The following is a 57,671-nucleotide window of genomic DNA, read 5'->3' on the forward strand; positions in this document are numbered from 1 at the left end:
GATGGTAGTTTGGGGTTTCCCCATGCGAGAGTAGCACACCGTCAGACTCCCATTCTAAGAAAGGGCTATCCGTAAGGGTGGCCCTTTTTTGCATCTGCGATTTAATAAATTTGGTTACTCCCTGATAATGTGTACGGATAGCCCTTACTCTAAGCGAAAATGCGCATTGCTACCTTGCAGTCAACCTCTGGAAGGCCAGCCCCGCACAAAGTGGATCCCCATAACGCGGTTAGCGGACACAAGCATAGCTTAGTTCATTCCAGTGGCAGAAGCAGTGCTTCTGAAAGCCCCACGTCCACCCCCATGCGAGAGTAGCACGGGGACGCCCGGTTAGGGTGTCCTGCACATTGCTGGAAGGCCAGCCCCGTATTCGATACCAGGCAGATTCCCATTCTAAGAAAGGGCTATCCGTAAGGGTGGCCCTTATTTTATGTTTGAAATTTAGTGAACGTGTCTATTCATTTGGCTTGCGCGCCAATTGGTTTGGTAGCAGGTTACCGTTTGTTTTTCAGAATAGGTTCGATATGATATCCCGTGGCGCCCTATAGAATCGGAAATAGGGTATTAAGCAACGCTTAGATCAAAACTAAGTTTAGCGAAATAGCATTAATAGACAGATATAAAAAAAGGCGTTCATGTGAACGCCTTAATAGTCACTTATTAGCTTAGTGAGTATGTCCACATCCACCTTCAGTATGAGGATGTCCATGGGCAATTTCTTCTGTAGTGGCCTCTCTTACATCTAGTACTTCAACATCGAAGTTAAGAGTCAGGCCTGACAAAGGATGATTGCCATCAACTATGACATTTTCGTCATCAACGTCGATAATCATAACTGATTGTTCACCATCATCTGTTGTTGCCCTGAAAGTCATGCCAGGGGTGACATCCATATCTTCAAACATCGATTTTGGTACTGCTTGAACTAACTCTTCATGGCGTTCGCCATAGGCCAAGTTTGGAGCAATGTCGATAACAAACTTGTCACCCACTGTTTTGCCGTCCAATTCATTTTCTAGGCCTTGTATCAAAAAGTGACTACCTTGTAAGAAAACCATAGGTTCACTATTTCTAGAGGAATCAATTTGAGTTCCGTCTGATGAGCAAACAGTAAAATGGATTGTCACTACAGTGTTATTAGCTATATTCATATTATTCCAGTCTAAAATTTTATACTTTATTGTAAAGGATAAGGAAGCGCTTGGGCAACGAAGATTGTATTTGGGGTAGATTTAACTCTAAAAGTGCTACCAACTTCGGTATCGTTGGCTAAAACGGCAAATATCCAAGTTTGTCCTGAGTTTGTACCGCTACGGAGTATTTTACCGCCGGGCCTCCAGTTTTCTCCAATTTGATACTCAAGTTGTTCCCCGCTTAAGTCTTTGTGCTCTGATTCAGTTTTTAAAATAAAGCCTGCGCGTTTGTTTCGGCCTAAGTATTTTGTCCTGGCAACAACTTCTTGCCCCATGTAACAGCCTTTTTCAAAATTGATGGCCTTTAAAGCTTGAAGGTTCAACATTTGGGGGACGTATTCGTTTATAGACGATTCTCGGATTTCACCAATACCAGCTCTTATATCTGCAATTTCCCAAAGGTCATTATCTTCAGCAAGGTTAGTGCACAACTGTTTGTCAACACTATTGGGTTGTAAAACGAGATAACGTTGTTCTGGTTGTTCAATTGACATCGCTACACCACACTCATTTGAAGTGATTGTTCTATCACCCTTAGGTAATTCGCCAAAGACCTCCTGTAAGGCCTTTTCATATAAAGGGCCAGAACCACCAGTTAATTGCCATTTATCACTTTGATTAGTGATCTCCACTTTGGCAAATACACCGTATTTTTTTAATTCAGTAAGAGACTTTTCTAACACAGAGTTATGTGTGATTAGTAAAATGGAATCCTTCCAATGGATAATATAAAAGATGCTCCAGACCTTGCCTTTAAAGTCACAGTGGCATCCAAAGAGGGCGTTATTGCCATCTAGTTGATTAATGTCAGCGGTTATTTGTCCTTGGAGGTACGTCGCTCTTTCCTCACCCGTGAGCTGGATCACTCCGTAATGTTTTAGGTTGTTAACATACTGTGTGGTTACAGAATCTTCTATTGGTTGTTGTGACATGTGTTTATACTCTTTTGCTAATCAGCGCGTGCAAATAATATGGGGTACGAGATTGATATAGCAAGGAAAAATCTGAAAACAAGGGGTTATTACTGTTATTATTAATACTTGGCAGGGCAATGTTATCAGAGTTAAGTGAGAAAGATGTCTGTGAATGAGGTGACAAATGTTTGATAAAAAACGATATGGTCGATTGAAGTGGGCATGTCGCCGTGGGATGTTAGAGCTTGATGTGCTTTTTATGCCTTTCGCTGAAACGGGATTTAATGAGTTATCTGAGCAGCAGCAAGAAGTTTTTGAACGCTTATTAACCTGTGATGATCCAGATCTGTATGCTTGGTTCATGGGACATCAAGCTTGTGAAAATCAGGAGTTTAACCAAATGATTCAACACATTTTGAGTCGTGTCAAAGTATAGAGTTGAGTTTAAATCATCTAAGTTAATGCTGATTTTGCAGTTAGTTACATGTGGCATAATGGTTTTATCTGTCTTAAGTTGGCAATCTGAGATAATCCACTATCAATTACCCTTAGAAATACTGATTGTATCCATGATTACAATTCTTATTTTCAGATCAGCTATTCGCAATAGGCGTAAAATATATGCTCCAGTCACTTTTTCCGTTGAAGGGGAGTGGTTAGAAACCAATAAAGATGGGCAAATTGGCTGGGTAATTACTGACAAATCTAGGGTCAGTAATCTTCTTTTATTTATTCATTTGATGTCTCCTGTTAATGCTCGTCATTCAAAATGGTGTTTAATATATAAAGACCAAGTTACCGAGCGAGATTTCCGACGCCTATGCTGCGCGGTTATTTATCAGCAACAAAATCCTAAGGGATTCAATTCATGAGCTTATCTACAACGGGGGCTCTCAACCTGACTAATATTCCAAATACTAAATTTTTGTTGTTAAAGGCCGCATTTAAGAACGCTAGTTATAATCCGCAGCAAATTGGACTTGTCTCATTGCCTATTAAAAAGTTTTGTTTTGAGGGAATAGCGTTAAATGAAGTGCGCTGTAGAAATTTTCATCAAGTTGTAGGCTGGGACCTAGATTCGGATCGTTTACATCCATGCTATTTGCATTCACTAGCATTTCCTATGCACATGATGTTGCTTTTGTTACCAGAGTTTCCATTTCCTTTATTGGGTTTAGTACAGGTTAACAATCAAATTATTCAAGAGAGGCCAATCAAGAAGGGTGAGAGGTTATCTGTAACGAGTTGTTTTGAGCAGTTAGAACTGCATCCCAAAGGCTGGTTATTTTCAATTAAGGTCGAATTTTATAATGGGTCAGAGCTTGTTTGGAAAAGTATTAGCACAAATTTGTTTTTGACCAAACATGGGCGGCAGGTAAACTCTATTGTCCAGCAATCTACAGATAATTTTAGTTACGATATAAATACAAGTTGGCAATTGGAGGCCAATTTGGGGAGACGTTATGCAAAGGTGTCTGGTGATTTCAACCCCATTCATTTAAGTAAATGGTCGGCTATGTTATTTGGTTTTAAACAGCATATTATTCATGGAATGTGGACTAAGTCATATTGTATTTCTGAATTGCAGAAGCATAATCCTAAAATATTTAACCATGCTTACTTGGTTAACAGCGCTTTTAAGCAACCTCTGTATTTACCGAATCAGATAGAAATTTTTAGTCAAACTTCGGGTTCTAACAGTTTAAGTGAAGGGCTGCATTTTAAGGTAGTAGGAACTAAACCTGTTAATGGACACCAGCCTCTGCACTTAACAGGCAATATTCAGCCTATTTGAAGTTATTTTGTATAATAGTGGGTTGGGGGTTATCAAGTTTATTGGGGTAGTCTAGGTTAAAGTGGAGTCCTCGACTCTCTTTGCGTTGTTTTGCGCACCTCACTATTAACTCGGCAACAGTAAGCAAGTTTCTTAGTTCTAGAAGATTATTACTGACTTTAAAATTTGAATAGTAGTCATTAACTTCCTGTTTTAATAACTCAATACGATGATGTGCGCGCTCTAAACGTTTGTTGGTTCGTACTATACCCACGTAGTCCCACATAAATAAGCGCAACTCATGCCAATTGTGTTGAATGATGACTTCTTCATCTGAGTCACCTACTTTACTCTCATCCCAGGCTTTTATTGGCTCATGTTGAATCGTTTCATTTAACCTTAACGCAATATCTTGGGCTGCAGAATGGGCATAAACAATACATTCAAGTATTGAGTTACTAGCCATTCGATTTGCTCCGTGGAGTCCTGTGTATGCCACCTCTCCGATTGCATATAAGTTGGCAATGTCTGTTTTTGCATCAGTATTGGTGACGACACCACCGCAACTATAATGTGCTGCCGGTACAACAGGTATGGGTTGTTGAGTAATATCGATACCGAGAGATCGACATTTTCGGTAAATATTGGGGAAATGCTTCACAATAAAGTCGCTAGACTTGTGGCTTATGTCTAGGTACATACAGTCAGCACCTAGGCGTTTCATTTCAAAATCAATGGCTCGTGCAACTATATCTCGGGATGCTAAATCACCTCTATCATCAAATTTGTGCATAAAAGGGGTGCCGTCAGGGTGACAAAGTTTCGCACCTTCTCCTCGTAAGGCTTCGGTAATCAAAAAATTTCTCGCTTCGGGATGGTACAAACATGTAGGGTGAAACTGGTTAAATTCCATGTTGGCTACGCGACATCCTGCACGCCACGCCATAGCTATACCATCACCACTTGATACATCTGGGTTAGAGGTATATTGATAGACTTTACTTGCACCACCTGTCGCTAATGACACAAATTTACTGCGGATGACTTCTACTTGCTCTCGCTTTCTATTCCATACATAAGCACCTAATAAGTGATTTTTTGTGTGGCTGCTTTTAATTAAATCAATGGCATTATAACGCTGAAATAAGTGAATGTTGGGGTGATGCTTTACTGCTTCTATTAAGGTCGTTTGTACTGCCGCACCTGTGGCGTCTGCAGAATGTAAAATGCGTCTGTGACTATGTCCGCCTTCTCTGGTTAAATGGAATCGAGTTTCACCACTTTCAGATGGTTCTTGATCAAATGGCATTCCAAAATCTATAAGCCATTGCATGCATGTTTTAGCTTGTGAAGCTGTATATTCCACCGCATTTTGATCGCATAAACCGTCACCAGCTAACAGCGTGTCTTCAACATGTGACCTAATAGAATCATTTTCATCAAAAACTGCCGCTATGCCACCTTGAGCATATTTTGTTGAGCCTTCTGAAATATCACTTTTACTTAAGACTATTACTTGGCAATGATCTGCCATTTTTAAAGCGTGACTAAGTCCTGCGGCGCCACTTCCAATAATAAGTACGTCACACTGATGTTCAATTGTGTTGTGCATAGGGTAAACTAGGTAAAAGTAGCGAGTTTGTCGGGCAATACTAATTTACAGATTATAAATTACAATGCTTTTCATAGTTGAATGTATATAAATGTCTATTAATGATGGTTAATTAATTATACTTCAGTGATTTATTTTGAAAAAAAGTGTGTTTTATTCGAACTTTTCAATTTTCATAGAGTCAATATTAGTGCTTGCATGAGCCGTAGTATATTTTCGCACAGGAGTAAGGGCTCGAATGAGCGAGCAGATAGCAGATCAACAAATTGTTGAAAGAGTACAGCGCGGAGATAAAAACGCTTACGGGTTGTTGGTTACAAAGTACCAACACAAAGTATCCTATTTAGTCTCCAGGTATGTAAAAAATTCAGGGGATGTGGCTGATGTGACGCAAGAAGCGTTTATTAAAGCTTACAGAGCCCTCCCCAATTTTAGAGGTGATAGCGCTTTTTATACGTGGTTATACAGAATAGCCGTAAACAGTGCCAAAAATTACTTAGTATCACAAGGTAGAAAACCACCGGCAAGTGATGTAGATGCCGATGAAGCCGATTATTATGATGGTAGTGATGCGTTAAAAGAAAATAATTCACCGGAAAAAAGTTTAATGTCAGAGCAAATGGAAAAGCTACTGTTTGACACAATGGACAAGCTACCTGAAGATTTACGTATGGCTATTAGCCTCCGTGAACTAGATGGTTTAAGCTACGAAGATATTGCTAATGTTATGGATTGCCCTGTTGGAACCGTAAGATCGAGAATATTTAGGGCTAGAGAAGCATTAGATAAAGTTATTCAACCATTATTGATGAATGATTGATATTTTTATCAAAGTTGAAATTAAATTAGCGGGAACCATATTGTATGTCGCAGAAATTTGAAAATTTGTCAGCCTTAATCGATGGAGAGCATAATGATAATGTCTCATCGAGTAGTCATGTGTTGGATGCGGTTAAAAACGATGCAGAATTGCAGCAAAAATGGAAAAGTTATCACCTAATTCGTGATGGTTTACGTAAAGAACTTCCTGTAGATATTAACTTTGATATTGCTGATAAGGTTGCTCAAGCATTAGAATCCGAGCCTGTGATTTTGGCGCCAAAAAGAACCTGGCGTGATTTACCTTTGGTTGGCAAAGTTGTACCTTTTGCTAAACAAGGTGGGCAAATGGCGATTGCTGCCTCGGTGGCAGTTGCAATGATTATTGGTGTTCAGCAGTTAAATCAGTCTGACGTAAATCAACCTTTTAATGCGGCTCCACCTATTCCTGGTATTCAAGGTGGTTTATCACCTGTGAGCTTTGATCAAACTCGGGCTATACCCAACTCTGATGGTGTTGAACAAAGACGCCGAATCAATGCATATTTAACAGATCATAAACAGCAACTACGTTTTAAAACTATGCAATTGAATAATAATGAGACATCGGAATTAGAGCAGAATATTGAAAATGAAGAGGCGCAATCAGACATTGTTGAAAACACTCCTCAATAAAATATCTAGCAGAGTCATTTTGTCTCTGCTAATAGTTATATTGTTTCCTTTGCAAAGCTTCGCACAGGAAGAACCAGCAACTAACGACACGACATCCAATTCTTACCCATCTGACAGTGCTCAAGCATGGTTAGTTAAGATGTCTAATGCCGTTAAATCACTCAATTACACAGTTTCTTTCATTTTGTTAAAACCAGGAGTAGATTCGCAACCTTATCTTTGGCGCCATGGTGTGAATGAAGATGGCCTCGAAATGGAACAGCTTAATTTGTTAAATGGCCCAGGAAGGGAAGTTGTTCGTATTGGTAATAAAGTGAGCTACTTTGAACCTAACGTTCCCCCTTATAGCTTGCAGTCATCCATTATCAATGGGCCTTTGCCTAGTGAGTTTTTCCAACGCCCTGAAAAGTTATTATCGGGTTATGAATTTATCATGGTCGGTCGTAGTCGTATCTCGGGACGAGCAGCACAGCAAATTAGGATTATCAGTAGAGATAAGAGTCGCTTTGGTTTAAATGTTTGGCTTGATCAAGAAACTGGTTTGTTGCTAAAAATGAATTTGATTGGTGAAGATGCACAACTTCTAGAGCAAATACAAGTGACAGGCTTACAAGTAACGAAAGATCCCGATCCATTCTTTGCCAAAATAGAACCCGGAATGTTACCTGAAGTGGTAAGTTTTAGTCCAAGATCTGCTATTAATTCGCCGTGGATGATTAATTATCTTCCTAAAGGTATGGCAATAGTTAAAAGAGATCTACGTCGCTTGTCCGGTTCAGGAGAGGTGGTTGAGTACATAATGTTAAGCGATGGATTGATTGATATATCTGTATACATGCAAGAGCGTGTGGATAACAAACCTCAGAGTAATTTAGTGGGGACAGTGCAAACTGACACATTGCTCACCATTGAACATGGTGAGCTAAATGTAACAATCATTGGTAAGCTTCCTGCTGCTACCGCAAACGCAATTGCTAAATCGATACAAAGAAATCAATAAATGATCGAAGAAATAGGAGTGATTAGCGCTATTGAGCAACACAACAATCAACAAGTGGTTATGGTTGAAACACAAATTAAGTCGACTTGTGGTAGTTGTGAAGCACAATCAAATTGTGGTACTGGTGCGATTGCTAAAGTGTTTGCCAAAAAGCGTGAAATGTTACGCTTTCAATTGAATGAATTGGTTGAAGTTGGACAAAAGGTCAGTTTAGGCATACCCGAAGAAAGCTTACTCAAAGCGTCAGCAATTGTTTACTGTTTACCATTATTTGCCCTTATTTTGTCTGCTCTTGTTGGACAAACCCTATTACCTTTAATTGGATTAATGGCTGAAGCCTGGCTAGTTTTATTCTCAACTATCTGTAGTTACCTGACCTTTAAGTTTGTGCGTCGTTACTTAAACAACGCCGATCAAGGGGACTTTTACCCTCGAATTCTTAAAGTTTTCCCCTTAGAAATAGAAAATATTCCAGTTAAACAAGTGTGATATCAATTTTCTGTTACAAAAACCCGCAAACAATGCGCATGTTGTGTCGCAAAGTGACTGATAAAACTGTAAAATTCCGGCCTATTTAATTTTTGTCCCATACTCTAGCGACTATTTTTGTTTAACTAGTTGCTTGGAAACAAAACCACTTGGTAATTTTCTAAAATTTTATGCAACACAAGCACATACGTAACTTCTCAATTATTGCTCATATAGACCACGGTAAATCGACTCTCTCTGATCGTTTAATTCAACATTGTGGAGGATTGTCCAGCAGAGAGATGTCTGAGCAAGTACTCGACTCTATGGATATCGAAAAAGAGCGGGGTATTACCATCAAAGCTCAAAGTGTTACCTTGAATTACACTGCAAGAGATGGTGAAACTTACCAATTAAATTTTATAGACACACCAGGTCACGTCGACTTTACGTACGAAGTATCTCGCTCACTGGCGGCTTGTGAAGGTGCTTTGTTGGTTGTTGATGCTGGTCAAGGCGTAGAAGCTCAGACTTTGGCAAATTGTTATACAGCCATTGATTTGAATATGGAAGTGGTACCAATAATTAATAAAATTGACTTACCGCAAGCCGAACCCGACCGTGTCGCAGAAGAAATTGAAGATATTGTGGGTATCGATGCTATCGATGCGGTGCGTTGCTCTGCTAAAACGGGTATAGGTATTGAGGAAGTACTTGAGGTTATTGTACGTCAAGTACCACCACCAGAAGGTGAAATTGACGCACCTTTAAAGGCTTTGATTGTTGACTCTTGGTTTGATAATTATCAGGGAGTTGTATCTCTTGTGCGTATTATGCAAGGTGAGTTGCATAAGAATGATAAAATTAAAATTATGTCCACAGGTGGCATTCATCAAGCCGATAAAGTGGGTATTTTTACCCCTAAAGCAACTAATACAGGGGTATTGAGAGCGGGTGAAGTTGGGTTTGTTATTGCAGGTATTAAAGAAATCCACGGTGCCCCAGTAGGTGATACAATTACGGTTGCGAGACGACCTGCACCAGAAGCTTTACCCGGTTTTAAAAAGGTAAAACCTCAAGTCTACGCTGGTATGTTTCCTATCAGTTCTGATGACTATGAAGATTTCCGTGATGCCTTAGCCAAATTAAGCCTTAACGATGCCTCTTTGTTTTTTGAACCAGAAAGTTCATCTGCATTGGGGTTTGGTTTCCGTATTGGTTTCCTCGGTATGTTACATATGGAAATAATCCAAGAACGTTTAGAACGTGAATATGATTTGGATTTGATCACCACTGCTCCCACTGTGGTGTATGAAGTGATCAGCAAAGATGGTAATACCATTTATGTGGATAACCCCTCAAAATTGCCAGCTGTGAATGATATTGAAGAAATTCGTGAACCAATAGTGGAAGCCCATATTCTGGTTCCGCAGCAATATTTAGGTAATGTCATTACGCTTTGTGTTGAGAAAAGGGGCATGCAAACCGGTATGACGTATCACGGCAAACAAGTAGCTGTGAGTTACGATTTGCCCATGGCCGAAGTGGTGATGGACTTTTTTGATAAATTAAAATCTACAAGTAGAGGTTTTGCGTCTCTAGACTATAATTTCAAACGTTTTCAAGTAGCTGATATGTCTCGTTTGGATATTTTGATTAATGGTGAACGTGTAGATGCGTTAGCCATGATTACTCACAAAGATAACGCAGTCACCCGTGGTCGACAGTTAGTAGAAAAACTTCAAGAACTTATTCCTAGGCAAATGTTCGATATTGCTATTCAAGCCGCCATTGGTAATCAGATTATCGCTCGCAGTACCATTAAGCAATTACGTAAAAACGTAACCGCCAAGTGTTATGGTGGTGATATCAGTCGTAAGAAAAAACTCTTGCAGAAACAAAAGGATGGGAAAAAACGCATGAAATCAGTTGGTAACGTAGAACTGCCGCAAGAAGCCTTTTTAGCGTTATTGAAGGTAGGTAACTAAATGGCTAATTATTTTTCAATTTTTTTGGTAGTGCTGACAGTCGCATCCGGTTTGATCTGGTTGTTCGATAGTCTGCTGTTTGCAGCGAAGCGTCGCGAGCGCATGGCCATTAGTAGTACAGGTGGTACAACTACAGCTTTAGATCAAGATGCACAATTGCCTTGGTTGGTGGACACTGCCCAACAGATTTTCCCCGTTATCGCCTTTGTTATGGTGTTGCGTTCTTTTTTATATGAACCTTTTCAGATCCCATCAGGATCAATGATGCCAACCTTATTAGTTGGTGATTTTATCCTGGTTGAAAAGTTTACTTACGGTTTAAAAGATCCCGTTATGCGAAAGAAATTCATGGATATTGGAGAGCCGGAGCGTGGCGATGTTGTGGTGTTTAAATTTCCCCCCGAGCCACAGCTTGACTACATTAAACGAGTTGTAGGATTGCCGGGTGATACGGTTATCTATAGAAATAAACAACTGCAAATTAAACCCGCATGTGACACGACAGATAATTGTGCACCATTGCAAAAAGTAGACTTGAAATTTGAGAGTAGAGGTGAAGCGTTTCAACAATTTGCCCCATTAGAAAAGTATACCGAACAATTAGGTGATGTGAGCCATCAAATATATCGCACTCAAGGCAGAGCTAGTTCTAGTCGATATTATTCCCAGCCTGGGACTCAGTCAGATGAGTGGATTGTTCCGGAAGGTCATTATTTTGTGTTTGGCGACAACCGAGATAATAGTGAAGATGGTCGATATTGGGGCTTTGTACCAGAAGAAAATTTGGTAGGTAAAGCGGTAGCGATTTGGATCAGTTTTGAATTTGATCGCGTGCCTAGCAGTTGGGTACCAGCATGGATCCCAACAGGTGTCCGATTTGAACGTGTGGGTGGCATAATATAAATGCCACTCGTTAATCCATATTTACCTTTGTACAGGCGTTTGGGTTACACCTTTGCCGAAGAGGAAAATATAGTAAAAGCGTTAACCCATAGAAGTGCCAGTAAACAACATAACGAGCGTCTGGAATTTTTAGGTGACGCTATATTGGGAATGATAGTCGCAAAAGCCCTTTTCCAACGTTTTCCTAAGCAGCCTGAGGGCAAGTTAACCCGCATGCGTTCGAGTTTGGTTAAAGGTGATACCTTAGCCGAGATGGCGAGAGAGTTTGAATTAGGAGAGTTATTACTCCTAGGTCCAGGTGAGCTTAAAAGTGGAGGGTTTCGGCGAGATTCAATCTTGGCCGATGCAGTAGAAGCTATTATCGGTGCCATATATTTAGAAGCGGGAATGGATAAGTGTGAATCCTTAGTTTTGGAATGGTTTGCTCCTAGAATTAAAGCCCTTGATCCAGAAGCTGTTTCCAAAGACGACAAAACGCGACTACAAGAATATCTACAGTCGAATAAACACCCATTACCACATTACGAAGTGACTGAAATAAAAGGCAAGTCACATGACCAGACTTTTTATGTTGAATGTCGTGTACAAGGTTTAAAAAAAGCGGTGGTAGGTAAAGGCAATAGTCGACGAAGAGCAGAACAGAAAGCTGCAAAGCAAGCATTTGAGAAATTAATAAATGATAAATAATCCGTCTGATAACATGCCTGTCGACACCTATTGTGGAATGATCGCCATAGTTGGGCGCCCAAATGTGGGTAAGTCGACCTTGTTGAATAAACTATTAGGTCAAAAGGTCAGTATTACTTCACGTAAACCACAAACTACCCGTCACAGAATAATGGGGATAGATACTGAAGAAAATCGACAGGCTATCTATGTTGATACGCCCGGGTTACATATTGAAGAAAAGCGCGCAATAAACCGCTTTATGAATCGTGCCGCCTCGAGCTCTATAGGTGATGTAGGTTTAGTGCTGTTTTTGGTTGAAGGCACTAAATGGACTGAAGATGATCAAATGGTACTTACCAAAATTCAGCAATCTGGCGCTCCTTGCTGGTTGATTGTCAATAAATCAGATAACGTTAAAGATAAAGAAACCATGCTTCCGCATCTTAGATGGTTGGGTGAGCAACATAACTTTCAACAAATTATGCCGATATCTGCTAAAACCGGCAAGAATGTAGATGATTTACGCAAATTAGTGTTATCTACTTTGCCAGAAAGTGACTTTTATTTCCCTGAAGATTACATCACCGATCGTTCAAGTCGTTTTATGGCATCTGAAATTGTTCGTGAAAAGCTGATGCGTTTTACTGGGGACGAGTTACCTTATTCTATTACTGTGGAAATTGAACAATTTCTATTAGCCGAAAATGGTGTATATCGTATAAACGGTTTGATTCTGGTGGAACGCGATACGCAAAAAAGCATGGTCATTGGTAAAGGTGGACAACGGCTTAAAACCATTGGGATGGAAGCGCGAAAAGACATGGAAGTATTGTTTGATGCTAAAGTCTATTTAGAACTTTGGGTAAAAGTGAAGTCAGGCTGGGCTGATGATGAAAGAGCATTACGTAGCCTAGGATATGGGTTAGATAACTAGGTACTATATAAATAAGAGGTAAGCATGTCTTCAATAAGCGATATTCGCCGTGATTACACTCAAGCAGGGTTAGATGTTGAAGATTTGACACCTGAACCTTTTGAACTCTTTAAACGTTGGTTGCAAAATGCGGTTGATGCAAATTTAGCCGACCCAACTGCAATGACTGTCGCCACCGTTGATAGTTCGGGGCAGCCATCACAACGTATAGTGCTGTTAAAGGATTTTGATGAAACAGGCTTTGTTTTTTATACCAATACTGGCAGTAAAAAAGCCCAAGATTTAAAGCAAAACAGTAAAATTTCGCTACATTTTCCATGGCATATGTTGGAACGTCAGGTCAAAGTTGTGGGTATTGCTCACCAACTTAGCTCAATAGATGTGGCTAAGTATTTTATGTCACGTCCTAAACCAAGTCAGATTGCAGCTTGGGCATCGGCCCAAAGTCGTCCTATTAATAGTAAACAACTATTGATGCAAAAATTCGCTGAGGCAAAAGCTAAATTTGTTAAGGGTGAAGTGCCATTGCCGTCATTTTGGGGCGGTTACCGAGTCGTTGCCCATCAAATTGAATTTTGGCAAGGGGGCGAACATCGGCTACATGATCGTTTTGTCTATACTAAAACTTCAGATGGGTTATGGTCGACCGAGCGTTTAATGCCTTAATCTTACTGGAGGTTGTTTGATAGATAGTCATTGTCACCTTGATTTTAACTGTTTTGATCATGATCGAGCGCAGATTTTAGAAAACTGCAGCAAGCTGTCAATTAACACTATCGTGCTCCCCGGTACTCAGGCAAGCCAATGGCAAAAACAAATTGACTTGTGTAATTTGTTCCCACAACTTAGATTTGCTTTAGGTGTGCATCCATATTTCTTGCAGCACTTTGATTCTTCTCATTTAGTTAAATTGACTCACTTACTTGAGCACTATCAAAACAAAGTGGTGGCCTTAGGCGAGATTGGACTTGATACTCATATTGACGTTGATTGGCAGCTACAAAAATACGTGTTCGAACAACAACTAACCATAGCCAAAGAACAACAACTGCCGGTCATTTTGCATCATAGAAACTCACATAACGAACTGATACGAATACTTAAAACAACTCAATTTAGCCAAGGTGGTGTGGTGCATGCTTTTTCGGGCAGTTTACAAGAAGCACAAACCTACATTGATTTAGGGTTTAAAATTGGGGTGGGTGGCGGTATTACCTATCCGCGGGCAAATAAAACCCGAAAAACAATTGCTCAATTGCCACTTTATACTTTAGTGCTAGAAACTGATGCGCCAGATATGCCTATAATGGGAAAGCAAGGACAGAGAAATAGTCCAGAATATTTACCAGACATTTTTGAGTCTTTGTTGGCTCTTCGCAAAGAAACTAGGCATGAACTGCTGCAAGCATGCTCCAAAAACGTGCGAGATAGTTTACTGCTTGCTTGAACGAATAAGTTGTCTATATCTTACTTTATAAAATGCTCGGGTTAGCAATATTCCCCCGATGGCCGCTAAAATCATTAACATTTGTACTTGTTGATTCAGTTGTTTTTGATACTCACTATGATATGCCATCACTTCCTTTTCTTTTAGGACAATACTCAAGTAGCCAATTATTTGTTGATTATAGGTAATACTTTGCACAAAAACTAAAGGTGTAATTGTCCTTAGTTTATAAGCAGCAACTACAGATGATGTTTGGTTGTTATCTGCTAGTACTCTACCTTTGTTGTCGAATAATGACACGCTTGCAACGTGAGGGTCAGCAACAATATAACTGAGTTGTTGGCTGAGTTTTTCTGACTCATTTTCTAGTAGCGAACTTATCAGTATGTTGGCAGCCAAAGTCGATAGGCTAACACCTAACTGATTGGCTTGTTTAGAGTGCCAGTTTTGGGATTGCTCGGAACTTATAAGCCAAAGGTTAATACAGGCTACACAACCTACAACGGCCAAAACCAGATTCGCTATCCGTTTAAATATAGAATAGCGACTAGGTTGCTTAAAAGGAGCGATAAAAAAGGATGTATTGGTTTGTTCCATTGGCAGACAATAATGTAAATTGATTGTGTTGCCAAGCTAGTTCGCTAGAAGGTTTCAAAAATAGCTTAATTCGAATGACAAAAACGCTTAACGCATCGTTATTTTTTTTCGTAAACTACGACTAAAAATATTGAAAATCATCTGACTACCACCATATCTATAGCGCATTCGATATTGGTCATTACAGGATTATTATGATCTCAGTGAAAAACTTATTTAAGTCATTTAACGGCTTCCAAGCGGTTAATGATCTCTCATTTGATATCAAGCCCGGCGAAGTCGTAGGATTTTTAGGCCCAAACGGAGCCGGAAAGTCAACAACAATGAAAATGTTGACGGGCTTTTTACTCCCTACTAGTGGTGATATTAACATTTGTGATTTGTCTTTAAAGCATTCCCCATTAGCGATTAAAAAGAAAATCGGATATCTGCCAGAAGGCGCCCCAGCCTATGGTGATATGACGCCGTTTCAATTTCTGAATTTTATTGCCAAGGTCAGGGGGTACAAAGGGACTGAAAAAGCAGTCAGAATTGAACAGGTTGTTAAACAAGTTGAGCTACAGGAAGTGTTAGATAAACCCATAGATAATCTATCCAAGGGGTTTAAGCGACGTGTAGGCCTCGCGCAAGCCTTGATCCACGATCCAGATATTCTGATCCTCGACGAACCGACCGATGGACTCGATCCCAATCAAAAACATCAAGTTCGTCAACTCATAAAAAATTTATCTAAAGAAAAAATAGTGATTATTTCGACTCATATTTTAGAAGAAGTCACCGCTGTGTGTAATCGAGTCATGATTATATCCAAAGGAAAGCTTTTGTTTGATGACACTCCCAACGCTCTTAACCGTAGGTCTAAATATTATGGTGCTGTGACCTTACATTTCAGTTACAGAGCTGATTCCTCAGAGTTAGCTGAGTTAGAAGGTGTTGCAGAAATGGAAGAAGACTTAGAAACCGGTCGAGTGACTTTGTTTCCAAAACCAGGAGCAGATATATTGCATTTAGTTACCGCTCATGCACAAAGATGTAAATTACCAGTGGATAGTTTATATGTTGAGCCAGGTCGGTTAGACCAAGTCTTTAGAGAAATTACTCAAGAGGGCAATGCGTAATGGGTAATATAGGTATTCTATTTAAACGGGAATTTTCTAGCTTTTTTGCTACACCTGTTGCTTATGTGTTTATTGGCATCTTTTTGGTTTTGTCTGGTGTGTTTACGTTTTTTGTTGGTGGTTTTTTTGAACGTGGACAGGCAGATTTATTACCGTTTTTTAATTTTCACCCTTGGTTGTATCTTTTTCTCGTTCCCGCTATCGCTATGCGAAGCTGGTCTGAAGAACGAAAAAGCGGCACCATTGAACTGCTCATGACACTGCCAATTAGCACTTGGCAAGCCATGTTGGCGAAACACCTTGCTGCCTGGGCGGTTTTGGGTTTGTCACTATTGCTAACTTTCCCTCTTTGGCTAACTGTGAATTATTTAGGTGATCCTGATAACGGTATTATTGTCGCCGCTTATGTAGGTAGTTGGTTGATGGCTGGAGCATTTCTGTCTATAGGCATGTGTATGTCGGCGCTGACTAAAAATCAGGTTATCGCTTTTATATTATCTATTGTGGTGTGTTTTGTATTTGTGGTTAGCGGCAGCAATATTGTGCTTGATGCATTTAAAAGTTGGGCACCTAATGAGGTGATAGATGTGGTCGCTTCATTTAGTTTTCTGACTCATTTTGAGGCAATGGCCAAAGGTGTGATTGCGTTAGATGATGTCATGTACTTTTTACTTGTGACCCTATGCTGGTTATTTGCCGGTCTAGTATTAATCGAACAAAAGAAGGCGGATTAGTCATGCAACATAAATTGACCTCATCAGTGAATTTATTCTTGTTAGTTGTTGTGTTTATTGCGTTAGTGTTTGTAAACAACCAATTGTTATCTTCGTTTAGGTTAGATTTGACTGAAAGCCAAGTTTATTCATTGTCACAGGGCAGCAAGGAGGTTTTAAAAGACATAGACGAACCTATCAACTTGTATTTTTTCTTCTCTGATAAAGCCTCTAAAAATATGACCAGTTTACGTAACTATGCGAATCGGGTTGAAAGTTTGCTGTCTGAATATGAAACCTTTGCTAATGGCAAACTTAAGTTGCATGTATTAGATCCTCAAGCCTTTTCTGAACAAGAAGATCAAGCTGATCAGTTTGGTTTAACTGCAGCCAATATTGGCGCAGCAGGGGAAGCTATCTATATGGGATTGGCGGCGACTAATGCGTTGGACGAACAAAAAACTATTGCTTTTTTTGATCCACAAAAAGAAAGTTTCTTGGAATATGAAATCAGTAAACTGATTTATCAACTTAGTGAGCCTGAGCCAGTTAATATTACCTTAATAACAGATCTTGCTATAAAGGGGGGGCAAAATCCCATGACGGGACAAGTTGATCCTCCTTGGACGTTTCTCACCCAATTAGAGCAATTATATAATGTAGAGCAACTGGGTAGCGATACAATAGAAGTACCAAAAAACACCGATGTGTTGCTGTTAATTCATCCTAAAGGTTATAGCGATGAATTGTTATTTTCTATTGATCAATACGCGCTTTCTGGCGGAAAAGTTCTCGCTTTTCTTGATGCTCATAATGAATCTGATCAAATGGCCATGATGGCTGGACCCATTCCTGGTGGTGGTAATAGCTCAAACTTGGAACCTTTACTCAGTGCATGGGGCGTGAAATTTGATAATGAAAACGTCTTGCTGGATGCTATGGCAGGGTTAGACATTCGCACCCAAAATGGTGGCGTAACCAGACATTTTGGTTTTGTAGGTTTAACAACTGAACAGCTTGATCGAGACGACGTCGTCACCTCAAACTTAGAAGTGATAAATGGTGCATCATTTGGTGTCTTTAGCCAAGTTGAAGGTGCAGAAAGCAATTGGTTGCCCTTGATTCAGTCAACCCAAAATGCAGATTTGATGGACGTAACCACATACGCCATGACGCAGGACCCTGAAGAATTGGCAAAGGCCTATCAAACAGAAAATGAGGCATATGTGTTAGCGTTAAGAATTTCCGGACAAGCCCAGAGTGCTTTTGATATCGCTCCAGAAGGTGCGGAACAACCCGAAATAATCTCATCTACAAATAACTTAAATGTTGTTTTAGTGGGGGATACTGACATGCTCGCAGATCGTTTTTGGGTGCAGCAGTCAAATTTCTTCGGTCAGACTATTTTCACACCTTTTGCCAACAATGGTGATTTTATTACTAACGCGGCTGAGAATTTAGGCGGTAGCGATGCGCTGATCAGTATTAGAAGTCGAGGGACCTTTAGTCGCTCATTTAATAAGGTAGATGAATTAACCGTTATTGCTGAGCAGAAGTTTCGCGAACAAGAACAAATACTGCAACTTCAACTAGAAGAAACCGAGCAACAATTATTGCAACTACAAAATCAACAGGTTGAAGGTGGGGCGTTGGTCATTTCGCCAGAACAACAGTTAGCTATTGATGAATTTATGCAGAAGAAAATCACAATTCGAAAGTCGCTTCGTGATGTTAGACATCAACTGGATAAAGACATTGAAAGTCTAGGCAACTGGTTAAAGCTGATTAATATTGCTCTAGCGCCGTTGTGCTTAGTTTTATTACTGGTGTTAATAAGAGGAATTTTTAGAACTAAACCTCGCAAGATGGCGGTATTGTCAAAAGAGGCCGCTGTTTTATGAATAAACAAATTTCTGCATTGACTATCATTGCGATATTGGCTGTTGGACTCGTTGTATGGCTGAGTCAATCACCCTCTAAAGATACCTTTGAATCTAAGCTTTTGTTTGCTGACCTACAAAAATTTGCTAATAAAGTGGACAGTGTCGAAATACAAAATGCTCAAGGCATGTTGTTCAGTGCAAAAAAATTAGGCGACACTTGGTTGGCTACTTTTGATCCTGAGCAACCAGTTTATCCTATTTCCCGAGACAAACTTGCCACTTTTGTTGACACTATGATGCGCTCAAAATTAGTTGAGGCAAAAACCAACAAGCCCAAAAACTTTTTCCGCCTAGGGTTACAATCCATAGAAAGTGAAGACAGTATGGCTACATTAGTCACATTGAAAGCCGATGACCATTCTTGGCAAGTATTAGTGGGTAATGAGGTCACTTTGGGGGAAGGGCATTATGTCCTTATATCAGGGGATGCCCAGAGCTGGAGGACCGATAAAACCATTGGGTTACCAATTGATAAATTTTCGTGGTTAAAACAACCCATTTTGCCTTTCGAAGAACAAGATATTAGTTCGGTTTCACGAGTGGATAGTTTAAATTGGAAAATAACGAGAGCGGCGAGTGGTGATTTTCAATTAATCGATTTACCTAAAGATAGGGTGCTGGAATACGATAGTATTCTTAATTCAGTTATTAGTAATCTGATTAGCCTTAATTTTGAATCATTACAGGTCGCAAATGAGGATTTTTCTCACTCCTTAAAAGTATTGACTCAGCTTGAAGTAACCACTAAAGAGCAACGGACCTTTCAAGTTGTGGTAAGTGAACTCGGTGATAAACACTTTGTGAATTTTAGTGCCAATGAACAGCCAGAGTATTGGCAAAAATGGCACTATCAAGTATCTAACTTTTCGGCGCAACAATTGATCAAAACCCTAGATGACTTTTTAGCAGAACCAAGCACTCCAACTAATGAGAGTAACACACTCCCACAGGCTGTGGATGAAGGTGAATCGCCTTATTAACTGATGTCGATAAAGGGAGCTATTTTACTAGGGCTTTTAAAAAGCTGGAACCTAGCTCCCTAGCTTTAGCAATATTGTTTTCAGGAATGTTTTCTGGATCAGGATAACGCTTCAGTACCGCTTCGATGCTGCTTTCTCTGAGTAGATGCAAAATAGGGTAGGGTGAACGGTTAGTGTAATTGGCGGGATCATTTTTGTCCTCACCTTCAAAGCAATAATCGGGATGAAAGCTGGCTAATTGATAGATCCCACTATAACCACCTTGGCTTATCAACGAATTGGCCATTTCAAGCATATCTAAATACTCCTCAAAATCGCCAAATCCTAATGGAAAAATAAGCAAAGTAGTTTGAATATCTGGTTGTTGCTCAAGTAATCCCAGCTCTTCTAGCAAGTCGCTCAATGCGTCACTAATTTGAGTTGTTGAGGAAAGGGAATAACGCACTGTATTACGTTCCATTTCCTTTTTAGCAAATGGACAGAAGTTAAGGCCTATAATGACCTTATCTATCCAAGATTTGACTGCCGCTACAACTTCATCATCCTTAAATGGGGCAGAAAGACTCATGTGGCTGAATGGTACTTCACATAAGCTTCTAAGGTATTCTCAATTAGGCTGGCGACAGTCATGGGTCCAACACCGCCGGGTACAGGTGTTATCCAACCCGCTCTTTGGGACGCACCGACATATTCAACATCTCCTCCTAGACTGCCATCTTGATTCCGATTGATACCCACATCGATAACGATGGAACCGGGTTTAATCCATTCTCCAGGGATAAAGTCAGGAATGCCTACTGCGACCACTAATAAATCCGCGCGATCTACATGAGATTTTAAATCTTGAGTAAACTTGTGACAACTAGTGACTGTACAACCCGCTAGAAGTAGCTCCATAAACATTGGACGACCCACAATATTAGAGGCCCCAACAATGACAGCATCTAAACCTTTAATAGGACGCTTAGTGGACTCTATAAGGCTCATAATGCCTTTAGGCGTACAAGGACGCAAAGCAGGGATACGCTGAGCAAGTCGGCCAATATTGTAAGGGTGAAAGCCATCTACATCTTTATGTGGATTAATACGCTCTAATATTTGCTCTTTATTTAAGCCAGCGGGTAGCGGAAGTTGCACCAGTATCCCATCAATTTCATCGTCAAGGTTCAATTGGTCGATAATATCGAGCAGTGATTGTTGAGACGTTGTTGCTGGTAAATCATAAGATTTAGAGACAAATCCTACTTCTTCGCAGGCTTTACGTTTTTTGTTAACGTATACATGTGAAGCAGCATCACTTCCGACTAAAACAACTGCTAAACCTGGCGCTCTTCGGCCAGATGAAGTGATCGCTTCTACTTGAGAGGCTACGTGTTGTCTTATATGTTTGGCAATTAAAACACCATCAATTTTCTGTGCTGGCATGAATGACCTAGAGCAAAATATTCAATGGCGGTATTGTCACATATCGCTAGGGTTTATCGCAATTAAGATGAACTAAAAATCCCAAAATCAATCATAATTCTTAAGCCATTTCTTGTTGTTAATGATATAACGTGTTGACTTAAATAGCCTAGGTAGGAAAAAATTTTGGAATTTTCTACAAAAGAAATAAGTGGATATTGAAGTTCTATTAACTCTGTATATATAGTCTTGTAGACAAAATGTTACTTTGGTGGATAGTGTTGAGTATGACAATTAATTCACAAACTGAAGGCCATTATCTTCTAGGTTTACGCCTAATTAAGAATAAAAGTTGAATTTATGACAACAATTAATAACTAAGAGATGTAGTAAATGAAAAAAATTCCAAATGAAACTCAGTTGTTGAAAAAAGCCTTAGTGGTAGGCGAAGCCTATGCTAAAAACAGAGGGTTTAAGACCTTCTCTGCGACGGATTCTGCAAAAGCTAAAGTAGAGTGTATTTATCGCTTGTTAGCTAACGACAAGTTGATCACGCCATTACCTGCTGACAGTGAAGATTTGTTGAGTATGAAACATAAACTGGCAGTATGGCTAAGAAATAAGTTACCGAAAGACCACCCACTTTTGAAATAAGGGTTTTAAAAGTGGGGTGTTTTACAAGTGAATTTATCAAAAAACGCTCACCTTGGATTAAAAATAATCAATCGAATAATTTGTTTGAAAAAGTGTTTGACGAGGTTATATAAGCTATGTAACATGCGCCTCCCGTATCGAGATGAGAACAACGTTGCGGGTTAAGTCGGTGAGTAGCGCAGCTTGGTAGCGCACTTGGTTTGGGTCCAAGGGGTCGCAGGTTCGAATCCTGTCTCACCGACCATTTTCTCAAATGTTACCTTAGGTTCCATAGCTCAGCTGGATAGAGCAACGCCCTTCTAAGGCGTGGGTCGAAGGTTCGAATCCTTCTGGGACCACCATTTGGTTCGAATCCTATCAAGCATTCTGTGCGACATGGGGTTGAGAAAAGTTCGAAATTCATAGGTTTCAAATTTACTGCAGTTTATTGTGGTGAGCGTAGCTCAGTTGGTAGAGCCCCGGATTGTGATTCCGGTTGTCGCGGGTTCGAGCCCCGTCGCCCACCCCACTCGCGGGAGTGGTGGAATTGGTAGACACGCTGGATTTAGGTTCCAGTGCTTCACGGCGTGAGAGTTCGAGTCTCTCCTTCCGCACCATATTTTCAGCTGTTTGATTCCAAACAGTTTTTATCTAAGGTTTAGTTGTCACTTCATTAAATTTCAATTTTCTAATGAATGTCTACTATGTTGTTTTTTGAAGATTAAGTCGGTGAGTAGCGCAGCTTGGTAGCGCACTTGGTTTGGGTCCAAGGGGTCGCAGGTTCGAATCCTGTCTCACCGACCATTTTCTCAAATGTTACTTAGGCTCCAAAGCTCAGGCTTGATAGCACTACGCATTTTAAGGCGTGGATCGATGCTTAGAATCCTATTGGGAATTCTAAGGGCAATAGGGTTGAGTAGAGTTCGACATTCATAAGTTATAAATTTGCTGCAGTTTATTATGGTGAGCGTAGCTCAGTTGGTAGAGCCCCGGATTGTGATTCCGGTTGTCGCGGGTTCGAGCCCCGTCGCCCACCCCACTCGCAGCAGTGGTTGAAGTGTTAGACATACTGGATTTATGTTCTAGTGCTTCATGGTGAGAAAGTTCGAGTTTCTTTTTCCACACCATTTATCTAAATTCATCATTTCAAATTTGTTTATCAAAATAATATTGTGTTTTTTCATATGATACAAATGTCACTATTTTTCGAGCCATTTATAGGCGCATTGAAAGTGTTGTTAAAAATTCAGTTGTTTCTTCACCCCTTCATAGTTTCATCCTCTCTTTAATAAAGCTATTTTTAACAAACTAATGAGTGCCAAATGGAAAAGCTACTTTCTTTTGTTTAACAGCGCCTAGTTGACTAATTAAACTTTCCTAAGTGCTAGCCAGGTTGTTTTTAGAAACCATCCTTTAGCCTATATTCATGTCTGTTTTTTAGGCAGTTTTAGGGTTTCACTCTACTTAAGTGCTTAGACTATTTTAAAGAGGGGCATTTTACCCTCGACTTGCGTTATCGCTATCGCTATACTACTGCGTCTTTTTATCAGGCTGTCCTGGCTAGAAAGAATTTTTTTCTTTTGTCAGGGTATTCGGACGCAATGCAATAAGTGTATCCGTAACGATAATTATTTTGCGCCGATAAAAGTCCATTAGTCATTATATATAAGCGCATGTATGCGCATAATTGAGGTATCAGAATGCAAGTTTCCGTTGAGGCGACCAAAGGTTTAGAACGCCGTCTTACTATCACCGTTCCTGCTGAGTCAATTGATTCTGCAGTCAAGTCTCGCTTACAGCAATTAGCTAAAACCCAAAGAATTAATGGTTTTCGCCCTGGTAAAGTGCCTGTTAATGTTATCAAAAAACGTTACGGCCAAGCTGTACGTCAGGAGATTGCTGGTGAAGTGATGCAACGCAACTTCTATCAAGCTATTACTCAAGAAAAAATCACGCCAGCAGGCATGCCTAGCTTTGAAATGAAAACAGACGAAGACGGTAAAGACTTAGAGTATGTAGCCGCTTTTGAAGTGTATCCAGAAGTAGAAGTGAAAGACGTCGCTAAAATCAAAGTAGAAAAGCCTGTAGTAGAAATCAGCGACAAAGATTTAAGCGGTATGATTGATACCTTGCGTAAGCAACATGCCAATTATAAAGAAGTTAAACGTAAAGCTAAGAAAGACGACAAAGTGACTATTGACTTTATCGGTACAATCGATGGCGAAGAGTTTGATGGCGGAAAAGCTGAAGATTTCGTTCTTGAAATGGGCAAAGACCGCATGATCCCTGGTTTTGAAAAGCCAATTGTAGGTAATAAAACCGGTGAAGAAGTCATTGCTGACGTTACTTTCCCAGAAGATTATCATGCAGAAAAACTTAAAGGAAAAGCGGCACAGTTCACTATTAATATCAAAAAAGTTGAGCAATTAGACTTACCTAAAGTTGACGAAGAATTTGCTAAATTGTTTGGTATTGAAGACGGTGACATCGATGCGCTGCATGCTGAAGTTCGCAAAAATATGCAACGTGAGCTAGATCAAACCTTGAAAGCGTCAGTAAAAGAGCAAGTGATTGCTGGTTTACTAGAAAAAAATCAAATTGATTTACCAAAAGCATTAGTTGATCAAGAAATTAATGCATTGCGTGAACAAGCTAAGCAACGTTTTAGCCAACAACAAGGCGGAAACGTCGACAACATGCCTGAGCTTCCTGCAGATTTGTTTGAAGAAAACGCTCGTAAACGCGTCAGTATTGGTTTGTTGTTAGGTGAAGTAATTAAAACTAACGAATTAAAAGTAGATACTGCGAAAGTTGATGCGTTAATTGCAACCGCTGCTTCTGCTTATGAAGATCCACAAGAAGTGGTTGAATACTACAAAACAAACGATGAATTAATGCAACAAATGAATAATGTTGCTATGGAAGAACAAGCGGTTGAATTATTGCTTGAACAAGCCAAAGTGAAAGAAGTAAAGAAATCTTTTGATGAGATCATGAACAAACAGGCTTAATTTGGCCATTGTTAATTGACTTATCTAGTCTGCAACTGCTTAAATGCTCGGTAACTACCGAGCATTTTTATTTGTGAAGAAATAGAATTTATGATGAATACCCCTTTTGATCCAACAAATGCGTTAGTCCCTATGGTTGTTGAGCAAACTGCTAAAGGCGAACGTTCTTACGATATCTACTCTCGTTTATTGAAAGAGAATGTTATTTTCTTAGTCGGTCAAGTAGAAGACCATATGGCGAACCTTATCGTTGCCCAGATGTTATTTTTAGAGGCCGAGAACCCAGAAAAAGATATTTTCTTGTATATCAATTCACCTGGCGGTTCTGTGACTGCTGGTATGGCTATTTACGATACCATGAATTTTATTAAACCTAATGTCAGTACTGTGTGTATTGGTCAGGCGGCAAGTATGGGCGCATTTTTGTTATCTGCGGGCGAGAAAGGTAAGCGTTATTGTCTGCCAAATTCTCGAGTGATGATCCATCAGCCTTTAGGTGGTTTCCAAGGACAAGCGTCAGATTTTGAAATACATGCGAAAGAAATCCTGTCTATCAAAGAGAAGATGAACCGTTTGATGGCGCAGCATACTGGACAAGATTATGAAAAAGTCGCACAAGATACTGACAGAGATAATTTTTTAAGTGCAACGGATGCCATGGAATATGGATTGATTGACCAAGTGTTGTCAAGCAGACCAGATACCAATCAAGCTGACACAAAAAGCGACAAATGATAAAGTGACTCTGGGATATGCCCAAGGATAGACTACATTTAAGTAGATTGTAGGCTCTCTTTGGTAGGGTCAGTCTGAGATAGGAAAAGATTGTAAATGAGTGATAAAAAAAGTAGCGATGGCGATAACAAACTTTTGTATTGTTCGTTCTGTGGTAAAAGCCAGCACGAAGTAAGAAAGCTGATTGCTGGCCCGTCGGTTTTTATTTGTGATGAATGTGTCGATTTATGTAACGACATCATCCGCGAAGAAATAAAAGAAATCGCGCCCAAGAAAAAACAAGATGAATTACCTACACCGAAAGAAATTCATGCTCATCTAGATGATTATGTCATTGGTCAAGAGCATGCAAAAAAAGTGCTTTCTGTTGCAGTTTATAACCATTACAAACGTTTACGAAATGGCGATGTACACGAAGGTGTTGAATTAGGTAAAAGTAATATTTTGCTAATGGGTCCTACAGGAAGTGGTAAAACCTTATTGGCAGAAACCCTTGCTAGGCTGTTAGATGTGCCTTTTACTATGGCAGATGCGACTACCCTAACAGAAGCAGGTTATGTGGGTGAAGATGTTGAAAACATCATTCAGAAGCTATTACAAAAATGCGACTATGATGTTGAAAAAGCCCAGCGCGGAATTGTTTATATAGATGAAATAGACAAAATTTCACGTAAATCTGACAACCCGTCAATTACTAGAGATGTCTCTGGCGAAGGTGTGCAGCAAGCTTTACTTAAACTGATTGAAGGCACTGTTGCTTCGGTTCCTCCTCAAGGTGGGAGAAAACATCCGCAACAAGAGTTTTTGCAAGTTGATACCTCTAAGATATTATTTATATGTGGTGGTGCTTTTGCTGGTTTAGACAAAGTCATTGAGCAACGCGCGCATACTGGAACCGGTATTGGTTTTGCTTCAACCATCAAAAATACCAGTAACAAATCCCACGAAGGCGAATTGCTTAAGAAGGTTGAGCCTGAAGATTTGGTTAAATATGGTCTTATTCCAGAATTTATCGGGCGTTTACCTGTACTCACTTGCCTAGAAGAACTCAGTGAAGAAGCTTTGGTGCAAATTTTACGGGAACCTAAAAATTCGTTAACTAAGCAATATTCAGCGTTGTTTGGTATGGAGAATACTGAACTTGAATTCCGGGAAGATGCTCTGCAGGCGATAGCTAAGAAAGCGATGCAGCGCAAAACGGGTGCTCGTGGCTTACGCTCTATAGTCGAAGCGGTATTGTTAGACACTATGTATGACCTACCATCCATGGATAACGTCAGTAAAGTAGTAATAGATGAGACGGTTATTCGAGGAGAATCCAGTCCTATTTTGATCTATGACAGTGGCGTCGATAAAAAGGCCGCTTCTGAATAAAATAAATAAAAGGCTCGTAAGAGCCTTTTTTATTGGTGAAAATATATCCAGACGAATCTATTTTCGGCATTTTATTCTACTTTGTTTTAAATTTTCATTTGAACTTTTACTGCCTAGCCCCATATACATCCGATAGATTTAATATTAAATGACTTTATACGAGACCAAGAATGACTAAAAAGCGAGAAAATCGCATCGAAATGCCAGTTTTGGCATTACGTGATGTAGTGGTTTATCCACATATGGTTATCCCATTGTTCGTTGGGCGTGAGAAATCAATACGTTGTTTAGAAGCGGCGATGGAAAAAGATAAACAGATTTTCTTAGTCGCTCAAAAAGACGCTGCTGTTGATGAACCAGAAGTAGATGACATATTTACAGTGGGTACTATTGCCACAATCTTACAGTTGCTTAAGTTACCTGATGGCACGGTTAAGGTGTTAGTTGAAGGCAATCAACGTGGCAAGATCGATAATTTTGTGAGTACTGAAGATTTTTTTATAGCTGAAGTGCTCAGCACCGCAGACACTGAACTGGCAGAATCTGAACAAGAAGTGTTAATTCGGTCAGCGATTTCTCAGTTTGAAGGATACGTCAAACTTAACAAAAAGATACCACCGGAAGTATTGACTTCATTAAGTGGTATTGAAGATGCTGCGCGCTTAGCTGATACGATGGCGGCACATATGCCTCTTAAGTTATCAGAGAAACAAAAAGTGCTTGAGATGCTTGGTATAACTGAACGTCTAGAGTATTTAATGGCGTTGATGGAAAGCGAAATTGATTTGCTTCAGGTAGAAAGAAAAATTCGCACCCGTGTTAAAAAGCAAATGGAAAAAAGTCAGCGCGAGTACTATTTGAATGAGCAAATGAAAGCCATTCAAAAAGAATTAGGTGAGCTCGACGATGCGCCAGATGAATTTGAAGCGCTAAAGAAAAAAATTACCGATGCTAAAATGCCAGAAGAAGCTCAGAAAAAGGCGACAGCTGAATTAGCTAAATTGAAGATGATGTCACCTATGTCGGCTGAAGCAACAGTTGTGCGCAGCTATATTGAATGGTTAACCAATGTACCTTGGGTTAAGAGAAGTGTTGTCAAAAAAGATCTTGGCGCAGCTGACAAAATATTAGACTCAGACCACTACGGTCTAGATAAAGTCAAAGAACGTATTATTGAGTATCTTGCAGTCCAACAGCGAGTGAAAAAGCTCAAAGGGCCAATTCTCTGTTTAGTTGGGCCTCCTGGCGTAGGTAAAACCTCTTTAGGTCAGTCTATTGCTAAGGCAACGGGCAGAAAGTATGTGCGTATGGCACTTGGTGGTGTGCGTGATGAAGCCGAGATTAGAGGGCATCGCCGTACTTATATTGGTTCAATGCCCGGAAAAATGGTGCAAAAAATGGCCAAGGTGGGCGTTAAAAATCCACTCTTCTTGCTTGATGAAATTGATAAAATGTCATCTGATATGCGCGGCGACCCGTCCTCAGCATTGTTAGAAGTATTAGATCCAGAGCAAAATGGGACTTTTAGTGACCATTACCTAGAAGTGGATTACGACTTGTCAGATGTGATGTTTGTGGCTACATCAAACAGCATGGACATTCCTGGTCCCTTATTGGATCGTATGGAAGTGATTCGTTTGTCGGGATATACCGAAGACGAAAAGTTGAATATTGCCACTCAACACCTAATGGAAAAACAAATATCCAGAAATGGTCTGAAAAAAGGCGAGTTGCTGATTGAAGAAAGTGCCATTATCGGCATTATTCGTTATTACACCCGTGAGGCAGGAGTAAGGAATTTAGAAAGGGAAATTTCTAAAATCTGTCGTAAAGCGGTTAAAAATATTTTGTTAGATAAAAATATTACCCAAGTAACAGTGAATCAAGATAACTTGAAAGAATATTTGGGAGTACAGCGATTTGATTATGGAAAAGCCGATAAATCTAATCAAATAGGCCAAGTAACCGGATTAGCGTGGACTCAAGTCGGTGGCGAGCTACTGACTATAGAAACTACGTCTGTGGTGGGCAAGGGCAAGACAACCTTCACTGGTTCATTGGGTGAAGTGATGCAAGAGTCGATTCAAACCGCCATGACAGTTGTGCGCAGCCGAGCAGATAAACTGCGAATAAACAGTGATTTTCACGAGAAACGCGATATTCATGTACATGTACCTGAGGGAGCGACACCTAAAGATGGCCCTAGTGCAGGTATTGCTATGTGTACGGCATTAATTTCAAGTCTTACGGGAAATCCGGTTCGTTGTGATGTTGCGATGACGGGGGAAATTACTTTAAGGGGAGAAGTCTTACCTATAGGTGGTCTAAAAGAAAAGTTATTGGCCGCTCACCGAGGTGGGATCAAGACAGTCATTATTCCTAAAGAGAATGAACGTGACCTTGAAGAGATCCCTGATAACGTAAAACAAGATTTAAATATTCATCCCGTACAATGGATTGATGAAGTCTTAGCGTTAGCTTTAGAAGAACATCCGGAGAAATTTCAGCCAATTGAAGTAAATGAGGTTAAAAAATAAGCATAAAAGCGAACTTTTTCAATTTTTTTTAAGTTTTAGGGCTTCACTATGCAAATAGTTATGGTAGCCTTTAACGCAGATTCCCTTAAGGCCTTGTCATGAAAGGGATTGAGACGATTCATTGAAAGTTAATGATTTGTAAATATATAGCTTGAAGTTAAGTTTCATGCTTGATATAAATGTTCGGCTTTGCATGGTGCAGGCCGCAAAATATAATAACAATTGAAGGGGTTCATATTGTGAATAAGTCAGATCTTATTGATACCATCGCTGCAAGTGCAGATATTTCTAAAGCAGCAGCAGGACGTGCATTAGATGCATTAACTGGCGCTGTAACAACCGCACTTAAAGAAGGAGACCAAGTAGCATTAGTTGGTTTCGGTACATTCTCAGTACGTGATCGTGCTGCTCGCAGTGGTCGTAATCCTCAAACTGGGGCGACTATTCAAATTTCTGCAGCTAAAGTGCCTTCGTTTAAAGCTGGTAAAGCATTAAAAGACGCTTGTAACTAATCACTTAGTTCATGTATACCAAAAGGCGATGATTTATCATCGCCTTTTGTTTTTGTGCAGTTTGAGTAGAGTCGGTTTTAGTCATCCCATTGTTAAAGCTAGTTAGATATTTTTCAATTCACTGCGAACAATCGTTAATAAATTAACTCGGTTGGTATATAATCCCGCGCGTTTACGACTAAGGCAGCCTAATTTAGGTGTCTTTAGTACTTATCAATAACAGCTCATTTGGAGTTTGGACTTTAGTATGTTGGAAAGAATCAGAGAAGGATCACAAGGCCCTTGGGCTATGGGGATCTTAGCATTAGTTATTTTAAGTTTCGTATTCGCTGGAGTGGGAAGTTACATAAATTCGTCTGCATCCGGTGCGGCCGCCGAAGTAAATGGCGAAGAAATAGGTATTGATGAGTTGGAACTAGCTTATCAAAATGAACGTTCGCGGATGGAGTCTCAGTTCGGTGAAGCCTTTGCGACATTGGCCAGTGACACCGCTTATCTACAAAACTTCCGCCGAGGTATATTAGACCGCCTTATTAGTGAGAAACTTCTCGACCAAGCCGCCCAAGAATTAGGTTTGAGAGTGAGCGATGCGCAAATCAAATCTGCCATAGTCACTATGCAAGAATTTCAAGTAGACGGTAAATTCGATAATGATCGTTATCTAGCCATTCTACGCCAAGCAGGTTTCCAGCCGAATAACTTTAGAGATTATATGCGCGTTGATATGGTGCGTAGACAACTGTCACAGTCTTTGATTGGAACCGAATTTGCTTTAACAAGTGAAGCAAAAACAGCGTACGCCATGCAGCAACAAACTCGTGATATTCGTTATGTGACTGTACCAGCGTCTAAATTTGTTGAACAAACAAGCGTCAGCGAAGATGACATTTCAGCCTATTATCAAAGTAATATTAGTCAGTTTGATACTGAGCTTAAAGTCAGTTTGTCCTATGTAGAACTGCAGTTAGAAGATTTACTGCCTGGGATTGAAGTCACAGAACAAGAACTTGAAGAGTATTATCAACAAAACTTAGTGGATTATCGTACTGAAGAAGAACGTCAAGCGGCACATATTTTGTTCGAAAGTACTGAACAAGACGACGCTATTGCTGCTAAAGCGGAAGAAGTGCTGGCAAAAATACAAGGTGGAGAAGATTTTTCTGAATTGGCCAAAACCTTTTCAAGTGATACCTTCAGCGCTGAAAACGGTGGTGACTTAGGTTGGTTTGGTAAAGGAATTATGGACCCAGCATTTGAAGATGCGGCGTTTTCATTAGCTAATAAAGGTGATGTGAGTGCAGTGATCAAAAGTGAATTTGGATACCACATTATTAAATTGACGGATATTAAGGCTGAGCAAGTCACAGCTTTTGAAGAAGTGAAACAAGAGATCGTCACCAAGGTTAAAACATTTAAGGCCGAAGAGCGTTTTTACGAAGTGAGTCAACGAATTGCAGAGGTCGCTTTTGAAGTACCTGACAACCTTGATGAAGTTGCAGACATTGCAGGTAAGGAAATAAATACTACTGATTTGTTTGGTCGCAATGATGCTCCAGAAGCCGTATCTAGCCCTAACGTTTTAGCCAGTGCTTTTAGTGATGAGTTAATTGAAGATGCTGTAAACAGTGAAGTGATTGAGTTGGGTACTAACCACATAATGGTAGTGAGAGTAGCCAAACATGAACCAGAGCGCACTAAAGCGATGGAAGAGGTTAAAGAGCAAATTCAACAGACCTTGTCTGCCCAAGCAGCGCAACAAGCAGCCAGAGATTGGGCCTTAGAAGTGAAAACTGCCCTAACTGCCGGTGAAGAGGTGGATGCTAAATTGGTAGCGCTTGAACTTAATTGGGAAGATAAGCAAGGTGTAACGCGAAACGATGCAACTTTGTCTAAGAGTATTGTCGACGCTTCATTCCAGTTATCAGCGTCAGAGACAAGTGTGGTTGATTTAGTCACAGGGGATATCAGTCTGGTACAATTGATGAATGTTAACTCTGCTGCCGAAGCAAATAGCCAGCAATTGACATCATTACAAGGTCGATTGGCATCGAATAAATCTCAATTGTTGTATGGCGCAGTAATCGAGTCTTTAAAAGCACAGGCAGATATAGAAATATATCAATAGCACTGTACTTTTGAATTTAAGAACAATAAAAAAGAGCGTTATCGCTCTTTTTTATTACGTTGATTTTCACGTGGGATGTTTTTTTCTGTCATTGCCATTCAGTTATCCATAACAAAGAGCTATAAAATGCCGCAATCACAGCACAGAAAATGAAAATATATATAAACCCTTGTTTGCCATCACCCAAGCTGTAGTGTTTCTTTTTTAAATACAAAAACCAAAGCAAACACAGTACAACAGGAATAAGCACTAAAAATTTTATCAAGATCACCTCGTCTCTAATTTACTTCTAGTTAGATTTTAGGGACAACAGAATAATATGCAATCTATACTAGGTATTTGCTGGCTAATTGCATATAATCCGCGCGAATTTTTTATCTGTCTTTATAACTGTCCATTAGGACAAATTATCAAGACCAAATATTACTAATATTGGAGTTACGAAAATGGCCTTAGAACGCACTTTTTCTATCATTAAGCCTGATGCAGTTGCAAAAAATGTTATCGGTGCTATTTACAATCGTTTTGAGTCTGCTGGTCTAAGAATAGTGGCGTCTAAAATGTTGCATTTAAGCAAAGAGCAAGCCGAAGGATTTTACGCTGAACATAGCGAACGTCCATTTTTTGGTGCTTTAGTGTCTTTCATGACTTCAGGTCCAGTAATGGTCCAAGTCTTAGAAGGCGAAAATGCAGTATTGAAGAACCGTGAGATCATGGGCGCGACTAATCCAGCTGAAGCATTAGCGGGTACGTTACGTGCTGACTATGCGGCTTCAATTGATGAAAATGCTTGCCACGGTTCAGATGCACCAGAATCAGCAGCCCGTGAAATTGCCTATTTTTTTAGTGATGAAGAAATCTGCCCACGCACTCGTTAAGCTCTATTAGGCTTTGAATGAAGGGAGCTGCGGCTCCCTTTTGTGTTATTTATTTACTACCTAGGTCACCTTTGAGATGAACCTCAAAAAGTGATTTGGGTATCTGTGCTGCAAAAACTGAGTAATCAGTTAAAATGGCAGTAGTTTAGTCTGAGTATTGAGGTTTATTGTGTCAACTGAAGTGGTATCTGCCCAACCTAAAAAAATTAACTTGCTTGATTTAACTCGGGAAGGTTTTCGCGCCTTTTTTAAGGAGATGGGAGAAAAGCCATTCAGAGCAGAACAGCTGATGAAATGGATCTATCAACAAGGTGTATCCGATTTTGAGCTAATGACTAATCTCAATAAAGCCTTGCGAACTAAACTTCAAGCCAGATGTGAAATCAAAGCACCTGAAATTGCCTACCAACAGAATGCAACTGATGGCACCATAAAATTTGCCTTGAAACTAGAGGGTGGACAAGAAGTTGAAACGGTTTGGATCCCAGATGGTGATCGAGCAACGCTTTGTGTGTCTTCACAAGTAGGTTGTGCCTTGGAATGTACTTTTTGTTCTACCGCCCAGCAGGGATTTAATCGTAATTTAAAAGTGTCTGAAATCATTGGGCAGGTTTGGCGAGTGGCAACAACTATAGGTTTGAATAACGATACGGCTAAACGACCTATCACTAACGTAGTGATGATGGGTATGGGTGAACCGTTATTGAATGTTAAAAACGTAGTGCCCGCCATGGAGCTTATGTTAGATGACTTAGCCTTTGGCTTGTCAAAACGTCGTGTGACCTTAAGTACCTCTGGTGTGGTACCTGCACTGGATATGTTGGGAGATCAAATAGACGTCGCCTTGGCAATATCCTTACATGCACCTGATAACGCACTAAGAGATGTGCTGGTACCTGTGAATAAAAAGTATCCGATAGAAGTGTTTTTGGCCAGTGTTAGAAGATACTTGGCTAAGTCAAATGCGAATCAAGGTAAAGTCACAGTAGAATACGTCATGTTAAATGGCATTAACGATAGTACTGATCAAGCTCATGCATTGGCAAAAGTATTGGCAGATACTCCCTGTAAAATTAACCTTATTCCTTTTAACCCATACCCTGGTTCACCTTATACCTGTTCGAGTAACTCGAGGATTGACCGTTTTGCTAAAGTCTTAATGGAATATGGGCTTATTGTGGTAGTGCGCCGTACTAGAGGTGACGATATCGATGCCGCTTGTGGTCAATTAGTGGGTGATGTAGTGGATCGCACAAAAAGAATGTTGAAAAAACAGCTGAAGGGCGAGAATATTTCAGTCAAGATGACGCAATAGAATTTTCTACTGGCAACATATCAAATAGGTCCTAATGAACTACATGCTAAAATTTATCAGTATCGTTCTTGTTGCATTAACACTACTAAGTGGTTGCACCAGTCAAAACGGCCAAACCTATAGCAACAATTTTGATCAATTGAAGGCTGCTAAAACGCGCGTCTCACTTGGTTTGACTTATCTTAAAAATGGAAATTATAGCCAAGCAAAATACAATTTAGATAAAGCGCTGGAATTTGCGCCAAGGTCAGCAGAAGCAAATTTTGCCATGGCCTATTATTATCAAAGTGTAAGCGAATTAGAGCAGGCCGAAAGTGCCTATCAATTTGCCATGGATCTGGATCCTAAAAATGCCGACATAGCCAATAGTTATGGGGCTTTTTTATGCCAAAATGGCGATTATGAGAAAGCCAAAACCTACTTTCTTAAAGCCGTAAATACCAGCAGTTATGTCTCCAGTGCTGAGACATATGAGAATTTAGCTATGTGTAGTCAAACCCTAGGGCGACCTGAAGATAGTATTCAATACCTACGCAGTGCAGTTAATCACCAACCAGGGAGAGCCAGTAGTCTTTACCTTCTTGCGCAATCTTTGGTTGAAACACAACAGTGGCAAGAGGCGAGGGGGATCCTTAGACGTTACGAAAAAGTGTCGCAGATTAGTCCGCAAAGTTTGTTTTTAGCCATGAAAATTGAGCAGGGTACTGGCAACGAAACTGCTGCAAAAGGTTATCTGGATATGTTGTTGAAAATATTTCCTAATGATCCAATCACACAGTCAGCACTAGCTAACCGAAACACTTTGTCAGAAATGAACAACAAAACAGACACGCCTCAGGTGTTGATAGAAGTGGATAGAGTTTCACCACAGATAGTCGAATTACGAGCCACGCAAAAACCAGCTGATAAAGTTGTAATAGAACCAGAAAAAATCGATTCATCAAAAAGCCTAAAAGAAGACGCTGAGAGGGTAAAAGAGGACGTTGCCCAAAACGTTGGGGCTGTGGCTGAAGAATCACCAGAACTGGTTCTCGAAGTTGAGCCAGACACTTCAGGTACACCAGCATTACCAGCTTCCAAAGCTGCAGAAAACACTTCGGATACACCAGAATTTCATGTTGTTGCTGAAGGAGAGAATTTATATCGAATTTCGCTTCTTTATAACATCAAAATGCAACGTCTGATAGACTGGAATGGTTTAGTCGATGAGTCGGCTATTTTCGAAGGTAAGAAGTTATCTTTAGTTGCCCCAAGTGTTGTAGAGTAAAGCTAAACTATGATTGAAAATGAAGAAGTACAACAACCAGAAACGGTTATTCAAGGGCCAGGTCAGATATTAAAACTGGCACGTAAAAAGGCTAATTTGTCGAGCCAAGATATTGCTGACAAAATGAAGTTAAAAAAGAGCCTTGTTGAAGATATTGAACAAGATAACTACGACATTAATATTTCCCTAACGTTTATCAGAGGCTACTTAAAACTCTATGCAAAACACGTTAAAGTCGACGAAACAGAGATTCTGAATGCCTTTGAAAATTTAAGTACTCAGAAAAAAGAACCCGCTAAATTACAGAGCTTTTCTCGTAGAGTGGCGAACCAGGCCAATGATGACAAGTTGATGTTAGTCACTTATTTGATTGTGGCTGTGGTGATTGCTTTAGTAGTCATTTGGTGGTTTCAACAAAGCACTAATGACACTGCAACAACGTCCACGGTGAGTAGTTACCCAGAAACGGCTTCACAAGAGGTCACGGAAAAAGACATATTGCCACTTGAAGAACTTACAAATCCTGAGGCTGACTTAGTCAAATCAGAGTCTGTTGAAGATTCCTTTGGCGTTGCCGCAAATGCACAAGCGCCGATAAGCAACGATAAACCAGCGGTCAATAATCAAACCACAGTCGCAGATGGTGTGGCTGATTCCGCTAACATAGACGAACTCGCAGCGGTTGCCGAGATACCGGCTACCGACACCGTTGCACCAGTAGAGCTTATCTTCGAATTTTCTGGAGATTGTTGGATGAATTTGGCTGACGCCACAGGCGAAAACATTGCTTATGGGGTCAAAGTAAAAGGAAGAGTGATGCCAGTAACGGGCATTCCTCCTTTTGTGGTGACGTTAGGAGCGCCTGAAGTAGTCAAAATTCGCTATGCAGGTGAACCTTTGGATATGTCATTTTTACCTTCGGGTCGCATTGCTAAATTTGATTTACCCCTGACTGAATAATTGTACAAATAACAAGAGCTAAGTGTTAACTATGTTTGCTGAATCACCTATTAAACGACGACCTTCCAAACGTATCAATGTAGGTAATGTACCTATAGGTGATGGTGCCCCCATTGCTGTGCAATCTATGACCAATACTTTAACAACTGATGTAGAAGCAACAGTGGCTCAAATTAATCGAATCCAGGCTGTGGGGGGCGATATAGTCAGGGTATCTGTGCCCACTATGGATGCCGCCGAAGCCTTTAAATTAATCAAACAGCAAGTTTCAGTGCCATTGATTGCAGATATTCACTTTGATTATCGCATTGCCTTAAAAGTGGCAGAATATGGGGTAGATTGTTTGCGGATTAACCCCGGCAATATTGGTAGTCTCGACAGGGTACGTGCGGTCGTAGATTGCGCTAGAGATAAAGGTATCCCTATTCGTATTGGTGTGAATGGTGGTTCTTTAGAAAAAGAGATTCAAGAAAAATATCGCGAACCGACACCAGAAGCACTAGTGGAATCTGCTATGCGCCATGTGGACATTTTAGATAAGCTTAATTTTGATCAATTTAAAGTCAGTGTAAAAGCCTCCGATGTGTTTTTAGCCGTTGGGGCTTATCGCTTATTGGCGAAACAGATTGAGCAACCTTTACATCTAGGTATTACCGAAGCGGGCGGCATTCGAGCTGGCGCGGTTAAAAGTTCGGTGGGCTTGGGCATGTTACTGGCAGAAGGTATTGGCGATACGATCCGTATTTCTTTGGCAGCGGATCCTATTGAAGAAATCAAAGTGGGCTTTGACATATTAAAGTCATTACGGATTCGTTCAAGGGGCATAAACTTAATTGCCTGCCCAAGTTGTTCTCGTCAAGAATTTGATGTGATAAGTACAGTGAACGCCTTAGAGCAGCGCTTAGAAGACTTACTTACCCCTATGGATGTATCCATTATTGGTTGTGTAGTAAATGGCCCCGGCGAAGCAGAAGTATCAGATTTAGGTTTAACCGGCGCTCGTAATATGAGTGGTTTTTATTTGGACGGTAAACGTCAAAAAGAGCGCTTGTCGAATGATGATTTAGTGGATCAACTAGAAAAACGCATCCGAGCAAAAGCCAATCAGTTAGATCAAAGCCGTAAGATACAGATAAAACAGTTAAGTGAGTAAACTCGCTGACTGACATCGCGAAATTCACATCAATTTTTATGGGTTTTTCAGCTTCTATATTTTACGTTTATCCATAAAGCCCCTATAATGCGGGGCTTTTTTTAATTATTGCATAAGAGAATATTTTAAGTGTCGAAACAAATTCAGGCTATTCGGGGAATGAACGACTGCTTGCCAACAGAATCAGGGCTTTGGCAGTACGTAGAGTCTACTATTCGTCAGGTCGTAGCCAGTTACGGTTACCAAGAAATTCGCACACCTATCGTTGAAAGCACCGATTTATTTAAACGCTCTATTGGTGAAGTAACCGATATTGTCGAAAAAGAAATGTATACCTTCGCCGATCGCAACTCAGACAGCCTTACTTTACGACCAGAAGGTACTGCAAGTGTTGTACGGGCTGGAAACGAACATGGTTTGTTATATAACCAACAACAACGCCTTTGGTATCTGGGGCAAATGTTTCGTCATGAACGTCCACAGAAAGGACGTTACAGGCAGTTTCATCAATTTGGAGTAGAAGTCTTTGGCTTAGCCGGTCCTGATATTGATGCTGAAGTGATATTGCTTAGTGCAAGATTATGGAAAAAATTTGGGATCAGTCAAAATGTTACCTTAGAAATTAACTCTTTGGGATCTGCCGCAGCAAGGGCCGTTTATAAAGAACAGTTAGTTACATTTCTGAAGACCCGTGAATCTGAGTTGGATGAAGACAGTTTAAGACGTTTGCAAACTAACCCATTACGCGTCCTCGACAGTAAAAATCCTCAAGTACAAGAAGCCGTAAAGGACGCACCAAAACTAATTGAATGTCTTGATGAAGAGTCAGAAAAACATTTTCATGGATTGTGTGAACGTTTAGACAACTTAGGTATCGAATATCGAGTTAACCCTGCTTTGGTTCGCGGCCTAGATTATTATAATCGCACTGTATTTGAATGGGTTACCGATAGTTTAGGCGCCCAAGGAACTGTCTGTGCAGGCGGTAGATATGATGGGTTAGTTGAACAGCTTGGTGGTAAAGCCACTCAGGGTGTTGGTTTTGCCATGGGGTTGGAGCGATTAGTTTTGATGTTACAAACATTAGAATTGGACAAAAACCTCGATTCGGAAGTCGATATATATATCACTGCAATGGATGAATCTGTTGAGCTCTATGCACGGCAAACGAGTGAAACGTTGCGAGACGCTGTACCTCAATTAAAAGTGATGAATCATTGTGGTGGAGGAAACTTTAAGAAACAAATGAAACGTGCCGATCAAAGCGGCGCAAGTATCGCATTCATTATCGGACAGGATGAAATGGCGACCCAGACAGTTGCAGTTAAATACTTACGTGAGCAGCAGCCACAACATGCCGTTTTAGTGAGCGAATTAGCAGAATTTATACAAAAACGATTTAACATTTAAAGATATAAATTTTTGAATTAACATTATGAGCTATCAAATTTTCGATGGCCAAGCAGTAATAGGAATGGATGATGGAACAGTACGAAACTGAAGAACAACAAATTGAAGCCATTAAACGCTTTTGGAAAGAGAATGGTGTTGCGCTAGTGATTGGTGCATTTTTGGGCTTAGGTGGTCTTTTGGGATGGCGCTATTATAACGATTCACAAATTGCCGCAAAAGAACAAGCCTCTTTTGCTTATGAAAAAGCTTCTGAAGAATTAATAAAAGGTGAAGTGGGTTTCAGTAAAGCTAAAACATTTATCGATGCTCATAGTGACACCGGTTATGCCATGTTAATGGCATTAGAAATGGCGCAACAGGCCATCGAACGTAAAGATCTAGCAGAAGCTGCAAAGCAACTTGAATTTGTAGCCAGCAATGCCAAATTATCAGCAATTCAGTCAGTGGCACAGCTTCGTTTAGCTCGCGTTCAAATTGAACAAGGTGAACTTGACCTAGCTTTAAAAAGCGCAGACAAAATTACTGACGAAGCGTTTAAAGGTCAAAGCCAAGAAGTTAAAGGCGACGTATACCAAGCTCAACAGTTATTTGATAAAGCCAGAGCTGCTTACAGTGCAGCTTTGGAAACAAATAGCCGAGATATCATATTAAAAATGAAGCTCGATAACTTAGCCATTGCAGCTAATAGTTAAGGTGGCAATAGTGAAGCGTTCTTTTTTATTCTTGCTGTTAACTAGTTCTGTTTTGTTATCAAGCTGTACCACAATTAGTAATTGGTTTTACGATGAAGAAGAGTTGGAAATCCGCAGGCTCAAGCCCATTGAAGCGCAATTTACTCCAACTGAAATTTGGTCAGTGAATTTAGGTTCTGGCATCGGTAAATTCTATTCAAAACTTAGCCCCGCAGTTGCCTATGGCAAAGTGTTTGCGGCTAGTCGCCAAGGCGTAGTGGCTGCCTATGAGCAATCCACAGGAAAGAAAATATGGTCTAAGGATTTCGCGACCTATGATGAGAGTGGAATCACTTCTGCTGTCACTAAACTCTGGTCGAATGGTCTATCAGCTAAAATTGCTGGTGGATTAAGTGTTGCTTATGAAACCGTATTTTTTGGCACTGAAAATGGTGAAGTTATAGCGTTAGATGCCAATACCGGTGAACAGAAATGGATCACCACTGTTAAAGGCGAAGTATTAGCCACTCCTGCAATTGATGCGGGCATTGTGCTAATTAATACTGGGTCAGGATTTATATTTGCACTCAATGCAGATAACGGTGAAGAGGTTTGGTCTTCTGAGTCTGACGTACCACCTTTGTCGTTACGCGGTGTATCATCTCCCACAGCGGTTAACGGCGGTGCTATTATAGGTACGGCTACAGGTAAACTGATCGTGAATATACTTGAAACTGGGCAGACCGCTTGGGAACAAGTAATTTCGGCCGCCACGGGTGTGACAGAATTAGAACGTATTGTGGATATCGACAGCGAACCTTTAGTGGCGGCAGGCAATGTTTACGTTATTTCTTATGACGGCTCTCTTGCCGCTGTTGAATTACGTACAGGTCGAGTGATCTGGAAACGAGAGTACAAGTCTTACCGTCGCATGTCATTGTCAGGAAGTACGCTATATTTAGTTGATGTAAACAGCAACTTATTTGCACTAGATAGCCGCAATGGTGTGGAGTTGTGGAGACAAGGTGCAATTAAAGAACGTTTGATGACTGGTGTTACACCTGTTGGTAACTATTTAGTGGCAGGTGATAAATACGGTTATTTACATTGGTTTGATCAAGCTAATGGAAAAATTGTGGCACGTTTGGAAGTGGGCGATGATGATGAAGATGAGAGTATTTATCATTCACCCGTAGTGGATGGAAACACCTTATACACCCAAACTAGAGATGGTAAGTTAGTCGCCATTCAAACCCCATAAAGCAGTTTTGTGTGATATTCGTTAAGGATTCACAGCAATAATTTTTAACGGCTTGGAATATTCCCAAGCCGTTTTTGTCTATAGGATATGTCATTATGTTACCCGTTGTTGCCTTAGTTGGGCGCCCAAATGTTGGAAAATCTACCTTATTTAATCGTCTCACTCGTACACGAGACGCCTTGGTGGCTGATTTTCCCGGCTTAACTCGGGATAGAAAATACGGGCAGGCTAAGTACGAAGGGTTGCAGTTTATCGTAGTCGATACTGGCGGTATAAGTGGCGACGAACAAGGTATTGACCTTGCTATGGCGGAACAATCACTTTTGGCTATTATTGAAGCCGATGTCGTGTTGTTTTTAGTTGATGCGCGTACAGGAATGACAGCTGCGGACCAAGGTATTGCAGAGCATCTACGTAAACAAGAAAAGCCTGTTTACGTGGTTGCCAATAAGGTTGATGGCATAGATGGTGACAGTGAAAGTGCCGATTTCTTTGCCTTAGGTTTGGGTGATGTTAATCAAATCGCCGCTGCACATGGCAGAGGTGTAACCCAATTATTACAACATTCTCTTGCGCCTATCGCCGAACTTTTTCCTGATATGCATATTCCTGAAGAAGGTGATGAAGAACTTCAGGAAGAAGACGCCGAGGAGCAACTCGCTAAATTACAAGCTTTGCCGATTAAATTAGCCATTGTGGGTAAGCCTAACGTTGGCAAGTCAACACTTACCAATCGTATTTTAGGCGAAGAGCGAGTGGTGGTGTATGACGAACCTGGCACAACTAGAGATAGTATTTTTATTCCTATGGTGCGAGACGAACGAGAGTACATTCTCATCGATACCGCTGGGGTAAGAAGACGTAGAAATATCTCAGAAGCCATAGAAAAATTTTCTATCGTAAAAACCTTGCAGGCAATCGAAGAGTCCAACGTAGTGTTATTTGTGGTTGATGCCCAAGAAGGGATTACCGATCAAGATTTGAGTTTATTAGGTTTTATTCTCAATGCTGGACGTTCGTTAGTGGTAGCGGTTAATAAATGGGATGGGCTAAATAAAGATGTTAAAGATGAAATCAAACGAGAGTTAGACAGACGTTTAGGTTTTATTGATTTTGCGCGTCTACATTTTATTTCTGCATTACATGGCACGGGGGTTGGGCATTTATTTGAATCAGTACAAGAAGCCTATGCCTCTGCCACTAAACGGGTCAATACTTCTATGTTGACGCGAATTATGGATATGGCTCAAGAAGATCATCAGCCGCCTGTAGTGCGTGGTCGCCGTGTTAAAATGAAATATGCTCATGCTGGTGGCTACAATCCACCTCTGATTGTTATCCATGGTAATCAGCTCAAGGATTTACCCGATTCCTACAAACGATACTTGATGAATTATTTCCGTAAATCGTTAAAAGTTATGGGCACGCCAATCAAAATTGAGTTTAGAGAAGGCGCTAACCCTTATGAAACGGATCATAGTTCTTTGAACGACTCGCAGCGTCGTAAACGCAGACAACTTATGCGTATGCACAAGAATGCGAAGTAACTTAGTCACAAACTAGTTGGGAAGTATTAGAGAGAATAAGTTTTGGTTTGCTAATTAATCGGGTTATAGACAACGGCCAGACGCTTCTTTAGTTGAATTGATAACGTGTTACCTTGCCATTTCTTGAGAGTTTGTTTTGTAACAGATTTTTCTCGACTAGCTCTATTAAATTAGTGTTTTTCTGTAAGGCCTCAAGTGAGGCCATTCCTGCTGAAATATCTATTTGTTCAAATATTGAATCATCACTGGCGTTTTGTAATTCTGACATTGCGGTCATTACTTTTTGAGTAATGTGTTTAGCACCAAATATATAAGTATCTGGCAATAAAACCGCTAATTCAGTTTCGCTAAACCTTATCAATGTATCGGTAGGTCTACTTAACTCTTTCAAAATTAATTCAGCCACTATTTTTATATGTCTTGCTGCCACTGGTGATGTCTGTGTTTCAAACAATTCGCCACTTTTTACTTCAAACATCAAAAGTGATAATGGCGCGTCATTTCTTTTCGCTAAAGAAATCTGCCTTTCGTAACAATCATTAAAATAGCGACGGTTGTATAAACCAGTTTGAGGGTCAATAAATACCATGTTTTCAATCAGATCTTGTTGCATCTTAATTTGAATATGAGACCGAATGCGTTTTACCAAGGTTTGTATCACTATAGGCTTGCAAACAAAGTCTGTGCCGCCAGCATCCCAGCATTTTATTTCTTGCTCGGTAGATGTATCGTCTGTCGAAAACACTATGGGGCAATTGAGCATACTTGGGATAGCTTTGAGCATTTTACAGGTGAGTAATCCGTCCAAGACAGGCATGTGCAGGTCTAAAATGACCAAGTCAGGCGCATGAGCGGCACAAAACCCAATCGCGTCCTCACCAGATTGAGCGGAAAATGTACGATAATACGGGGTTAATGCTTGTACAAGAAACTCAGCTGTTGAAGGTTCATCGTCTACTACCAAAACAACTGCACTCAACATTTCAGTATCAGGTAATGATAAAGAATCGCTGTCTATCATGAGGAAACTAACCTTTTTTGTTAAGAATGCCACTGTAGTGAAGGCAGTTAACTTAGCTCATAATGTCGCGATTTCCCACTTATAATTAGTGAATAAATCAACTTGGTAATTTAACTTCTCAGTTAATCCAACAAAGGTGTAAAAAGATAACCTAACTATTTTTTATGTGTTTAAAGAAGCTAATTAACTAGCGTGAAATTGAATCGATTTGGTTAATCACACTGTGAATTTCACCCTCTTCCAAACGCGTCACTAACTTATCTCCAACTTCAACTTGGTGCGTGTTTTTTACTATTTCTTGTCCCTTAAAACTGATGCTGTATCCTCTAGCCAATGTTGCTAATGGGCTGACAGTGTCTAACAAATGCATACTATTGAATAACTTTTGCTTTTTGTTTTCGATGAGTTGTTGGCAACTTCTTTGCAATTTAGTTTGCAACTCATGTAAACCTAATTGCTGACGCTGCAGTTGTTTTTGAGGAGAAGACAAAACCAGTCGATTATCTAAATGTTGTTGCTGTTGTTTCCCTTGAGTCAATTTTTGATTGATTAAGGAATGTAAAGTGGCTTGTAGTTGGTCGACAAACTGACTTTTTTGTTCTAGCTGCTTTTGTGGATGGTTTTGCAATAATCGCTGTTTTACTGTTTGGTGTTGATGCAAATAAACTTGCTGTAAGCGACTGAATGCTTTTATTAACTTTTCTTGCAGCATTAAGGTTTGATTGTGCAGGGTTGATTGGTCCTGGCTGACTAATTCCGCGGCAGCAGAAGGGGTGGGGGCACGCATATCTGCCACAAAATCAGCAATACTCACATCTACCTCGTGACCGACCGCACTGATGATGGGAATAGTCGAGGCAAATATTGTTCTGGCCACCTGTTCGTGATTAAAACACCAAAGATCTTCCAAAGAGCCGCCACCTCTACCCACAATTAATACGTCTACTTCGTTTCTTTGGTTAGCTAGGGTAATAGCCGCACAAATCAGTGAGGCTGCGCTATCACCTTGCACTTGGCTTGGATAGATAACCACTTCAATCGCAGGATTACGGCGTTTTAGAACAGTTAAAATGTCATGCAGAGCTGCACCTGTTGGTGAGGTGACTATTCCTACTTTTAATACTGTCTCTGGTATGGTTTGTTTGTATTCTTGGGCAAATATCCCTTCATTGGCGAGTTGCCGTTTTAACATCTCAAATTGTTGTTTAAGTTGCCCTTCTCCTTCAGGCTCCATGTGTTCAACAATTATTTGGTAATCACCCCTTGGTTCATACAAGCTGATATTAGCTTTGACTAAAACGTTGTCGCCCTCTTTAGGCTTTTGATGCACTTTACGATTGGCACCCTTAAACATGGCTCCTTTCACTTGGGCGCGATCGTCCTTAAGAGTGAAATACCAATGACCAGAACTAGCAGCAACAAAATTTGAAATTTCAGCAGACAGCCAGATTTGCCCAATTTCGGCCTCTAATACCGAGCGGGCTAAACGATTAAGTTTACTAACTGTTAGGATGTTTTTTGCTGTGTTTTGTGTTGGAAACATTGTTTGAAGGGTTCTCTAATATAACTTTGCCAATAAGTTTACCTGATTTGCTACCATTTCTGATATATATCTAGACTGATTTGCCTAAAGCCGCTAGAATTGCGCCGCAATTAAATCCGCATTTATAGGTGATATTGCATGTTAAGAATCGCTAAAGAAGCCCTCACGTTTGACGATGTTTTGTTAGTTCCAGGGCACTCAACCGTTCTCCCTCATACCGCCAATCTTAATACAAGATTGACTCGTGGTGTAAGTCTAAATATTCCCCTAGTTTCTGCTGCAATGGACACTGTTTCTGAAGCACGCCTAGCAATTGCTTTGGCGCAAGAAGGCGGAATTGGATTTATTCACAAAAACATGACACCCGAACAACAGGCTGAACATGTTCGAATTGTAAAAAAATACGAAAGTGGTGTGGTGTCTGATCCTGTTACAGTGTTGCCCACTGCGACTATTGGTGAAATTAATGCCTTAAGCAAAATACACGGCTTTTCTGGTTTTCCTGTAGTAGATGCAGATAATAACCTGATAGGTATAGTGACTGGCCGCGATTTACGTTTTGAAAACAGTTTAGAACAGCCTATTTCCAGTGTTATGACTAAGAAAAATGACTTGGTCACAGTTAAAGAAGGTGCACCGTCTGATCAAGTGCTGGAGCTTATGCATGAATACCGTATTGAAAAAATATTGGTGGTAGATGATGCGTTTAAATTGACTGGCATGATCACAGTTAAAGATTTTCAAAAGGCAGAAAGTAAACCTAATGCATGTAAAGATGAATTAGGTCGTCTACGTGTTGGCGCTGCGGTCAGTGTTGGACCTGGTACTGATGAGCGTATTAAAGCCTTGATTGAAGCAGGGGTGGATGTCCTGCTGATTGATACTTCCCATGGTCATTCCCAAGGTGTTATCGATAGAGTAACGAAAGTACGTAAAGATTATCCAGATGTACAAATCATTGCAGGAAACGTAGCAACAGGTGAAGGCGCAAAGGCCTTGGCAGATGCAGGCGTTGATGCCGTTAAAGTAGGTATTGGCCCAGGATCTATCTGTACCACTCGTATTGTCACAGGTTGTGGCGTGCCACAAATAACAGCGGTATCAGATGCAGTTGAAGCGTTAAAAGGTACCGATGTACCGGTAATCGCTGATGGTGGTATTCGTTTTTCTGGTGATATCGCAAAAGCCTTAGCCGCTGGTGCGAGCTCTGTAATGGTTGGCAGTATGTTAGCAGGCACTGAAGAAGCACCAGGTGAAGTAGAATTATATCAAGGACGCTATTATAAATCTTACCGTGGTATGGGGTCATTGGGTGCAATGGACCAAAATAACGGTTCTTCTGACCGCTATTTCCAAGACAGTAAAAGTGCTGAAAAACTGGTACCTGAGGGCATAGAAGGGCGCGTGGCCTATAAAGGTCCTATCTCCAATATTATTCACCAACAGATGGGTGGATTACGCTCAGCAATGGGGTTGACTGGTTGCGCTACCATTGATGAATTACGTACAAAACCACAGTTTGTTAAAGTCACTGCAGCTGGAATGGGAGAGTCTCACGTCCATGATGTGAGTATTACGAAAGAAGCACCAAACTATCGTCTAGGGTAAGTGTATTATTTTAACTGAACGCTTTTGCCGGCCAATGAGCGTTCACATTCTATTTTTATAAGAGTATTCCAATGAGTTTAGATATCCACGACCAACGTATTTTAATCCTAGATTTTGGATCGCAATACACCCAACTAATTGCACGGCGAGTTCGAGAAATTGGCGTTTATTGTGAGCTTTGGGCGTGGGATGTCAGCGAAGAACAAATTCGCGAATTTAATCCCAACGGTATTATTTTATCGGGAGGTCCAGAGTCCGTTCACGCTGAAAACTCACCCAGAGCGCCAGAATATGTGTATCAAGCTGGTGTGCCTGTCTTAGGTATTTGTTATGGCATGCAGGTGATGGCTGAGCAACTTGGTGGGGCGGTACAAGGTTCAAATAAACGTGAGTTTGGCTACGCACAAGTGGAAGTGGTAGCTGATATGACCTTATTGAATAACATTGAAGATCACATTGGTGCTAATGGCAATGCGTTACTTGATGTCTGGATGAGCCATGGCGATAAAGTCAGTGCTGCGCCTCCTGGTTTTACTACTACGGCTAAAACAGACAGTTGTCCTTTTGCGGCTTTTGTTAATAAAGAAAAACAATTTTATGGCGTGCAATTTCACCCTGAAGTGACTCACACTCGCCAAGGTGAACGCATTTTGTCTCACTTTGTTTTAGACATTTGTGGTTGTGAAAAACTTTGGACACCTGCGGCTATTATTGAAGATGCTATTGTAAAAATGCAGAATCAAATCGGTGACGACCAAGTTATTTTAGGTTTGTCAGGTGGTGTTGATTCATCTGTCGTGGCGATGTTGTTACATCGCGCAATTGGTAAAAATCTTACATGTGTATTTGTGGATAACGGTTTATTGCGTCTTAACGAAGGCCAACAAGTGATGGATATGTTTGGTGATCACTTTGGTTTGAATATTCGCAAGATTGAAGCAGAAGATAGATTTCTAGCAGCATTGGCCGGGACCGATGAGCCAGAAGCAAAACGTAAAATTATTGGGCGTGTTTTTGTAGAAGTATTTGATGAAGAGTCTAAAAAATTAGTGGATGCTAAATGGCTAGCCCAAGGCACTATTTATCCTGATGTGATTGAATCGGCTGCTTCTGCCACAGGTAAAGCCCATGTGATTAAGTCGCACCACAATGTAGGCGGTTTGCCTGATGATATGAAAATGGGGTTAGTAGAACCCTTGCGTGAATTGTTTAAAGATGAAGTGCGTAAAATTGGTTTGGAGTTAGGTTTACCCTACGACATGTTATATCGCCACCCTTTCCCTGGACCTGGATTAGGAGTAAGAGTCTTAGGTGAAGTGAAAAAAGAATACTGTGATTTGTTACGTCGCGCCGACGCTATTTTTATTGACGAATTACACGCCGCCGATCTGTATCAGAAAGTGAGCCAAGCCTTTACTGTATTTTTACCTGTAAAATCAGTGGGTGTAATGGGTGATGTGCGTAAGTACGATTGGGTAGTGTCATTAAGAGCTGTAGAAACCATTGACTTTATGACCGCACATTGGGCGCATTTACCCTATGACTTCTTAGGCAAAGTGTCTAACCGTATTATCAACGAAATTGATGGAATATCTCGAGTAGTTTATGATATTTCTGGTAAACCACCTGCCACCATTGAGTGGGAATAATTCAGTCGTTATATAGATAAGTCAATAAGGCCAAGGGTTCTATGGGTAAAATAATAATAAGAGCTGCAGTACCAGCAGACTTACCAATATTGAAAGAATTTGAACAAGGTATTATCGCCACTGAGCGACCTTTAAATGCTTGTTTAAAATCAGAACATATTTGTTATTACGATATAGGGGCGTTAATAGCTGGCGACAAGTCTAGTGTGGTGGTGGCTGAAGAAGACGGTGTGCTGGTCGGCTCTGGTTATGGGCGTATTAAAGAATCAAAAGCGCATTTACGTCATGACTTTCATTGTTATCTTGGATTCATGTATGTTGCCCCTAGCCATAGAGGCAGAGGAGTGAATCAATTGGTCATCCAGCAACTGATAAAATGGGGTAAACTCCAAGGCATGCAGGATTTTTATCTTGAAGCCTATGCAGACAATAGCTCAGCAATTAAAGCCTACGAAAAGTTAGGCTTTAAAACCTCACTTGTTGAAATGAAGTTATCCCAGTAAACCTAGTTTATTCAGCCTGTACTCATACCATGGAAATATCTACCTATGGCTTTAAAGCCAACCATTTATAAATTCAAATTATCTGTATCCGATCTAAATCATGACTATTTTGATACGCTTAATTTAACTGTTGCATTACATCCGTCAGAGACTAAAGAACGTATGATGGTGCGAGTGTTAGTCTTTTGTTTACATGCTTACCAAGATAACCAACACTTAATGTCTTTTACTAAAGGTTTAAGTGCGATTGATGAACCCGATATTTGGTTACGAGGTTTAGATGATCAGCTACATCTTTGGATAGATGTGGGTGAGCCAAGTTTTGAACGGATCAAAAAAAGCTGCCGCTTGTCGAAACAAACTTATGTGTACAGCTTTAATTCAAAATCTAATGCTTGGTGGAAACAATCGCAAGTACAATTTGGTAGTTTGCCTGTAAATGTATTCAGTTTTAATTGGCCAGAGATCCAAGAATTAAGTCACTTGCTTACACGCACATTGGATTTGTCTATCACCTTAAGTGGTGAGTCTGCATTTGTTGCAGCACCAGACAGCCAGGTTGAAGTAAATTGGCAAGCCTTGCAGTTAAATGAAGACTAGTTTGTTTTTATGATCTTAAGAACAAATCATGGAATGGCTGCGCAGACAATCATTAAAATATTTGCCCGTTGCCGGTTAAAACGGCAAAATATGCGGCCTTTTTTACAGTAGAGACAATAATAACAAGATGCCTACTAAGTTTGATTCAATTCGCCCTTTTGACGACGCCGATTTATCCGTTGTCTTATCTAAGCTTTTTAATAATAAAGAGTTTATTAATAGCATAGTGGCATTTAAGTTTAGCGCGTGGCCACGATTTATGTATCCAACACTAGGCTTTTTTACCCGTCGATACATAATCAAACAGATTAACAACATTGATACCCTTAGAGGTTTTCAGCGTTTACTTGAACCCTATATAGAGCGAATGATTAATACCACTACTGAGTGTTTTACTGTGAGTGGTTTAGACCAATTAGACTTATCTAAAGCTTGTTTATTTATGAGCAATCATAGGGATATTGCGTTAGATCCTACTTTTGTAAATTGGGCATTACATTTAAATGGGCATGATACTGTGCGTATTGCTGTGGGCGATAATTTACTGAAAAAGGAATGGGTTGCAGACCTAATTAGGCTAAATAAGTGTTTTATTGTTAAACGTTCAGCTACTGACAGACGAGAGAAGTTATCAGCAGCAAAGTTATTGAGTGAATACATTGAATTTACGTTAATTTCTGATCAGCAACATATTTGGATCGCACAAAGGGAAGGGCGAGCAAAAGACGGAAACGATCTCACTAACCAGGCTATTTTGTCTATGTTGGCATTGAATAAGCCTAAAGAAGTCGAGTTTTCAGACTACATTCGCCACTTACGTATTGTGCCAGTATCCATATCTTACGAATTTGATCCCTGCGATATTAATAAAGCTAAGGAGCTACAGAAAGTTGAACAAGAAGGAAGTTACGACAAGCCAGATAATGAAGATGTTGAAAGTATAGTTAATGGCATTACGGGTCAAAAAGGCAGAGTTCATATTCATTTTGGTGAATTGTTAGACGGAGAGTTTAGTCACGCAAAAGAAGTGGCGGCGCACATTGATCAGCAAATACTGCAGGGATTCGATACGTTTTCTACTGGAGCTGTGGCAGCAGACATGCTCTCTAAAGAGGGTAAAAAGAGTGATAACTCTGACCAATATAGCAGCGCTGCTTTTGATTATTTACAAGGAAGAATAGCCAACTTATCTGCAGAAGAACAAAACAAACTGCTTAGTATGTATGCATGTGCGTATCTTAGGAAAAATAGTTAAAATCAGTACTCTATAGGTACATCAATAATATTTTATACATAGGTTAGAAACAAACATTGGGCCCCAGTACTCTGTTTAAACCCAATGTATATAGGTTGCCTAGGCTACTTTGTCTTTTTTCAAATCATCAAATTGACGATTCAGATCGTACTTTTCGTCGGTCACAATTTTTTCTAAGGTTTGAATACGTTCACGCATTGCCGCCACTTCACGTTCTAAATCATTCGTCAGATTGACTTGGTCGGCGTCTTTCTTATCCTTTTTCTTACCTTTTGGTCCATTTACGAGCTCGACTATTGCCCAACAAACTAAAGCGACTATTGCGATGGCAGTTATATTCATGATTTATCCCCTTTGCCTTGATACGTTTAATAAAAAGTTTATGCTTATGGCGATAACAAAGCAAATAATTGACCAAAATTAAAAAGCTATATTTATCATATGGTTAAGTTGTTTTATTATAATCTTTAACTTATGTTTTGGCGAAAATCGCCAATTTAGTGATGTAATTAACCAAAAGTAGAGAAATACAACCATTGAGTACTGAACAAGATGAATTTTGGATGCGCCATGCCTTGTCTTTGGCAAACAATGCGCAACAACAAGGTGAAATCCCTGTGGGGGCTGTGTTGGTTAAAGACAATCAAATTATAGGTGAAGGGTGGAACCAATCCATTAGTTTACATGATCCCTCTGCACATGCAGAGATGATGGCGCTTCGTGATGCCGGTAAAAAACTGCAGAACTATCGATTAATAGACAGTTGTTTGTACGTGACACTTGAGCCTTGCACTATGTGTGCTGGTTTACTGATCCATAGCCGAATTCGGCGATTAGTGTTTGCAGCGTCAGATTATAAAACGGGTGCCGTAGGAAGTTTATTCGACTTGCTGGGTGATCCGCGAATGAACCATCAGGTTGAGGTGAGTAGTGGTGTATTGGCACAAGAGTGTGGCGATAAACTCTCAGCGTTTTTTAAGCAACGTAGAAAGCAAAAAAAATTATCTAAGATTAAAGACTAATAGTTGCCTTAGCAGGCTTCTGATAACTCTTCAGTCGCCTCTATTATTTGAAAATTTTGGCGGCGAGAGGTCACTTTTTGATGGACACGTTTTAATAGTTGACGCCTACGGCTATTACTTCCTAAGCGATTGGTATTGATGGATGTGGTACGTCTTTTCATTATTCACTCCTAATTATTGGAAATATAGACTCTGTAATTTCTAAAAAAGTTTCAATCAAGATAAGCTAACTTTGTTAAAAATTTATGACAGTCGATCTTTTTGGAGCTAAGTCAGCAGTATTGTCTATATGTTGCTGATTATTAGTTAATGATAATATCCAGTATTGCAGTTCAATTTAACGAAATATTTCCGTCTGTTTTGGCAATTTGGTTTAGTCCCTAGGTGTTGTAATGTTTGATTTGTCGCTAAGTAATAAAATCATAAGTGTGTTTGTCATTGTGTTGTTGTTGTCCTGTGGTGGAGGCTCTGATTCAAGCACGGCACCAGTGGTTGATTCACCTCCCGTTATTGAAACCCCAGAATCCCCCGTTGCGTGCCAGAATGTGCAGTATCCAATACTAGAAGCAAGCTTTGAAGGTGAGATTGATGCTGACTTTATTGCAGCCAATACCATTGATGGAGTGACCACTCCTGCATCAAGATGGTCTTCTCTAGGCATTCAAGAAGAGCTCATTTTTGATCTGGGTGAAGTAAAGACAATTGGCTCGTTAAAAATCAAGTGGTATCAAGGCGCGGAGCGTCAAGCTCATTTTAGTGTCGACACTTCCGTTGATCAGGGAACTTGGCAAAATGTATTAACGGAATCCACTTCCAGCGGCAAACACAGCGGTTTTGAGCAAGTCAATTTAACCCCCAGTGATGGGCGGTATATTAAACTTGTTGCTATGGGCAACTCAGAAAATGACTGGAATAGTATTGTAGAAGTGCAAGCTCATAGCTGTGAAGGCGCGGATGGTCAGATAGTAGATTTGTTTCCTAATGAATTAGGTATTGAATTAGTTGACTGGTACTTAAATATCCCTACTGATGAAGATAACAGCGGTACTTCAGACTCTATTTATGAAAATGATTTAGCTGCAGGATATACAAACTCTGAATATTTTTATGCGTCATCCGACAACGGAATTGTTATGCGTTCACCCAGTTATGGGTTTAAAACCTCTGAAAATACGAGTTATGTACGTGTCGAGCTTCGAGAAATGTTACGACGTGGTGACAGTTCAATTCGCACCCAAGGTGTGAATAAAAATAACTGGGTGTTTGGTTCTGCATCCAATCAAGGACAAGCTGATGCTGGTGGGGTAGATGGTGAACTGAATGTTACTTTAGCGGTGAACAATGTCACCACTACAGGGGAAAATTATCAAATTGGTCGCTTGGTTATTGGGCAGATACACGCCAACGACGATGAGCCTATTCGATTATATTATCGAAAATTACCTGGCAATAATAATGGTTCAATCTATTTTGCTCATGAAAGCCGTGTTGAGGGCAGTGATGAAGTCTATGTTGAAATGATAGGATCAAGAAGCAACAGCGCCTCTAACCCTAGTGATGGTATTGCCCTTGACGAAAAGTTTAGCTATCGAATCAACGTCACGGCTAACTTGTTAACAGTGACTATTATACGAGACGGGAAAGATGACGTTGAATCAACCTTGGATATGTCGAACAGTTTGTTTGATGCCGACGGCCAGTATCATTACTTTAAAGTTGGTGTTTATCATTTAAACAACAGTAGTGATCCCGATGAATATGCACAAGCCACTTTTTATGACATACGTAATGCGCATACAGGTTATTCTCAAAGCGAATAGTGCTTATTCAGCTATTTCTTCGACTTGAGATTCCAATGATTCGTCGGGCGAAATTTCAGGCTCTAAGATTTGAGGTTGTTGTTCATCTAACCAAACCAGCGTGTCGTAATAACGCCTGATGTTATCAACATAGGCGACCGCTTCATTACCACGTGCATAGCCATAACGAGTTGTTTTGTAATATTTTTTCTGCCTTAACTGGAGTAGGCGTATTTTAACGTCTACCCACATATCAGGGTTAGCGCCTTGGCGATCTGTTAATACTCTAGCGTCTTCTAAATGTCCCAAACCTACATTGTAGGCAGCAAGCGCAAACCATAATCGGTCTGGGTGAGTTATACGATCTGGAATACGCTTAAGAAGACTCGTTAAGTATTGTGCGCCACCTTTGATGCTTTGCTCAGGATCCAATCGCGACACTATGCCCAGTTCCTTAGCTGTTGCAAGGGTTAACATCATCATGCCGCGCACGCCGGTTACCGATCTTGCATTAGGACGCCAGTGGCTTTCTTGATAACTCATAGCGGCTAATAAACGCCAATCTAGATCATTTGAATATTGCTCAAACCAAGGTTTGAATTGAGGAAGCACTTCTCTAGATGATTTTATAAATGCCCGAGTATCCACATAATTAAATTGCCTCACATGGCCAAAATATTTGTCTTCTAATGCGGCTAAAGTGCCATTATTTTGAATAATGCCAAAGTATTCGATTAATGCAGCCAACAAAGAATCATCTCGATCCTTATTGACTGCCCAAGCCACATCTTGTTCAGGACTGATAGAAAAACCAATAGCCAGTTCAGGGTAACGGCGACGCATTAAGGCCAGAATATTGGAGTCGGCTATGGTGTAGTCGAGCTCTTCTTTTAACACCATCTCTAACAATTCCTCCATATCGGAGTCCGCCGTTTCTTGCCATGTAAGTTGCTCGTCCCCTTGCTGTAACCGCAGTAAAGAATCATGGTGGCTGCTACCCGCGGCAATCACCAATTTACCTTTTAAATCTTGAATGCTTCTTGGCCACTCTTTACCTTGCTTGAATACCAACTTTTCACTGACACGTTGATAACCAGGGCCAAATTTGAATCTTTGGTAACGTTCGGGGCTCACACTTATGCCTGCAGCAATCATGTCTAGATTGGCATCTGTTAATTGGGGGAATAAATCGTCTAGATTGTAATAGGGGAACACTTCAAGTTTAACACCAAGGTAGGCTGCAAAACCTTCAGCGAGCTCATACTCAAAGCCAACAGGCCCAGTGGCTCCATTGTAATAGGTGGTGAGTCCATAGGTAGTGCCGACTTTTAATACTCCAGCATCTAATACGTCTCCCAAGCTGGAAGAATGTTTGATGTCATTACAGCCACCAATTACCAGTATTAGAAATAAAGTGAGACTGTGCTGTAAGCGAATAACTTTACCCTCATAAATTAGGAAGTATTATATTGAGATCCTATTGTGTACAAATTATAGGATTTCATCCAGTGCTTTGTTTATACCTGAGTCTAACAAAAGTAGACTGTTTGGTCATGTGCCCCAGTAAGTAAAGTTATGAATTAAAACAAATAAAACTAGGTTTTTAGCGAAACTGATGCTTATAAAATTAGATAAATTACCCTATAATCCGCGCCTTAAAATTCCTCAATCATCGATTTGTCATTTCTAATTGAAATGCAAATTCTGCTATAGGTCATGACTTTATGTTAGTGCTCCGCGGTACACCTGCTTTATCCGATTTTCGTATTGAAAAATGTCTTTCTCAATTTGCTGAACATGGCTTACCAGTTTCTGGTATTTATGCCGAGTACGCCCATTTTGTGATGGTTTCTGAGCCACTCACTGAGCAAGAAGATGCCATTTTGGCCAAATTGTTAACATACGGTCCAAGTATTCAAGAGCATCAACCACAAGGTACCTTGCTTTTAGTGACTCCCAGGCCAGGCACTATCTCGCCTTGGTCGTCTAAGTCGACAGATATTGCTCACAACTGTGGTTTAAATAAAGTACAACGTTTAGAAAGAGGCGTGGCTTATTATTTACAAACGGAAAATGTAACTGAAGCACAACTCGCGGCAATAAAAGCATTGCTTCACGATAGAATGACTGAAGTGGTCATGGCTGACTTCCAAGCTGCAGAATCACTGTTTGTGCAAAGTGAACCCACACCTTTAACTTCTGTGGATATGCTCAGTTTAGGGAAATTAGCCTTAGAGCAGGCGAATGTGAGATTAGGTTTAGCCTTAGCAGACGATGAAATCGATTATCTTTTTGAGAATTTTAGTCGCTTAGGACGCAACCCTAATGACGTAGAGTTATATATGTTTGCACAAGCAAACTCTGAGCACTGTCGCCACAAAATATTTAATGCCGATTGGACAATAGACGGGCAAGTGCAGCCCAAGTCTTTGTTTAAAATGATTAAGAACACTTATGAACACTGTGGTGAAAACGTGCATTCCGCCTATAAAGATAATGCTGCGGTAATGGAAGGTAGTTTTGCAGGGCGATTTTTCCCCGAGTCTCAGGGCAATGAATATCGCTATCATCATGAAGACATTGATATTTTGATGAAAGTTGAAACCCATAATCACCCTACAGCTATTGCACCGTTTTCTGGCGCGGCTACCGGTTCTGGTGGTGAAATCCGCGATGAAGGGGCAACCGGAAGAGGCTCAAAACCTAAAGCGGGTTTAGTAGGATTTTCAGTATCGAATTTACGTATTCCTGGATTTGAACAACCTTGGGAGACAGATTTTGGTAAGCCTACGCGTATTGTTAGTGCCTACGACATCATGATGGACGGCCCACTTGGTGGTGCTGCGTTTAATAATGAATTTGGTCGCCCCAGTATTTTGGGGTATTTCCGCACCTACGAACAAAAAGTCACAAGTTTTAATGGCGAAGAGGTGAGGGGATATCACAAGCCTATAATGCTGGCTGGTGGATTGGGTAATATTCGAAAATCCCATATCCAAAAAGGCGAGATCACCGTTGGGGCTAAGCTTATCGCTTTGGGGGGGCCTGCAATGAATATAGGTTTAGGTGGCGGAGCTGCCTCTTCAATGGCATCAGGTCAGTCTAGCGAGGATTTAGATTTTGCCTCAGTACAACGGGGTAATCCAGAAATGGAACGTCGTTGCCAAGAAGTGATTGATAAATGTTGGCAGATGGGAGACGAAAACCCAATCCAATTTATTCATGATGTAGGGGCGGGTGGATTGTCTAACGCCTTTCCTGAATTAGTGAGTGATGGCGGACGTGGTGGTCAGTTTGAATTACGCAATGTGCCTAACGATGAACCGGGAATGTCGCCGTTAGAAGTCTGGTGTAACGAGTCACAAGAACGTTATGTGATGTCGGTTGCCCCTGAAAATCTAGAGGTATTTGCCGCAATATGTCGCCGTGAACGTGCACCTTTTGCGGTAGTAGGTGAAGCAACTGCAGAAGAACATTTGACCCTTAGTGATCAACATTTTGAAAATAACGCCATTGATATGCCACTGGAAGTATTGTTAGGTAAAACCCCTAAAATGCATCGAGATGTCGCCTCAAAAACCTTAGATTCAGTGGCAGTCGATACCAGTGTGATGAATATAGCGCAAGCCGCGGAACGTGTATTGACGTTGCCTACTGTAGCTGAGAAAACCTTTTTGATTACCATAGGGGATCGTTCAGTGACGGGCTTGGTAGCAAGAGATCAAATGGTAGGCCCGTGGCAAGTGCCAGTGGCCGATGTCGCGGTAACTGCGAGTTCATTTGATAGTTATCAAGGTGAAGCTATGTCTATGGGTGAGCGTACACCTATTGCATTGATTAATTATGCAGCCTCTGCCCGTATGGCAGTGGGTGAGGCATTAACCAATTTAGCGGCGGCAGACATTGGCGATCTAAAACGTATTAACTTATCGGCTAATTGGATGGCAGCAGCAGGCCACCCTGGAGAGGATGCGGGTTTATATGAAGCCGTCAAAGCGGTAGGTGAGGAATTATGCCCTGCTTTGGACATAACCATCCCTGTGGGCAAAGATTCGATGTCAATGAAAACCACTTGGCAAGACGAACAAGGCGATAAATCCGTTACTTCACCACTTTCTTTGGTGATCA

General features: G+C 40.5%; 52 protein-coding genes and 6 tRNA genes (1 of these 58 running past the window's edge). 47 read left to right on the top strand and 11 right to left on the bottom strand.

Annotation, left to right across the window (positions count from 1 at the left end; genetic code table 11):
* Positions 1-665: 665 nt before the first annotated feature.
* Together AAC000_RS19645 and ygfZ are read right to left on the bottom strand one after the other, a co-directional pair.
* Positions 666-1,151 carry a peptidylprolyl isomerase gene (locus tag AAC000_RS19645; protein WP_339725176.1) on the bottom strand — a complete coding sequence of 162 codons (486 nt, stop codon included), beginning with the start codon at positions 1,149-1,151 and terminating at the stop codon, positions 666-668.
* Positions 1,152-1,177: 26 nt separating this feature from the next.
* Complete coding sequence (gene ygfZ / locus AAC000_RS19650; RefSeq protein ID WP_339725178.1) at positions 1,178-2,125, bottom strand: tRNA-modifying protein YgfZ; 948 nt, start codon at positions 2,123-2,125, stop codon at positions 1,178-1,180.
* 166 nt (positions 2,126-2,291) lie between these two features.
* Here ygfZ and AAC000_RS19655 point away from each other — a divergent pair, with 166 nt between their 5' ends.
* Genes AAC000_RS19655 through AAC000_RS19665 form a run of 3 tightly spaced genes read left to right on the top strand, consistent with a single transcriptional unit; the run spans position 2,292 to position 3,902 of the window.
* Positions 2,292-2,543, top strand: coding sequence for a succinate dehydrogenase assembly factor 2 (locus AAC000_RS19655; protein ID WP_339725180.1), 252 nt, complete (start codon positions 2,292-2,294; stop codon positions 2,541-2,543).
* A 25-nt stretch (positions 2,544-2,568) separates the two neighbouring features.
* On the top strand, positions 2,569-2,979 hold the full coding sequence (locus tag AAC000_RS19660) for a protein YgfX (protein WP_339725297.1): 411 nt from the start codon (positions 2,569-2,571) through the stop codon (positions 2,977-2,979).
* On the top strand, positions 2,976-3,902 hold the full coding sequence (locus tag AAC000_RS19665; RefSeq protein WP_339725182.1) for a MaoC/PaaZ C-terminal domain-containing protein: 927 nt from the start codon (positions 2,976-2,978) through the stop codon (positions 3,900-3,902). Before AAC000_RS19660 ends, AAC000_RS19665 begins: the two co-directional genes overlap by 4 nt.
* Here the strand turns inward: AAC000_RS19665 and nadB are convergent.
* On the bottom strand, positions 3,895-5,493 hold the full coding sequence (nadB, locus tag AAC000_RS19670) for an L-aspartate oxidase (RefSeq protein ID WP_339725184.1): 1,599 nt from the start codon (positions 5,491-5,493) through the stop codon (positions 3,895-3,897). The genes AAC000_RS19665 and nadB overlap by 8 nt on opposite strands.
* 238 nt (positions 5,494-5,731) lie before the next feature.
* Between nadB and rpoE the strand changes: the two genes are divergently transcribed.
* The 10 genes from rpoE to AAC000_RS19720 all read left to right on the top strand — a co-directional run bounded on the left by rpoE (position 5,732) and on the right by AAC000_RS19720 (position 14,396).
* A complete protein-coding gene (gene rpoE / locus AAC000_RS19675; RefSeq protein ID WP_339725186.1) occupies positions 5,732-6,313 on the top strand; it encodes an RNA polymerase sigma factor RpoE in 582 nt (193 codons plus the stop codon).
* 44 nt (positions 6,314-6,357) lie between these two features.
* The gene (locus tag AAC000_RS19680) at positions 6,358-6,987 is read left to right on the top strand and encodes an RseA family anti-sigma factor (RefSeq protein ID WP_339725188.1); all 630 of its coding nucleotides are present in this window, start codon (positions 6,358-6,360) and stop codon (positions 6,985-6,987) included.
* Between the two features lie 19 nt (positions 6,988-7,006).
* Positions 7,007-7,987 (top strand): MucB/RseB C-terminal domain-containing protein, encoded by a 981-nt coding sequence (locus AAC000_RS19685; RefSeq protein ID WP_339725189.1) that lies wholly within the window; start codon positions 7,007-7,009, stop codon positions 7,985-7,987.
* A complete protein-coding gene (locus AAC000_RS19690; RefSeq protein WP_339725191.1) occupies positions 7,988-8,476 on the top strand; it encodes a SoxR reducing system RseC family protein in 489 nt (162 codons plus the stop codon).
* 170 nt (positions 8,477-8,646) lie between these two features.
* Positions 8,647-10,443: a translation elongation factor 4 gene (gene lepA / locus AAC000_RS19695; protein WP_339725193.1), complete on the top strand. Its 1,797-nt coding sequence runs from the start codon at positions 8,647-8,649 to the stop codon at positions 10,441-10,443.
* On the top strand, positions 10,444-11,346 hold the full coding sequence (gene lepB / locus AAC000_RS19700) for a signal peptidase I (protein WP_339725195.1): 903 nt from the start codon (positions 10,444-10,446) through the stop codon (positions 11,344-11,346).
* The gene (gene rnc, locus AAC000_RS19705) at positions 11,347-12,033 is read left to right on the top strand and encodes a ribonuclease III (RefSeq protein WP_339725197.1); all 687 of its coding nucleotides are present in this window, start codon (positions 11,347-11,349) and stop codon (positions 12,031-12,033) included.
* A 13-nt stretch (positions 12,034-12,046) separates the two neighbouring features.
* The gene (gene era, locus AAC000_RS19710; RefSeq protein ID WP_339725299.1) at positions 12,047-12,949 is read left to right on the top strand and encodes a GTPase Era; all 903 of its coding nucleotides are present in this window, start codon (positions 12,047-12,049) and stop codon (positions 12,947-12,949) included.
* A 24-nt stretch (positions 12,950-12,973) separates the two neighbouring features.
* A complete protein-coding gene (pdxH, locus tag AAC000_RS19715; protein ID WP_339725198.1) occupies positions 12,974-13,615 on the top strand; it encodes a pyridoxamine 5'-phosphate oxidase in 642 nt (213 codons plus the stop codon).
* A 16-nt stretch (positions 13,616-13,631) separates the two neighbouring features.
* Positions 13,632-14,396, top strand: coding sequence for a TatD family hydrolase (locus tag AAC000_RS19720; protein ID WP_339725200.1), 765 nt, complete (start codon positions 13,632-13,634; stop codon positions 14,394-14,396).
* Here AAC000_RS19720 and AAC000_RS19725 read toward each other — a convergent pair.
* Positions 14,382-14,993, bottom strand: a complete 612-nt coding sequence (locus AAC000_RS19725) for a hypothetical protein (RefSeq protein WP_339725202.1) — start codon at positions 14,991-14,993, stop codon at positions 14,382-14,384. The two genes, AAC000_RS19720 and AAC000_RS19725, sit on opposite strands and share 15 nt — an antisense overlap.
* Positions 14,994-15,187: 194 nt before the next feature.
* Between AAC000_RS19725 and AAC000_RS19730 the strand changes: the two genes are divergently transcribed.
* From AAC000_RS19730 to AAC000_RS19745, 4 genes are read left to right on the top strand one after another with little or no spacing between them, the layout of a single operon-like run.
* Positions 15,188-16,111: an ABC transporter ATP-binding protein gene (locus AAC000_RS19730; RefSeq protein ID WP_339725204.1), complete on the top strand. Its 924-nt coding sequence runs from the start codon at positions 15,188-15,190 to the stop codon at positions 16,109-16,111.
* Entirely contained in the window at positions 16,111-16,845 is a 735-nt protein-coding gene (locus AAC000_RS19735) for an ABC transporter permease subunit (RefSeq protein ID WP_339725206.1), read from the top strand. The genes AAC000_RS19730 and AAC000_RS19735 overlap by 1 nt, the downstream gene beginning before the upstream one ends.
* A gap of 2 nt (positions 16,846-16,847) precedes the next feature.
* A complete protein-coding gene (locus AAC000_RS19740) occupies positions 16,848-18,725 on the top strand; it encodes a Gldg family protein (RefSeq protein WP_339725208.1) in 1,878 nt (625 codons plus the stop codon).
* A complete protein-coding gene (locus tag AAC000_RS19745; RefSeq protein ID WP_339725210.1) occupies positions 18,722-19,747 on the top strand; it encodes a DUF4340 domain-containing protein in 1,026 nt (341 codons plus the stop codon). Before AAC000_RS19740 ends, AAC000_RS19745 begins: the two co-directional genes overlap by 4 nt.
* Before the next feature lie 19 nt (positions 19,748-19,766).
* Here the strand turns inward: AAC000_RS19745 and AAC000_RS19750 are convergent, their stop codons facing one another.
* Positions 19,767-20,315 (bottom strand): DUF1415 domain-containing protein, encoded by a 549-nt coding sequence (locus AAC000_RS19750; protein ID WP_339725212.1) that lies wholly within the window; start codon positions 20,313-20,315, stop codon positions 19,767-19,769.
* On the bottom strand, positions 20,312-21,172 hold the full coding sequence (folD, locus tag AAC000_RS19755; RefSeq protein ID WP_339725214.1) for a bifunctional methylenetetrahydrofolate dehydrogenase/methenyltetrahydrofolate cyclohydrolase FolD: 861 nt from the start codon (positions 21,170-21,172) through the stop codon (positions 20,312-20,314). Before folD ends, AAC000_RS19750 begins: the two co-directional genes overlap by 4 nt.
* Before the next feature lie 372 nt (positions 21,173-21,544).
* Here folD and AAC000_RS19760 point away from each other — a divergent pair, with 372 nt between their 5' ends.
* From AAC000_RS19760 to der, 22 genes are all read left to right on the top strand, one after another.
* Positions 21,545-21,805, top strand: coding sequence for a DUF5062 family protein (locus tag AAC000_RS19760; RefSeq protein ID WP_339725216.1), 261 nt, complete (start codon positions 21,545-21,547; stop codon positions 21,803-21,805).
* 167 nt (positions 21,806-21,972) lie between these two features.
* Positions 21,973-22,049 (top strand) — tRNA-Pro (locus AAC000_RS19765).
* A gap of 20 nt (positions 22,050-22,069) precedes the next feature.
* A tRNA-Arg gene (locus AAC000_RS19770) sits at positions 22,070-22,146 on the top strand.
* Positions 22,147-22,237: 91 nt separating this feature from the next.
* A tRNA-His gene (locus tag AAC000_RS19775) sits at positions 22,238-22,313 on the top strand.
* A 3-nt stretch (positions 22,314-22,316) separates the two neighbouring features.
* Positions 22,317-22,401, top strand: a tRNA-Leu gene (locus tag AAC000_RS19780).
* Positions 22,402-22,511: 110 nt separating this feature from the next.
* Positions 22,512-22,588: transfer RNA gene (locus AAC000_RS19785), tRNA-Pro, on the top strand.
* 159 nt (positions 22,589-22,747) lie between these two features.
* Positions 22,748-22,823 (top strand) — tRNA-His (locus tag AAC000_RS19790).
* Positions 22,824-23,484: 661 nt separating this feature from the next.
* Positions 23,485-24,795, top strand: a complete 1,311-nt coding sequence (tig, locus tag AAC000_RS19795; RefSeq protein ID WP_339725218.1) for a trigger factor — start codon at positions 23,485-23,487, stop codon at positions 24,793-24,795.
* A gap of 90 nt (positions 24,796-24,885) precedes the next feature.
* Entirely contained in the window at positions 24,886-25,530 is a 645-nt protein-coding gene (gene clpP, locus AAC000_RS19800) for an ATP-dependent Clp endopeptidase proteolytic subunit ClpP (RefSeq protein WP_339725220.1), read from the top strand.
* Positions 25,531-25,626: 96 nt separating this feature from the next.
* Positions 25,627-26,904 (top strand): ATP-dependent protease ATP-binding subunit ClpX, encoded by a 1,278-nt coding sequence (clpX, locus tag AAC000_RS19805; protein ID WP_339725222.1) that lies wholly within the window; start codon positions 25,627-25,629, stop codon positions 26,902-26,904.
* Positions 26,905-27,074: 170 nt separating this feature from the next.
* Entirely contained in the window at positions 27,075-29,441 is a 2,367-nt protein-coding gene (lon, locus tag AAC000_RS19810; RefSeq protein WP_339725224.1) for an endopeptidase La, read from the top strand.
* 239 nt (positions 29,442-29,680) lie between these two features.
* A complete protein-coding gene (locus AAC000_RS19815; protein ID WP_215929568.1) occupies positions 29,681-29,953 on the top strand; it encodes an HU family DNA-binding protein in 273 nt (90 codons plus the stop codon).
* A gap of 247 nt (positions 29,954-30,200) precedes the next feature.
* Positions 30,201-32,078: a SurA N-terminal domain-containing protein gene (locus AAC000_RS19820; RefSeq protein ID WP_339725228.1), complete on the top strand. Its 1,878-nt coding sequence runs from the start codon at positions 30,201-30,203 to the stop codon at positions 32,076-32,078.
* 446 nt (positions 32,079-32,524) lie between these two features.
* A complete protein-coding gene (gene ndk / locus AAC000_RS19825) occupies positions 32,525-32,956 on the top strand; it encodes a nucleoside-diphosphate kinase (protein WP_339725230.1) in 432 nt (143 codons plus the stop codon).
* A gap of 169 nt (positions 32,957-33,125) precedes the next feature.
* Positions 33,126-34,271: a bifunctional tRNA (adenosine(37)-C2)-methyltransferase TrmG/ribosomal RNA large subunit methyltransferase RlmN gene (locus AAC000_RS19830; RefSeq protein WP_339725232.1), complete on the top strand. Its 1,146-nt coding sequence runs from the start codon at positions 33,126-33,128 to the stop codon at positions 34,269-34,271.
* A gap of 43 nt (positions 34,272-34,314) precedes the next feature.
* Entirely contained in the window at positions 34,315-35,538 is a 1,224-nt protein-coding gene (pilW, locus tag AAC000_RS19835; RefSeq protein ID WP_339725234.1) for a type IV pilus biogenesis/stability protein PilW, read from the top strand.
* Positions 35,539-35,547: 9 nt separating this feature from the next.
* Positions 35,548-36,498 (top strand): RodZ domain-containing protein, encoded by a 951-nt coding sequence (locus AAC000_RS19840; RefSeq protein WP_339725236.1) that lies wholly within the window; start codon positions 35,548-35,550, stop codon positions 36,496-36,498.
* A gap of 31 nt (positions 36,499-36,529) precedes the next feature.
* A complete protein-coding gene (ispG, locus tag AAC000_RS19845) occupies positions 36,530-37,651 on the top strand; it encodes a flavodoxin-dependent (E)-4-hydroxy-3-methylbut-2-enyl-diphosphate synthase (protein WP_339725238.1) in 1,122 nt (373 codons plus the stop codon).
* 129 nt (positions 37,652-37,780) lie between these two features.
* On the top strand, positions 37,781-39,061 hold the full coding sequence (hisS, locus tag AAC000_RS19850) for a histidine--tRNA ligase (protein WP_339725240.1): 1,281 nt from the start codon (positions 37,781-37,783) through the stop codon (positions 39,059-39,061).
* A 71-nt stretch (positions 39,062-39,132) separates the two neighbouring features.
* Entirely contained in the window at positions 39,133-39,756 is a 624-nt protein-coding gene (locus AAC000_RS19855) for a tetratricopeptide repeat protein (RefSeq protein WP_339725242.1), read from the top strand.
* Between the two features lie 10 nt (positions 39,757-39,766).
* Positions 39,767-40,996, top strand: a complete 1,230-nt coding sequence (gene bamB, locus AAC000_RS19860) for an outer membrane protein assembly factor BamB (RefSeq protein ID WP_339725243.1) — start codon at positions 39,767-39,769, stop codon at positions 40,994-40,996.
* 95 nt (positions 40,997-41,091) lie between these two features.
* Entirely contained in the window at positions 41,092-42,543 is a 1,452-nt protein-coding gene (der, locus tag AAC000_RS19865; protein ID WP_339725244.1) for a ribosome biogenesis GTPase Der, read from the top strand.
* A gap of 88 nt (positions 42,544-42,631) precedes the next feature.
* Here the strand turns inward: der and AAC000_RS19870 are convergent, their stop codons facing one another.
* The gene (locus AAC000_RS19870; protein ID WP_339725246.1) at positions 42,632-43,564 is read right to left on the bottom strand and encodes a response regulator; all 933 of its coding nucleotides are present in this window, start codon (positions 43,562-43,564) and stop codon (positions 42,632-42,634) included.
* Positions 43,565-43,751: 187 nt separating this feature from the next.
* A complete protein-coding gene (gene xseA, locus AAC000_RS19875) occupies positions 43,752-45,107 on the bottom strand; it encodes an exodeoxyribonuclease VII large subunit (RefSeq protein ID WP_339725248.1) in 1,356 nt (451 codons plus the stop codon).
* 138 nt (positions 45,108-45,245) lie between these two features.
* Between xseA and guaB the strand changes: the two genes are divergently transcribed.
* The 5 genes from guaB (at position 45,246) to AAC000_RS19900 (ending at position 50,722) form a co-directional block, all read left to right on the top strand.
* On the top strand, positions 45,246-46,715 hold the full coding sequence (guaB, locus tag AAC000_RS19880; protein ID WP_339725250.1) for an IMP dehydrogenase: 1,470 nt from the start codon (positions 45,246-45,248) through the stop codon (positions 46,713-46,715).
* Positions 46,716-46,786: 71 nt separating this feature from the next.
* Positions 46,787-48,364 (top strand): glutamine-hydrolyzing GMP synthase, encoded by a 1,578-nt coding sequence (guaA, locus tag AAC000_RS19885; RefSeq protein ID WP_339725252.1) that lies wholly within the window; start codon positions 46,787-46,789, stop codon positions 48,362-48,364.
* A gap of 41 nt (positions 48,365-48,405) precedes the next feature.
* Positions 48,406-48,867 (top strand): GNAT family N-acetyltransferase, encoded by a 462-nt coding sequence (locus AAC000_RS19890; RefSeq protein ID WP_339725254.1) that lies wholly within the window; start codon positions 48,406-48,408, stop codon positions 48,865-48,867.
* A gap of 45 nt (positions 48,868-48,912) precedes the next feature.
* Positions 48,913-49,467 (top strand): YaeQ family protein, encoded by a 555-nt coding sequence (locus tag AAC000_RS19895; protein WP_339725255.1) that lies wholly within the window; start codon positions 48,913-48,915, stop codon positions 49,465-49,467.
* Positions 49,468-49,594: 127 nt separating this feature from the next.
* Positions 49,595-50,722, top strand: coding sequence for a 1-acyl-sn-glycerol-3-phosphate acyltransferase (locus AAC000_RS19900; protein ID WP_339725256.1), 1,128 nt, complete (start codon positions 49,595-49,597; stop codon positions 50,720-50,722).
* A 99-nt stretch (positions 50,723-50,821) separates the two neighbouring features.
* On the opposite strand, the gene AAC000_RS19905 is transcribed toward AAC000_RS19900, so the two are convergent.
* Positions 50,822-51,064 (bottom strand): hypothetical protein, encoded by a 243-nt coding sequence (locus AAC000_RS19905; protein WP_339725258.1) that lies wholly within the window; start codon positions 51,062-51,064, stop codon positions 50,822-50,824.
* Positions 51,065-51,258: 194 nt separating this feature from the next.
* Between AAC000_RS19905 and tadA the strand changes: the two genes are divergently transcribed.
* Positions 51,259-51,744 (top strand): tRNA adenosine(34) deaminase TadA, encoded by a 486-nt coding sequence (gene tadA, locus AAC000_RS19910; RefSeq protein WP_339725260.1) that lies wholly within the window; start codon positions 51,259-51,261, stop codon positions 51,742-51,744.
* A gap of 8 nt (positions 51,745-51,752) precedes the next feature.
* Here tadA and AAC000_RS19915 read toward each other — a convergent pair whose 3' ends face one another.
* Positions 51,753-51,905, bottom strand: coding sequence for a hypothetical protein (locus tag AAC000_RS19915; RefSeq protein WP_339725262.1), 153 nt, complete (start codon positions 51,903-51,905; stop codon positions 51,753-51,755).
* A gap of 231 nt (positions 51,906-52,136) precedes the next feature.
* On the opposite strand from AAC000_RS19915, the gene AAC000_RS19920 reads away from it, so the two are divergent.
* Positions 52,137-53,564: a polysaccharide lyase family 7 protein gene (locus tag AAC000_RS19920; RefSeq protein ID WP_339725264.1), complete on the top strand. Its 1,428-nt coding sequence runs from the start codon at positions 52,137-52,139 to the stop codon at positions 53,562-53,564.
* Between the two features lie 3 nt (positions 53,565-53,567).
* On the opposite strand, the gene mltF is transcribed toward AAC000_RS19920, so the two are convergent.
* Complete coding sequence (mltF, locus tag AAC000_RS19925; RefSeq protein ID WP_339725301.1) at positions 53,568-54,998, bottom strand: membrane-bound lytic murein transglycosylase MltF; 1,431 nt, start codon at positions 54,996-54,998, stop codon at positions 53,568-53,570.
* A gap of 269 nt (positions 54,999-55,267) precedes the next feature.
* Between mltF and purL the strand changes: the two genes are divergently transcribed.
* Positions 55,268-57,671 carry the 5' portion of a phosphoribosylformylglycinamidine synthase gene (gene purL, locus AAC000_RS19930; RefSeq protein WP_339725265.1) on the top strand. 1,487 nt of this gene lie beyond the right edge of the window, so only the first 2,404 of its 3,891 coding nucleotides appear in the window; the start codon lies at positions 55,268-55,270; its stop codon lies off the right edge, out of view.

Origin of the sequence: uncultured Paraglaciecola sp. (assembly GCF_963977085.1) — a bacterium.
Taxonomy (GTDB): Bacteria; Pseudomonadota; Gammaproteobacteria; order Enterobacterales; family Alteromonadaceae; genus Paraglaciecola.

Coding starts and splice junctions, on each gene's coding strand:
- pdxH (WP_339725198.1), top strand. CDS start 12,974: ATGTCTTCAATAAGCGATATTCGCCGTGATTACACTCAAGCAGGGTTA.
- AAC000_RS19870 (WP_339725246.1), bottom strand. CDS start 43,564: ATGATAGACAGCGATTCTTTATCATTACCTGATACTGAAATGTTGAGT.
- rpoE (WP_339725186.1), top strand. CDS start 5,732: ATGAGCGAGCAGATAGCAGATCAACAAATTGTTGAAAGAGTACAGCGC.
- era (WP_339725299.1), top strand. CDS start 12,047: ATGCCTGTCGACACCTATTGTGGAATGATCGCCATAGTTGGGCGCCCA.
- ndk (WP_339725230.1), top strand. CDS start 32,525: ATGGCCTTAGAACGCACTTTTTCTATCATTAAGCCTGATGCAGTTGCA.
- ygfZ (WP_339725178.1), bottom strand. CDS start 2,125: ATGTCACAACAACCAATAGAAGATTCTGTAACCACACAGTATGTTAAC.
- tig (WP_339725218.1), top strand. CDS start 23,485: ATGCAAGTTTCCGTTGAGGCGACCAAAGGTTTAGAACGCCGTCTTACT.
- AAC000_RS19840 (WP_339725236.1), top strand. CDS start 35,548: ATGATTGAAAATGAAGAAGTACAACAACCAGAAACGGTTATTCAAGGG.
- AAC000_RS19665 (WP_339725182.1), top strand. CDS start 2,976: ATGAGCTTATCTACAACGGGGGCTCTCAACCTGACTAATATTCCAAAT.
- AAC000_RS19750 (WP_339725212.1), bottom strand. CDS start 20,315: ATGAGTCTTTCTGCCCCATTTAAGGATGATGAAGTTGTAGCGGCAGTC.
- lepB (WP_339725195.1), top strand. CDS start 10,444: ATGGCTAATTATTTTTCAATTTTTTTGGTAGTGCTGACAGTCGCATCC.
- AAC000_RS19660 (WP_339725297.1), top strand. CDS start 2,569: ATGCTGATTTTGCAGTTAGTTACATGTGGCATAATGGTTTTATCTGTC.
- clpX (WP_339725222.1), top strand. CDS start 25,627: ATGAGTGATAAAAAAAGTAGCGATGGCGATAACAAACTTTTGTATTGT.
- ispG (WP_339725238.1), top strand. CDS start 36,530: ATGTTTGCTGAATCACCTATTAAACGACGACCTTCCAAACGTATCAAT.
- AAC000_RS19920 (WP_339725264.1), top strand. CDS start 52,137: ATGTTTGATTTGTCGCTAAGTAATAAAATCATAAGTGTGTTTGTCATT.
- AAC000_RS19725 (WP_339725202.1), bottom strand. CDS start 14,993: ATGGAACAAACCAATACATCCTTTTTTATCGCTCCTTTTAAGCAACCT.
- AAC000_RS19745 (WP_339725210.1), top strand. CDS start 18,722: ATGAATAAACAAATTTCTGCATTGACTATCATTGCGATATTGGCTGTT.
- lon (WP_339725224.1), top strand. CDS start 27,075: ATGACTAAAAAGCGAGAAAATCGCATCGAAATGCCAGTTTTGGCATTA.
- AAC000_RS19895 (WP_339725255.1), top strand. CDS start 48,913: ATGGCTTTAAAGCCAACCATTTATAAATTCAAATTATCTGTATCCGAT.
- AAC000_RS19855 (WP_339725242.1), top strand. CDS start 39,133: ATGGAACAGTACGAAACTGAAGAACAACAAATTGAAGCCATTAAACGC.
- AAC000_RS19735 (WP_339725206.1), top strand. CDS start 16,111: ATGGGTAATATAGGTATTCTATTTAAACGGGAATTTTCTAGCTTTTTT.
- AAC000_RS19680 (WP_339725188.1), top strand. CDS start 6,358: ATGTCGCAGAAATTTGAAAATTTGTCAGCCTTAATCGATGGAGAGCAT.
- AAC000_RS19740 (WP_339725208.1), top strand. CDS start 16,848: ATGCAACATAAATTGACCTCATCAGTGAATTTATTCTTGTTAGTTGTT.
- guaA (WP_339725252.1), top strand. CDS start 46,787: ATGAGTTTAGATATCCACGACCAACGTATTTTAATCCTAGATTTTGGA.
- guaB (WP_339725250.1), top strand. CDS start 45,246: ATGTTAAGAATCGCTAAAGAAGCCCTCACGTTTGACGATGTTTTGTTA.
- AAC000_RS19645 (WP_339725176.1), bottom strand. CDS start 1,151: ATGAATATAGCTAATAACACTGTAGTGACAATCCATTTTACTGTTTGC.
- AAC000_RS19915 (WP_339725262.1), bottom strand. CDS start 51,905: ATGAAAAGACGTACCACATCCATCAATACCAATCGCTTAGGAAGTAAT.
- AAC000_RS19890 (WP_339725254.1), top strand. CDS start 48,406: ATGGGTAAAATAATAATAAGAGCTGCAGTACCAGCAGACTTACCAATA.
- AAC000_RS19655 (WP_339725180.1), top strand. CDS start 2,292: ATGTTTGATAAAAAACGATATGGTCGATTGAAGTGGGCATGTCGCCGT.
- AAC000_RS19730 (WP_339725204.1), top strand. CDS start 15,188: ATGATCTCAGTGAAAAACTTATTTAAGTCATTTAACGGCTTCCAAGCG.
- AAC000_RS19820 (WP_339725228.1), top strand. CDS start 30,201: ATGTTGGAAAGAATCAGAGAAGGATCACAAGGCCCTTGGGCTATGGGG.
- AAC000_RS19690 (WP_339725191.1), top strand. CDS start 7,988: ATGATCGAAGAAATAGGAGTGATTAGCGCTATTGAGCAACACAACAAT.
- AAC000_RS19900 (WP_339725256.1), top strand. CDS start 49,595: ATGCCTACTAAGTTTGATTCAATTCGCCCTTTTGACGACGCCGATTTA.
- der (WP_339725244.1), top strand. CDS start 41,092: ATGTTACCCGTTGTTGCCTTAGTTGGGCGCCCAAATGTTGGAAAATCT.
- clpP (WP_339725220.1), top strand. CDS start 24,886: ATGATGAATACCCCTTTTGATCCAACAAATGCGTTAGTCCCTATGGTT.
- nadB (WP_339725184.1), bottom strand. CDS start 5,493: ATGCACAACACAATTGAACATCAGTGTGACGTACTTATTATTGGAAGT.
- pilW (WP_339725234.1), top strand. CDS start 34,315: ATGCTAAAATTTATCAGTATCGTTCTTGTTGCATTAACACTACTAAGT.
- AAC000_RS19760 (WP_339725216.1), top strand. CDS start 21,545: ATGAAAAAAATTCCAAATGAAACTCAGTTGTTGAAAAAAGCCTTAGTG.
- folD (WP_339725214.1), bottom strand. CDS start 21,172: ATGCCAGCACAGAAAATTGATGGTGTTTTAATTGCCAAACATATAAGA.
- lepA (WP_339725193.1), top strand. CDS start 8,647: ATGCAACACAAGCACATACGTAACTTCTCAATTATTGCTCATATAGAC.
- xseA (WP_339725248.1), bottom strand. CDS start 45,107: ATGTTTCCAACACAAAACACAGCAAAAAACATCCTAACAGTTAGTAAA.
- rnc (WP_339725197.1), top strand. CDS start 11,347: ATGCCACTCGTTAATCCATATTTACCTTTGTACAGGCGTTTGGGTTAC.
- AAC000_RS19905 (WP_339725258.1), bottom strand. CDS start 51,064: ATGAATATAACTGCCATCGCAATAGTCGCTTTAGTTTGTTGGGCAATA.